This is a genomic window from Pseudoduganella sp. GCM10020061, from assembly GCF_042683405.1.
Lineage (GTDB): Bacteria > Pseudomonadota > Gammaproteobacteria > Burkholderiales > Burkholderiaceae_D > Telluria.
Genome location: NZ_JBHUJS010000002.1, coordinates 622,784 through 677,100 on the forward strand (window position 1 = coordinate 622,784; position 54,317 = coordinate 677,100).

Sequence of the window (54,317 nt, forward strand, 5' to 3'; positions counted from 1 at the left end):
GTGTTCGCCACGCGCATGGTGCGCCGCACGCCGGGCCACGCCTGGGTCAGCGCCAGCATCGCGCTGCCGGTGATCGTGCTGCTGGGACTGCAGATCTTCTTCAACATGTATTACCTGCTGCCGTTCCAGTCGGTGATGGAAGCGCTGTTCTACTTCTATGCCGCGGGCAGCCTGATCGCGTACATGATGGAAGACCGCGAGGCGACCACCGACGAGCTGTTCGCGGCGGGCGCCACGTTCACGCTGCTGGCCTGGGGCTTCACGCACCTGTTCGTGATGATCGAGGCGATCAGTCCGGGTTCGTTTGCAGCGGCCGTGAATGTGTCGAGCCCGCGCACATGGACGGAGCTGAACTACCTGAGCTTTGCGCTGCTTTCCTCGACGGGGATTGGGGATGTGATTCCGCTGACCTCGTATGCGCGCGCCGTGGCGAGCGTGGAGATGCTGGTGGGAATTATGTACCTGACTGCGGTGGTGACGCGACTGATCGGATTTACGGTGCAGCACTCGAGCACCAAGTAGCGTCGCCGGGATGACGGCGAAAAAAAGGGGCAGCCCGTTCGGACTGCCCCCGTTGCTTACTTAGCGGTTCTTGCCGCGGTTACGCAGCGCATCCTGGGCCTCGCCCAGTTTTTCCTGCGTCTTGCCTTCTACCTGCTTGGAAAGGCCCTTGGCCTGCTGCTCGCTGGAACCAACTGCTTTGCCGACTTCTTCCTGAATCTTGCCGCCGATATCTTTCGCGGCGCCCTTTACCTTGTTCTCATTCATGATGATTACCTCTCTGTGAACGATCAGGGACGTGCCCAATTGCACGCCTTCAGGGCAACTTTAGGCCATGCACTCCCCCCGCTCTGTACGCGAGCTAACGTTAAGAGTACATGGCCTGCCGCGTTACCAGACCCGGACGCGCTGTTCCGGCGCCAGGTACAGCTTCTGGCCCGGCTTCACGTCGAAGGCCTTGTACCACGCGTCGAGGTTGCGCACGGTATAGGTGCGCCATGGACCCGGCGCATGACCATCGGTGACGATCTGGGCGCGCAGCGCCTGTTCGCGCGTCTTGGTACGCCAGGTCTGCGCAAAGCCGCGGAAGAACTCGCGGTCGGCATCCTCGACCGACGCGCCGGACGGCAGCGTGGCGCGGAACGCGTCGTGCGATGCGGCAAGACCTGCCAGGTCGGCCAGGTTTTCGGACAAGGTCAGCTGGCCGTTGAGCGCCAGGTCATCGAAGGCCTTGTAGGCGTCGTACTGCTTGACCAGCGCCTGCGATGCGCTCTTGAAGTGCTCCGCGTCATCCTTGGTCCACCAGTCGCGCAGGCGGCCCCTGGAGTCGAACTGGGCGCCCATGTCGTCGAAGCTATGGCTGATCTCGTGGCCGATGACCGCGCCAATCGCGCCGTAATTGTGCGCATCCGACGCTTTCGGATCGAAGAACGGCGGCTGCAGGATGGCGGCCGGGAAGTTCAGCGCGTTCTGCATCGGCATGTTGATCGCGTTGACCAGGTGCGGCGGCATTGCCCATTCCTTCGGATCGACCTTCCTGCCGAGCTTGGACAGCTCCTGCGCGTAATGGAATTCCTCGGCGCGCATCGCATTGCCCAGCGCGTCGCCCGGCTTGACCGTCAGGCCCGCGTACGACTTCCACTTGTCCGGGTAGCCCACGCCCACGTACAGGGTCTTGAGCTTGGCCTTGGCTTCGGCGCGGGTGGCAGGCGCCATCCAGTCCAGCTTGTCGACGCGCTTGTCGAAGGCGGCGACAATGTTTTTCACCATCTGCTGGATGCGCGCCTTATTCTCGGCGGGGAAGTAGCGGTCCACGTACAGGTGGCCCACCGCTTCGTCGAGGGCCGCGTTGGTGGCGGACAGGCCGCGCTTCCAGCGCACCGACTGCTGCGGCGTGCCGCGCAGGGCACGGCCGGTGAATTCGAACTTCTGGTCCGACATCGCTTTCGGCAGCGTGGAGGCAAAATGGTTCAGCTGGTGGAAGGCCAGCCAGTCCTTCCAGGTGGAGAGGTCTTCGGAGCCGACCAGTCTGGCCGCGCCGGTCATCGCACCCGGATGCCATACGATGAACTTCTTCTGGCCCGACAGGCGCGCCGCCTTGAACAGCGCGTTCCAGTCCATGCCGGGCGCCTTGGCGGCGAAGTCCTTCAGCGTCCACGGGTTGTTGGACTTCTGGATGTTGGCGGAATCCTCGCGCGTGGCGTGCGATTCGGCCAGCTTGCGCTCCAGCTCCATCACCCTGGCGGCGCGCGCAGCCGCATTGTCGTAGCCGGCCAGCGTGAGCATGGCGGCGATGTGTTCCTGGTACTTGGCGCGCAGGCCCGCCATGCGCTCGCTGGTGTCCACATAGTAGGCGCGGTCAGGCATGCCGAGGCCGCCCTGCAGGATGTACGGGGTATACCGGGTCGGCTCGGTCAGGCCCTGGGCGATCCAGATGCCGAACAGGTTCTCGGTGTAGAAGTTGGTGGCGTTCAGCGGGTCCACGTCGGCGCGCAGCGACTGGCCCAGCGCCTGCGTCAGGCCCTTGCGGTCGCGGATCGCGTCGATCTTCGCCAGGACCGGCTTGATCGGCTCGAGCCCCTTGGCTTCGATCGCCGCTTCGTCCATGAAGGTGGCGTAGAAGTCCGCGACCTTGCGCGCTTCGCCCTTGGCGTTCTTGTCGGCCACCAGGCCTTCGATCATCTGGCGGATGCGGTTATTGGTTTCTTCGGCCAGCTGGCCGCCCGCGCCCCAGGCACTCTTGTCGGCCGGGATCTCGGTGTGCTGCAGCCACTCGTGGTTGGCGAACGCGTAGAAGTCGTCGCCGGGCGCAGGCATCGGATAGCGGGTGGCCTGCTCGGGCGCCGGGGCCGGCGCCTGCACGGCTGCCTGGCCGGCCGCCTGGAGTGGCAGCGAAAGGAACGCGCCGCACAGGGCAGCGCAGAGGGCGGTCTTGATGGGTGCTTGCATTCGATGGGTCCCCTTTTACTTGGTTTGGTTATCCCGGCAGCCCGACACCAGCGGGTCGCGCAGTACCGGCATGGTGCACTCTACCCCTGCCGCCTGCCGTGCGCCGCCAAATTGCGACGAACTGCAAAATGCCAGAATGCAATGCCGAAATCGCATGACAGGATGCGTATTGACGGGGCCCGCTAAAAATATCAAAAAAAATGTTCTCGGAACCCTAAAGTTCCCTAAATGGGCGCCGTAAATGAAGGACACGCGGTAATCCGCACACTTTTTCAGCAGGTGACAGCATGACCTCCCAGGACATCCTCTCGATGTACGAAAAAATCGCAGGCATCACCGCCCAGATGGCGGTCGCGGCGCAAGCCGGGGACTGGGACCGCCTGGCCCTGCTGGAAGGCCAGTGCAAGACCCAGGCCGGTGCTGCCGAGGCAGGTGCCCTTGCGCTGACCGGCGAACTGCGCGCCCGCAAGGTTGCCCTGCTCAAGCAGATCATGGCGAACGACCGCGCCGTCCGCGAAGTGACGGAACCCTGGCATGCACGCCTGGCGGCCACCATGGCTGCCCACTGAGCGGCTAGTTCCCGACAAAAAGAGCGCCCAGGTGGCGCTCTTTGACGTTTACCACCCCCTGTTCAGATCACTTTTCCTGCAGCAGGATGGGCAACTCGCGGGTGTAACCCGGCGCGGCCAGCGCCAGCGTGGTCGCGATGCCGCCCACGGTCGTGTAGCTGCCCTGTGCCGTCCCCTTGACCTGGCGCGATTCGACCACCATGCCGTCGAACGCCAGGCTCAGGACCGGACGCTGAAAGGTCCCCGTAACCGTGACCGGAACAGCGGCAGCGGCGCCCTCCTCCTTCATGGTCCCCGTGCCGGTCAGTTGGCCGTTGCTGCCTTCCTGCAGCTTGAAATCGATGCGGATGACGTTCGGGGCGCTGGTCGTTCCGACCCAGTCGCCGGCCACCGAGCGCAAGGTGTCCTCCAGCGAACGATGGATATCCTGTTCGGTGGGGCCGCCACCGCCGCACGACGCGCTCATCAGCGCGGCCAGCACACCTGCCAACATCGGTTTGCGCATTGCCGTCCCCTCTGTATTGATGACCTGACTTTACCGGAGACTGTTGCCAAGCGCTATCGCTATTCGTATGAATACGCAGGAATGAAAAAAGCGCCCGAAGGCGCTTTTTCTGAATTCGGAAGGCGATCGCCAGGTATCTCCGGGCGTCGCCTCTTGCCGGTTGCTTCTCCGGCGTCCTTCGCACACTGCAGGCTACGGACTGCTTCCGGAAACAGGCGTTTCTTCAACGTCGACCTGGTGTCGCGCCACGCCATCTTTGGTGACTGCGGCAGGTCCTCTGTACCGTTAGCGGTCTGGTTAAGACCGATGAATCAAGTATAGCGCAATTTCCGGATGGCGCGTGGAAGCCGGCAAAAGTTCGTGCGCGGAACTAAACCCAGATCAAGTCTCACGCGAATCCACAGCCTCTGACCCGGCACGGCGTCGCCGGGAGCGCCGCCACCACCATCCGCCACCGCCCAGCGCCAGCATGCCGCCGCCGGCCAGCGCGGCCCACACGGGGGTGCCGCCGGCCTCTTCCCGAGCCGGTCTTGCTGCGGCTGGCTTGCGCGGCTGAACCGGCCGGGCCACAGGCCGGGTTCCCTGCATGTCGATGGCATACTGCAGCGCCTTCACCTTTTCCTCCAGGTCGACGATCTGGGCCGACAACTGGGCGTTCGTATAGTCGAGCGCCTGGCAAGCCAGGTCGGGCGGACGCGGGCGCGGCGGCGGCGCCTTCGCCGGCACGGGTTCCGGCTTGCGCTGCGCTTGCGGCGCTGGCACCGGTGCCGGCGCTGGCGCGGCCACCCGCACGGGAGCCGGCGGTACCGGTTGCAGCCACAGCGTCGCCGGACGGATCGACAGCTTGCCGTTTTCGGCCAGGTCGAGGAACAGGTGCAGGTATGCAGCCTCGACCGGCTTGATCGAGGTGATGTGCAGGAATTGCCGGCCGTCGCGCCGCATCACCGACATGTGCAGCGTGTCGATCACGGGCGAGCGGGCAATGTTGGCCCCGCGGTAGACGTCATCGTGGGCGATATAGGCGCGCACCGCCCCGCCCTCGTCCGGCAGCAGCTCGATGTCCGCCACCAGCTGCTGGCCGACGTGCGACTTGACCACGGGTTCGCCCAGCTCGGCGGCGTTCAGCGTGCAAGGCGCGGACAGCGCCAGCGCTGTCAGGATGGGTAGCAGGCGTGAATGGTGCATATGGGAAACATTTTAGCAAGCATTGCAGGCGCACCGCGAGATTTTTGGGCTGTGCATCGTTAACGCGCTTTCGGCTAAACTCTTTAGCAACACACCGACGAGCAGGAGCCGCATGATGGAGTTCAGGAGCGAGAAGGACAGTTTCGGGCCGATCGACGTGCCGGCGCAGCGCCTGTGGGGCGCGCAGACGCAGCGCTCGCTGGGCCATTTCGCGATTTCCTCCGAGCGCATGCCCGAGTCGCTCATCGCGGCCCTGGCCCATGTCAAGCGCGCCGCGGCGGTGGTCAACCGCGACCTCGGCCTGCTCGATCCACAGAAGGCCGACGCCATCGTGCGCGCAGCCGACGAGGTATTGACCGGCCGGCACGGTGACGAGTTTCCGCTGTCGGTATGGCAGACCGGGTCCGGGACCCAGTCGAACATGAACATGAACGAGGTGCTGGCCAACCGCGCCTCCGAACTGCTGGGCGGCGAGCGCGGCGAAGCCCGCCTGCTGCATCCGAACGACGACGTGAACATGGGCCAGTCGTCCAACGACATGTTCCCCACCGCGATGCACGTGGCGGCCGCCCAGGCGGTTGCGAACGATGTACTGCCGGCGCTGGCGCAACTGCGCGGGACGCTGGAGCGCAAGGCGCGCGACTTCACGTCCATCGTCAAGATCGGGCGCACCCATCTGCAGGATGCGACGCCGCTGACGCTCGGACAGGAGTTTTCCGGCTACGTGGCGCAGCTTGAGTTCGCGGAACAGGCCGTGCGCGCGGCGCTGCCGGGCTTGCTGAACCTGGCGGCGGGCGGCACGGCAGTGGGCACGGGATTGAACGCGCATCCCGACTTCGCGCAGCGCATCGCGGCCGAACTGGCGGCGGCCACCGGCCAGAGCTTCCGCACCGCGCCCAACAAATTCATGGCGCTTGCCGGGCACGACGCCATGGTGGCAGCGCACGGCGCGCTAAAGACGCTGGCCACCGCCCTGACCAAGATCGCCAACGACATCCGCTGGATGGCATCCGGCCCGCGCTCCGGCCTGGGCGAGATCACCATCCCGGAAAACGAACCGGGCAGCTCGATCATGCCGGGCAAGGTCAACCCGACCCAGGCCGAAGCGCTGACCATGCTGTGCTGCCAGGTGTTCGGCAACGACGTGGCCATCACGATGGCGGGCGCATCGGGCAACTTCGAGCTGAATGTGTACAAGCCGGTGATCATCCATAACTTCATGCAGAGCGCACGGCTGCTGGCCGACGGGATGCGCTCGTTCGACAAGCACTGCGCCCGCGGCATCGAGCCGAACCGTGCGCGCATCGGCGAACTGATGCAGAAGTCGCTGATGCTGGTGACGGCGCTCGCGCCGCATATCGGCTACGACCGCGCGGCGCAGATCGCCAAGAAGGCACAGCAGGAGGGGACGACGCTGAAAGAGGCCGCGCTGGCGCTCGGCTATGTGACGGCGGACGAGTTCGACGCCTGGGTAGTGCCGTCGGACATGACCCATCCCGCAGTGCGGAGCTGACGGCCGCCCTGAGCCACGGGCGCTACCTGTACACTGTTAGGTATCGTACATTCATCACCCAAGCTCAGGAATAAAATAAATGCAACAAGTCACATTTGAACTGCGCGGCGAATTCGTCGAGCTGAACCAGCTGCTGAAACTGTCGGGACTATGCGACAGCGGCGGCGCCGGCAAGAACATCGTCGCGAGCGGCGAGGTCAAGGTCGACGGCAAGCGCGAGCTGCGCAAGACCGCCAAGATCCGCGCCGGGCAGGTTGTCCAGCTGGGCGACGTGCGCATCAGGGTGGAGGCTCCATAGCCGAGGCTGCTCTGCAGTAATAGCAGGGCTCGCTTGAGTATGGACAAACCGGCAAAAGTGACATGTCGTAACGTGAATACATGATCAATCCGGTTTGAGGTGCCACCATGGAACGCCAGGACCCACAGCAAGTCACGCAGCAGCGCCTGATCGGCGACCTGCGCCTCGTGATCGAGAATGCCGAAGAGCTGCTCAAGAATACGGACAAGTACACGGGACCCGTGTACCAGACGGCCCGCGCCAAGCTGGCACTGGCGCTGAGCGCGGCGACCGAGGAGCTGGCCAGGTTCGAGGACGCGCAGCTCGCCCAGATGATCGCCCGAACGCGCGAAGCGAACGACCTGCACGCCGACAAGACGGGCGAGGAACGCATCCTGCGGGCCTTCCTCAACTGACCCTGGTTGCTTCGGCAATAAAAAAACCGGCCTGGTGGCCGGTTTTTTATTTGCTGCGGTCCGCTCAGGCGGTGGTATTGACCTTGTTCCCCAGGTGCGAAGGCAGGTTGACCGACGGGGTCGACTTGATCGCCTCGATCATCTGGGTTGCCGCTTCCGACTGGATCTGCTGCGCGCGTTTCTGCACCGCGATCGCTACTTCCTGCTTGTTGCCAGTTTCGGCGATGCTCGTTGCGAGCTTTGCAATTCCTCCGACATCCATGATGTCCTCCCAGTTAGCCTTATCACCTCAGGTAACGGCCGGTTTTAGCCCGACTTTAGGGTTCGCGCGAAAAAAATCTGCGCAGCCGTCCCGTGACGACAGCTAGTACGGCATGCGGAAGCGCGTTCCCCGGTAGTTCATCACGGCGGCGGCCGGCAGCAGCTTTTCCAGTACCAGCCCCGGCGCCACTTCCTCCCCTTCCCGGCGCAGGTCCTTATCCACCAGCAGCAGGCGTTCGGACGGCACCGCCGAGTAGATATATCCGCCCAGCGTCACGCGCGGAATGCCCGCGGATATCGAGGACGGCAGCATGGCGAGCGTGGGCAGCGCGTCGTCGGCGCTGGCTTCCGGCTGCGGCGCCTGGACCTGTGGGGCCTGGGGCTGGGGCGCCGGCTGAACCGGGGATGCTTGCGCCAGCACCGGTGCCCGCTCGGGCGGCGGCGCGACCGGCTTCGGAGCCGGGGCGGTTCCCGGCGCGAGCGGCACCGCGGCCGGCGCAGGCGGCATTGGAGGAACCACAGGCGCTGCGGCCAGCGCCACTGGCTGGGCCGGCTCCTGCCCGCCGAGCGAACGCAGGAACGCTGCAGCCCCGCCGGCAAGCAGCAAGGCGGCGCCCAGCGCGATCCACAGCCTTGGGTTGCGCACCGGTGCGGCGGCGGCGGGCGCCGGGCCGGCGGCATCATGGATGCCGGGCGTGCTGCCCAGCTGGCGTTCGGCTTGCGCTTTCTTCAGCGCTTCGAGGATATAGGACATTACTTTCCGTTCCCGGCGGAGGCGAGGCGCGGTTCGCCCACTCCACCCAATTGATTGAGCCGCATGAAAGTACGCGGGCCCGCCAGCCCGTCGGCGGCCAGCTGCTGCCGCTGCTGGAAGGCGCGCACGGCCTCCTGCAGCGGCGCATCGAACGGCTGGCCGGCATGGCGTCCTGCCGCCACGCCCAACTGGGTGGCAAGCTGGTCGACATCCTCGCCGCGGTCGCCGGGCCTGAGGTGCTCGCGGTAAGGGGCGGCGTAGCGCCACAGCGTCGTGAACCGGCCATCCATGCGCGTCGCCAGCTCGCCGGTGGGGACGGTGTGGCGCCGTCCGCCCATCAGCAGCGTGGCCCGCGCCGCATTGAGCGAGACCAGCACCGCATGCCGCGTACCCTGTCCTTCGCGCAGCGTGACGACGGCGGGCCGGTCGAGCGTCCCGAGTTCGAACAGGCCGCCCTTGCCCTGGTAGCAGCGCAGGCCGTGCCCTGCCGCCGCGCCGCAGCCCTCCTCGCCGGCGGGCAGCGGCGTTCCCCACACCTGCACGAGTTCGCGCAAGGCGGCGTCCATGCCGTCGTGGCTGGCCTGCGCAAGACTGGCGGGCGGCGGTGCAGCCGTGCGCACGGCTGCGGGCGCCGCAACCGCCTCCCGGGGAGCGGCCGGGATGACGTTCCATGCCGCCGCCGCGCCCAGGGCCGCCACCGACAGCGCCGCAGCGGCAGCAAGCGGCCAGCGCAACCTGCGCGGCAAGCCTGCATCGCCCGGATGCGCGAACACCTCACGCGCGGCGCGGCGCAGGATGCCCGGCGTTACCTGGGCACTGTTCTCGACGTACGCGCCGAGCAGCGCGCGGTCGCACAGCAGGTTGATCCGGCGCGGCACGCCGCCCGTCAGCCGGTGCGCCAGCGCCAGCACGCCGGGCGGGAACGGGACCGGCCCCGCGAACCCTGCCACGGCCATCCTGTGCTGCACGTACTGCGCCGTCTCCGCCTGCGTGAGCGGTCCGAGGTGATAGCGCGCGATCACGCGCTGCGCCAGCTGCTCGAGCTCCGGGCGCGCCAGCATGTCGCGCAGCTCCGGCTGCCCGATCAGGATGATCTGCAGGAGCTTGCGTTCGTTGGTCTCCAGGTTGGTCAGGAGGCGCAGTTGTTCCAGCACGCCGGCCGACAGGTTCTGCGCCTCATCGATCACCAGCACGTTGTTCAGGCCCGCCGCGTGGCACTCCAGCAGATAGGCGTTGATCGCATCGACGTACGTCTTGATGCTGCCGCCGGCCGGCGCCGCGATGCGGAACTCGTCGCACACTGCCTCCAGCAGTTCCTCGACCGTCAGCTTCGGATTGAACACGTAGGCCAGCCTGCAATGCGCAGGCACCTGCTCGACGAAGCAGCGGCACACGGTGGTCTTGCCCGCGCCGATCTCGCCCGTCAGCAGGACAAATCCGCCACCGCTGCCCACGCCATACAGCAGGTGGGCCAGCGCCTCGCGGTGGCGTTCGCTCATGAACAGGTAGCGCGGATCGGGCGCGATCGAGAACGGCGCGTGCGCCAGCTTGAAGTATTGCTTGTACATGCCTCAGTGTCCGGGGAGTGGCGGCCGCGATTTGGCGCAGTAGATCTTGGATCGGGCCTGGAAGTAGACGATGCGGCTGCCGGGCGCGGACTCCAGCACGGCATGGCGCGACGCGTCCATCTTGCGGTGCCTGACGCCGGCGCTCTTGCGGATGGCCGTGTCCAGTTCGTCCGGCGTGGCGTCCGCGACGGCGGCGATGAAAGCCAGGTCGCCGCTGCCGTCGCTGACCAGCACCTCGCGCACCGGCGAACCCCACAGGGTGGCGTCGGCGCGGAACCAGTACGCCCCGCCCTCGCGCTTGTACGACGGCCCGAAGGCCAGCGTGAAGTAGCGATGGAAGTAGGCGTTGTCGATGTCGTCGCGGCACAGCAGCGCGCTGCCGACCACGGGGCCGAAGGTCGATGGCGCGGCCATTGCCTGCGGGAGGACCCCGGCACAGGCGATGCAGGCGGCGAGCAGGCGGATGGTGCGCATCACCAGCCGGGCTTCCCGGCGCGGCGGCGCGCCTCGACCTGCGCCTGCAGCGGCGCGGGCAGCGATTCGAAATAGCCCGGCACCCGCGTCAAGGCGTCCTCGGTGAGTTCGCGCGCTACGCCATTCACGAGAAAGGCGTACACGGTCGCGCCGTCGGCGTTCGTGTGCGTTCCCATGTACCTGATCATGCGTGCGTCCTCCTGTTTGGCTGCGGGGCCTCGTCCATTATGACACCGCGCGGCGTCCTTTAGCCACCGCCGGGCCGCTCCCGCGCCGCAAATGCGTCGGACAGCCACGGGTCGGCGTCCGGGTGCGGGAACAGGGCGGACATGAAATCGACGAAGCTGCGCACCTTGGCCGGCAGCAGGCGGCGGCTCGGGTACACCAGCGTCACTTCCAGCTTGCCCAGGTGGTGCTCGCGCAGCAGCTGCACCAGCCGGCCGCTGGTCAGGTCATCCTCCAGCGTGAACGAGGGGCGGATCATGATGCCCATTCCGGCCAGCGCCGCCTGGCGCAGCACCGCGCCGTTATTCGATGTCATCCTGCTCCTGATCGGCACGTTCAGCAGCTTGTTCTTCCAGTGCACCGGCCAGGAGTGGCGCAACAGCTCGTAGGAAAAGTTCAGGCAGTCGTGGTCGCTGATCTGCGACGGCTCCGATGGCATGCCGCGCCGCGCGACGTATTCCGGGGACGCCACCAGCACCACCGTGGACAGGGCCAGCTGGCGCGCGATCATGCTGGCGTCAAACTTCTGCAGCCCGATGAAGATGCCGACGTCGTAGCGTCCCTCCACCAGGTCGCTGGCTTCGTCGGAGAGAGTCACGTCCAGCACCACCTCCGGATGCGCCTGCGCGTACTTCGGCAGCAACATGGCCAGTTGCGACTGGCCGAAGCCGGGGTGGCTGTAGATGCGCAGGGTGCCGCTCGGGCGCGCCGCGCTGGACTGGGCCAGTGCATCGGCGTCGTCGATGTCGGCCAGGATCTGCTGCACGCGCTCCAGGTACTTCTGCCCGGTCTCGGTGAGGGACAGCTTGCGCGTGGTGCGGTTCAGCAGGCGCGTGCCGAGGTGCGCCTCCAGGTCGGCCACGCTGCGCGTGACCACGGCGTTCGAGACGTCCAGGGCGTCCGCCGCCCGGGCAAAACTGCCCTGCTCCACCACTTTCGCGAACACGCGCATTGACTGCAGGCGATCCATAAGGCCTCGATTATTCCAAAATCAGCAATTACCCATTGCGATTATTCGTCTTTTTTGCGGACGGCGCAACGCCTACACTGTGTTCATTGCAGTCCAGTACACATCCAACCAAAGAAGGGGAACCATCATGACCGCACGTTACCTGATCGCAGCAGCTACCCTCATCGTCGCCGGCAGCGCGTTTGCAGCCGATGCTCCTGCCACCGCGGGCGCCAACGCCGCAGTGACCGCAGCCGCGGCCTCCAGCGCCACCGCCAATGCGGCCAAGCTCAACCTGCCGGTACTGCAGGCGGCCACCGTGCGCACCCGCGAAGCCGTGCGCGCCGAAGCCATCGAAGCCGTCCGCAACCACAAGACCACGCTGTCCCAGCAGCTGGAAATGACCAAGTAAGCGGCGTCGTACCAGAGCAGCATGCGAAGGGGGCAACAGCCCCCTTTTTGTCGTTCGTCGCCCCTAAACGCAGCTTGGGGTGCTTTTTTGCCAATCCGTCGTTTTGGCAAGGCGGCGCGAACCCGGCAGTTATACGCTATGGCGCATCCTCAACCTCACTATAAAACGACATGAACACGACTCTCAAACTCGCCGCGCTCGCCGCCCTTGTCGCATGCGGTACGATTTCCGCCCTCCCCAGCCAGGCCGACGAACTGCCGAAGAACGCGGTCACCGAGAAGCGCCAGGTCCAGCCGTTCAAATCGATCGAGTCCGCAGGTCCGTTCCGCGTCATCATCCGCGCGCAGGGTCCGCATGGCGTCGAGGTGACGGGCGAGAAGGACAGGCTGCATGAACTCGAGACGGTGGTGGTCGGCGACACGCTGATCGTGCGCGAGAAGCGCCGCGCCGGCTTTCACTTCGGCTTTTCCGTGCGCAGCACGAATGCCGTCGTGACGGTGTCGGCGCCGGTGGTGCGCAGCCTGAAAGTCTCCGGCAGCGGCGACGTGGAACTGGACCAGGTCGCGGGTGAGGCGTTCAGCGTCCACGCCGACGGCCCCGGCGACGTGCGCGTGACGGGCGCCGTGCGCGACCTGGACGTGCGCAGCACCGGATCGGGCGACCTGGACCTGAGCCGCATGCAGGCAGTGAACGCCAATATGCGCATGAGCGGGCCGGGCGACGTCGAAGTCGCCGGCCTGACCGGTGAAGTCTCGCTCGACATGAGCGGCTCGGGCGACCTGTCGGCGACTCGCCTGCGCCTGTCGCGCATCGGCACCCAGGTCCGCGGTCCAGGCAGCGCGCGCCTGGAAGGCAGCAGCCGCGAGATCCGTACCCAGGTCAGCGGCTCGGGCGACCTCGAAGCCTGCGGCCTGGCGGTCGAATCGGCCGAAGTGGCGCTGCGCGGACCGGGCGACGGCTGCCTGGGCGGACGCATCACCAAATTCGATGCGCGCGTGACCGGCTCGGGCGACCTGACCGTGTCCGGGCTGGCCGCGCCGTCGGCTCTGGTGCAGGTGGGCGGCCCCGGCGGCGTCGAACTGGAAGGCAGCATCGCTGCGCTCAAGGTCGACGTGGATGGTTCGGGCGATTTCGAAGGCCGCCAGCTTGCGATCGAATCGGGCACCGTGTACGTGAGCGGTCCGGGCTCGGTGGAACTGGGCACGGTCAGCAAGACGCTGGACGCGACCCTGCGCGGCTCGGGCGGCATGTCCGCCACGCTGGCCTCGGCCAAGCGCGTGGTGCTGAACATGAACGGGCCAGGCGGCGCCACGCTGGACGGCCGCGTCGACAGCATCACGGCCCGCATCAACGGCTCCGGCAGCCTGCAGGCGCGCGGCCTCGAAGCGACCAACTCCGATATCGCCGTGAACGGGCCGGGCACGGCCAACGTCAACAGCCGCGCCAGGGCGGTCGCCGGGAAGTAACAAGAAGGGGACGGTCGCGCATGTCGGGCCGTCCCCGGCTTATTGGTCGCGCAATACCACCCTCATACCTGTTGACAATCTGGTCCGGTCCACCTATAGTCGGGAGCACTTCCTGTAGCGGACCACTTCATCCATGATTGAGTACCTCATTGGCGCCGATGGCGGCGGCACCGGCACGCGCGTGCGGCTGGCGCGCCCCGACGGCGCCGAACTCGCGCTGGGCACGGCGGGACCTTCCGGCCTGTCGCTCGGTATCGCCAGCGCCTGGGCCGCTGTCAATTCGGCCATCGACGCGGCGTTCGCCGCAGCCAATGTGCAACGCCCGGACAACGCGGCCATCGCAGTCGGCGCAGGCCTGGCCGGCGTGCACAACAAACAGCAGGCCGAAGCCTTCACCGCAGCCAATCCTGGCTTTGCCCGCCTCCTGCTCGAAACCGATGCCTTCACCACCCTGCTCGGCGCCCATGGCGGCAAGCCGGGCGCGATCGTGGCGGTCGGCACCGGCAGCGTGGGCGAAGTCCTGCTGCCGACCGGCGAGCGGCGCGAGGTCGGCGGCTGGGGATTCCCCGCCGGCGACGAAGCGGGCGGCTGCTGGCTCGGCCTCAAGGCGGTCGGACACATCGAGCAGGTATTGGACTGCCGCCAGCCGGCGTCCGCATTTGCCAGCGAACTGATTGAAGCATGCGGCGGCGGCCGCGACGGCCTGTTCGCCTGGCTCGCCGCAGCCAACCAGACCGCCTACGCACGCCTGGCGCCGATCGTGATCGCGCACGGCGCCAGCGACGACGTGGCGCACGCCATGCTGCGCGACGCCGGCCGCGAGGTGGAACGCATGGCGCACGCGCTGGATCCGTCGGCCGCGCTGCCGCTGGCCCTGTGCGGCGGCCTTGGCGAGGCGCTGCGGCCATACCTGTCGCCCGCTTTCGCCGCGCGCGCCCGCGCGCCGCAGGGCGATTCCGCCTTTGGCGCGCTGTGCCTGGTGCGCCAGGCCATGGAGGAATGCTGATGGAAGCCCTGACCAGTTTCAAGCCCGACACCGGCAGCGTCACGCCGCTGTATGTGCAGCTTGCCAACCGTATCGCGGAAGGCATCGCGGCCGGCGAGTGGCGCCCGAACGAAGCGCTGCCGTCCGAGCGGACGCTGTGCGAGATGCTGTCGATCTCGCGCGTCACCGCGCGCAAGGCCATCGATGTACTGTGCGACCGCGGCATGCTGACGCGCCGCCACGGTTCCGGCACCTACATCACGCCCAAGCTGGAACAGCCGCTCTCGCGCCTGTCGGGCTTTTCCGAAGAACTCAGCCTGCGCGGCTTTTCGGCCGGCTCGCGCTGGCTGGAGCGCTCCAGCGGCGTGGCCCAGCCGTCCGAGCTGCTGGCGCTGGGCCTGTCGCCCAACACGCCGGTGGCACGCCTGAAGCGCCTGCGCACCGCCGACAATGTGGTGATGGCGATCGAATACAGCGTGATCCCGTCGGCGCACATGCCCGACCCGCGCGCGGTGGACGATTCGCTGTACGGCTACCTGGAAGCGCGCGGCTCGGTGCCGGTGCGCGCGCTGCAGCACATCAAGGCGGTCAACGCGACCGAGGAACAGGCGCGCCTCGCGGGCCTGGAACCCGGCGCCGCCATGCTGCACATTACGCGCGTGAGCTACCTGGAAAGCGGCGCGCCAGTGGAACTGACCCACTCGTACTGCCGCAGCGATTATTACGAATTCGTGGCGGAGTCGCGTCGATGAAGCAAACCATCCAAGGCAATATCCTCACCCCCGACGGCTGGATCGCCGGCGCCCTGCACTGCGACGGCGTGATCGAGCGCATCGAAGGCCAGTCCGCCGATCCGCAGTCGAACGGCCTCGATTACGTGATTCCCGGCTTCGTCGACCTGCACGTGCACGGCGCAGGCGGACGCGACATCATGCAGGGCGCCGACGCCCCGGACGTGGTCGCGGCGATGCACGCGAAGCACGGCACGACCAGCCTGCTGGCCACCACCATGACCGCGCCGCCGCAGGACATCGTCTCCGCGCTGGACGCCGTGGGCGCAGCCATGAAGGCGCCGCGCCCGGGCGCCGCGCGCATCCTCGGCGTGCACCTCGAAGGGCCGTACATCAATCCCGGCAAGCTCGGAGCGCAACCGGCATTCGCGCGCGAAGCGACGATGGCCGAAGTGATGGAGCTGGACCGCCACGCACCGCTGCGGCTGATCACGGTGGCGCCCGAAATGCCCGGGCACCTGGAACTGGTAAAGGCCATCGCCGCCGCCGGCATCCGCGTGCAGATCGGCCATACCACCGGCAGCTACGAGGACGGCGTGGCCGCACTGGAGCACGGCGCGGCCGGCTTCACGCACCTGTTCAATGCCATGAGCGCCCTGCACCACCGCGAGCCCGGCATGGTCGGCGCCGCACTGGCCCACGCGCAGTTCGCCGAGGTGATCCCCGACCTGCTGCACGTGCATCCGGGCGCGATCAAGGCGGCGCTGCGCGCGATCCCGCACCTGTACTGCGTCACCGATTCCACCGCCGCGACCGGCATGCCGGACGGCGACTACATGCTGGGCCGCCAGGTGGTCCACAAGTGCATGGGCGGGGTGCGCCTGCCCGACGGCACCCTGGCCGGCAGCACGCTGACCATGGACCAGGCGCTGCGCAACCTGGTCGGCATCGGCCTGGACCTGGCCGACGCGTCGCGCCGGGTCTCCACCTATGCGGCCGACTATCTCGGCGAGGCCGGCATCGGCCGCCTCGCTTCCGGCGCCCGTGCCGACGTGGTCGTGCTGGGTCGCGACCTGCAAATCAAATCTGTCTTTATCGAAGGAGTGCCGTGTGACCTCAATGATGCTTAAGGAGGCGCTTTCTGCCGCCGATTGTGTGGCTGGCCAGCTGGCCCAGGACGGCGACCGCTACGCGGAACTTGGACGCGTGCTGCGTTCCACCAGTATCGACACCGCGCTGACGATCGCGCGCGGCAGCTCGGACCACGCGTCGAGCTATTGCGCCTACCTGACCATGGCGCGCATGGGCCGCATCGTCGCCTCGCTGCCGATGTCGCTCGTCACGCTGCACAAGGCGCCGCTGGTCACGCGCAACACGCTCACCATCGCGATCTCGCAATCGGGCCAGAGCCCGGACGTGGTCGAGCCGACCCGCTACTTCCGCGAGGGCGGCGCCACCACGGTGGCGCTGGTCAACGACACCACCTCGCCGCTGGCGCAGGCCGCCGAGTGGACCATGCCGCTCCACGCCGGCAAGGAACAGAGCGTGGCCGCGACCAAGAGCTTCATCGCCAGCCTGGTGGCGGGCGCGCGCCTGGTCGCCAACTGGCAGGACGACGCGGAACTCAAGGACGGCCTGGCCGCCCTGCCGGACGCGCTGCGCGTTGCGGCCGGCGCGGACTGGTCGGCGGCGCTGGACGTGCTCACGCCGGCCCGCAACATCATGGTGGTCGGCCGCGGCATCAGCTTCCCGGTCGCGCTGGAAGCGGGCCTGAAGTTCAAGGAGACTTCCGCCCTGCAGGCCGAGGCCTTCAGCGGCGCGGAAATCAAGCACGGCCCGATGGCCCTGATCGAGGAAGGCTACCCGCTGCTGATCTTCGCCACCCGCGGCCCGGCCCAGGCCGGCCTGGTCGAACTGGCCGGCTTCATGCGCGAACGCGGCGCCCGCGTGCTGCTGGCGGCGCCCGCCGACATCGCCGGGCGCGACCTGACGCTGCCGGTGGCCTCCACGCCCGACCTCGACCCGATCGTCGCGATCCAGGCCTTCTATGTGATGGCCGCCAAGCTGGCCGAAGCGCGCGGCATGGACCCGGACCGCCCGCGCCACCTGTCCAAAGTCACCAAGACCAATTAATTCCCCAGTACCGATGACTCCATCCCGCATCCTGGCCGGGCAGCTGATCATGATCCGCTTCCCCGGCACCGAGCTTGACGAGGCCACGGCCGCCTTCCTGCGCGATAACGCCGTGCGCGCCGTATGCCTGTTCCGGCAGAACATGAAGGACCCGGAGCAGCTGTCGCGCCTGACCGCGCAGCTGCGCGAAGTGATGGGCCCGAACGCCCTGATCGCGCTGGACCAGGAAGGCGGCGCCGTGGTGCGCGCCACCTGGGTTCCCCCGCCGCCGGCTGCGATGGCGCTGGGCGCGGTGGGCGACGAATCGCTGGCCCGCCGCACCGGCGCGGCGGTTGCACGGGCGGTGCGTTCGCTCGGCTTCAACTGGAACTTCGCTCCGGTGCTGGACCTGAACAACAACCCGCACAACCCGGTCATCGCCGAGCGCTCCTTCGGCGCCGATCCGGAGCAGGCATCGAAGCTCGCGCTGGCGTGGATGGAAGGCAGCGAGGCCGAAGGCGTGGCCTGCTGCGTCAAGCACTTCCCCGGCCACGGCGACACCAGCGTCGACTCGCACCGCGCGCTGCCCACCGTGGACAAGCCGCTCGACGAGCTGCGCAAGTTCGAGCTGGCGCCGTTCCGCGCCGCGGCGCCCACGGCGGCCGCCATGATGACCGCCCACATCATCTACCCGCAGGTGGACCCCGACCATCCGGCCACCATGTCGCGCCGCATCCTGCATGGGCTGCTGCGCGAGGAATTCGGCTTCCGCGGCGCGATCATCACCGACGGCATGGACATGCTGGCGATCGCCTCCCACTACGGCGTGGGCAATGCCGCGGTGCGCGCCCTGCAGGCCGGCGCCGACATGGTGATGGCGCTCGGCACCCCTGAAACCCAGAACGAGACGCTGGATGCGATCGCCGCTGCGATCGACAACGGCACCCTCGACAGCGAAGAGGTCAACGCCAGCATCGCGCGCATGTCCCAGCTGGCGCAGCGCTACCCGTGCGGCGCGCCGCCCTACATGACCGACAGCGCCGACCGCGAAACGATGAAGGAAGGCTGGCGCCGTGCCCTCACGCTGCGCGGCCGCGCGGCCCGTCCGCCGGCCGGCGCCAGGGTGCGCCTGGTGGCGCGCCAGGATGCGGCCAGCGATGGCGTCTCGGAAGCGGCAGTGCCGGCCGCGCGCATCGCCGAATCGCTGGGCCGCCTGTACCCGGTGGAACTGGTCACCTATGCGGACGCCGAGTCGTTCGACTGGTCCTCGCTGCCGCGCGACGGCAGCTTCACCATGCTGGCCTCCACCTCGCGCCTGCGCTATGGCGAGCGCGCCCGCGCCACCTGGAAGCCGGACCTGCACCTGTGCCTGTGGAACCCGTACCAGGCGCTCGACTTCGACGCCCCGGCCCTGATGACCTACGGCTATGCCGCGCCCGCACTGGACGCGGTGAATGCCTGGCTGTCCGGCGAACTGGAGGCCAAAGGCAAGGTTCCGGTGCCCGGTTTCTGAGCCGTGCATACTCACAAATGGACACAAAATCGGCAACTTACTGCCGGGTTTGTGTGACAATATCGCGTTTCCCGAATATCAGGGGTGTCCGCGCCCACTGCCAGGCAGCAGGAGCGGACGGTCGTCTTCGTATAACTTAAGGATCTTCACAATGTCCAATTTCCGTCTCGCCCGTATCAGCCTGCTGCTGGCCGCTATCGGCCTTTCCGCCGTCCCAGCCGTGCATGCGCAGGACAAGCCAGCCGACGCAAAAGCTGAAGCGCCGAAAGACGCGGTCCGTCCGGAACTGCACAAGCTGCTGGACCCGAAAGTGGTGCAGCCCCTGATGACGGCCAAGAACTACGCCGAAATCAAGAAGCTGATCGACCAGGCCGACGCTTTCCCGAACAAGAACCCGTACGAGACGTACGTGATCGACCGCATGAAGCTGGCGCACGCCTCCTCGACCGGCAACGACGCCGAAGCGATCGCCGCCCTCGAGCGCGTGACCGCGTCCGGCCGCCTGGACAAGAAAGAGCAGGAAACCTTCCTGCAGGCGCTGGGCAACTACTACTTCAACGGCAAGGACTATCCGAAAGCCATCGCGACCTACCAGCGCTTCGGCACCGAGACCGGCAAGCCGGAAGTCGTGCGCACCGCACTGATCCGCGCGCACTACCTGAGCGGCGACTACGCCACCACGGTCAAGATGATGGGCGAAGACCTGGACGCAATGGCCAAGGCGGGCAAGGTTCCGTCGGAAGAAGACCTGCGCCTGTACGCCAGCTCGGCGAACAAGGTCAAGGACAACGCGTCCTACGTAAAGGGCCTGGAGTTGCTGGTCACGCACTACCCGTCCGACGAGCTGTGGGCCGACCTGCTGGGCCGCCTGCAATCGCGCCAGTCGTACGACCTGCGCCTGCAGGCCGACCTGTACCGCCTGCTGAACAGCGTATCGGCAACCATGGGCTCGGACGAGTACGTGGAACTGGCCGAGCTTGACCTGGCCGCCGGCATCCCGACCGAAGCGAAGACCGTGGTGGACGCAGGCTTCAAAGCCGGCATCCTGGGCACCGGCCCGCAGGCAGCCAACCACAAGAAGCTGCGCGACCGCGCCAACAAGGGCGCCGCCGACGACGCCAAGAACATCGCTTCGGGCGAAGCCGGCGCGCACAAGAACAAGGACGGTATCGGCCTGGTCAACCTGGGCTACGCCTATGTCACCATGGGCCAGTTCGACAAGGGTATCGACCTGATCCAGAAGGGTATCGCCAAGGGCACCCGCCGCCAGGAAGACGCCAAGCTGCGCCTGGGCATCGCCTACCTGAAGGCAGGCCGCAAGGATGAAGCGATCAAGGCATTCGAGTCGGTCAAGGGCGACCAGAACCTGAACGACCTGGCACGCTACTGGATCCTCCATGCCAAGCGTCCAGCCGGTGCTGCCGCACCTGCCGCCGGCGCTGAATAAGCCGCCGCGCTGACGCGCGAAAAGGCCGGGAACCGCAAGGTCCCCGGCCTTTTTACTTTGTGTTAGGTAACGAACATCCCGGCGGGAAATTACCAAACATAATCGTTTCACCCAACAGGAGGAAACGATGCCAGCCGCAAGTGAACGTCCAGTACAGCCGCAAGCCTGCCCAGATTATTTCCCATTTGTCGAACCACGCTATGGCGCCCAGGCGCTCCGCCAGCGCGAACGCGGCACCGGTCCGCGCGTACTGGTGATCGACTGTGCCTGCGGCGACGAAGGGCGCGGGATGGCGGCGCTGGCACGCGACCTGTTGCGCCGCGAGGGCGTGCAGGCGACGGTCCTGCGGCTCGGCAGCACGCCAGAGTCCACGGCGGCGCTGGTGCGCAGCTGGGTGTCGGCGCATGGAGTGCTGATCTGCACCCCGGCCTCCGGACTGGAACCGGGCGGCACGCTGGCGCAGGCGATCGACCGGCTCGACTGCAGCGCCGGCCTGTCACGCTTCCCCGACTACCTGGCCGACCGCGTGTACGGCATCGCCGTGTGCGGCAATACCCTGCTGGCGGAAGGCACGCGCCGTGCGCTGGCCGGGCGGCTCGACAGGATGGGATTGGTGGACAGCAGCAGCTTTGCGCAACTGGACCGGCATGCCGGCTACTACGAGCCGGCGCTGGCGGCGGAAACGGTGTGCGCCGACACCGTAGGCTTCGCCGAACAGGTGGAAAACGTGGCGCTGGCGGTATGCCGCGGCGTGCGCGACCTGCGCGCCGGACGCCTGCCGCGGCTGTGCCGCCCGCATCGCGCCCACCACTTCAGCGCCTGAACCGCCGTCCCCGCGAACGCGGGGACGACTTGATCAGATGGCGGTCAGCCCGCCATCGATCGCCAGCTGGTGCCCCGTCACGAACGAGGCATGCTCCGAACACAGCCACAGCACCGCATTCGCCACATCCCGCGTCTCCGCGAAGCGTCCCGCCGGGTGCCGCTTCAGCAGTTCCTGCGCGCGCTGCGGATCGCGTTCGAGCGCGCGCGCCATCGATGGCGTGCGCACCGTGCCCGGGCACACGCTGTTGATGCGGATGCCCGCCCCGGCGTACTCGAGCGCGGCGCTGCGCGTCATGCCAACCACCGCATGCTTGCTGGCCGCGACCAGGGCCTGCCCCGGTGCGCCCACCAGCGCCATGGCCGACGCGGAATTGACGATCGCCCCGCCGCCCTCCTGGCGCAGCATCTGGCGCAACTGGTACTTCATGCACAGCCAGGTCCCTTTTACGTTGAGCGTCATGATGCGGTCGAACGCTTCTTCGTCCGACTCGGACAGCGCGCCGGGCTCGTCCTCGATCCCGGCATTGTTGAACGCAAAATCCAGCCGCCCGTAGGTGGACACCGCCTTGTCGACCAGCGCTTCGACGTCCTGTGCACGGGTCACGTCCGAGCGGACGAACAGCGCCTTGCCGCCCTGCTCGACGATCATTGCCGCGCTGGCGTGGCCGCCATCGACATTGGTATCGGCGATCACCACCACCGCCCCGGCGGCGCCGAAGGCGAGCGCAGTGGCGCGGCCGATCCCGGCCGACCCGCCTGTGACGAGGGCGACCTTGCCCTCAAAGGAAAAGCTGTGTTGCCTGGTTTTGATCATGCGACATCCTGTTTCTTGTTATTCGTGAGGCCATGCATATTGCCAGCATAACCGTCATGATGCCGTGAATCAACAAATTGAAGCGGGATGTGTCAGGGATTTGCCTCACCCGGCAGGGGCAGCAGGCAGGCGTCCACCACTTGCAGGTCGTTGTCCTTGGCGAAGTTGACGACAAAGTGGTAGGCGAGCGGCTCGACGTCGCGCAGCGCCGCGTTGACGACGACGGCCTTGGTGCCGTTCAGCACGGTTGGGCGCACGTAGGCGGAATACTTGAGGTGGGAATTGCGGCCGCCCTTCGCCCCTTCCGGCTGGAAGCAGGACATCACGCCGCACAGGCGCTCGGCCCAGTCGCTCGGGCGGAACTGCCTGCCATTGCTGGTAAGGCCAAGAATGAAGAACTCGTTGGCGGGTTCTTTCTTGATGTCGGCTTGCTCGGCCATAAAAGGACAATGCAGAGGAACGGGAAAGGGGTGCGGGTATTATATCTTATAGAAGAGTTGAGCACCGATAAAAAGCTGCACTGCCGTCATCCCGGCACTGGGATGACGGTAGTGGAAGGCAGGATTATGCGCCGAACCAGGCAGCGCCGGACAGCAGCAGCAGGAGCATCATCCACAGCAGCAAGGCGCGCCACACCAGGCCCACCGTGCTTTGCAGCGAACGCACGTTCGGCTCCTCGCCCGGCAGCACGTCGGTGTCGGCTTCGGAGATGTCCACGGTGGCGGCGTCGGCCGGCAGCGGACGCGCCGCGTTCTCGTTGGGCGTGCCCAGGCGCACGCCCATGGCGCCGCCGCCGGACGCCATCAGGATGCCGACCGATTCGCTCGACCAGCGGCGTGCGAAGTTACGCCAAGCGTAGATCGCGTCCTCGAAGTTGCCCACGACGGCAAACGCCACCGCGGTCAGGCGCACCGGGATCCAGTCCAGCCAGTAGAAGGCCTTGGCCGCGAACTGGCCGAACGCCTCGTTGCGCATGTGTTCCGGTTCGTTCCAGGCGCGCGCCAGGTATTCCGACACACGGTACAGCACGGCCGCGGCAGGCCCGAGCGGCATCAGGAACCAGAAGAACACGCCGAACACGTTGCGGTGCGTGGTAATCAGGGCCTTCTCCACGGCGATGCGCGCGATCTCGCTGGTTTCCATGCCGACCGTGTCGGTTTTGGTCCATTCCGCGAGCAGCGAGCGCGCGGTGTTCTCATCGCCGGCGTTGAGCGCAATCTGGATCGAGGTGAAATAGTGGCTGTAGTGGCGGAAGCCCAGCGTCAGGTAGACCACCAGCACGTTCCACGCGAAGGCCGCGAAGATCAGGTCGTAGTGGATCATGACGGCGTAGATGATCCCGATCGGCAGCACCAGCACCGCCATCATGGCGAACCACGCCATGCGGCCATACAGCGGGTCTCCGGCGTTGAACCACGCTTCCATGCGCGTCGCCAGGCGCTTGATCTCGGCATAGATGGCGTTGTCGGCCCGCAGGGGCTTCAACTGCTCGATCAGGAGCGCGCACAGAATCGAGAGAAAAGTCATTCAATATCCTTGTTGAAACGTAGACGCTACGATAGCAAACTTACGCCCTTTTTAGAATGCTTAGTGCCGCCATCTCCATCCGGGGCCCCGGGCAGCATCAGGCGCGCAGGAGGTGGAACAGGTTGCGCAGCATGCCGGCAGTCGCGCCCCACGTGAAATATGGCCCGAACGGGATCGCGTAGAAGCTGCGCGAACCGCCTTCGGGCAAGGGGAACGACATGCGCTGGTGGTTGGCGCCATCCATCAGGAAGGACAGCGGCACTTCGAAGATCTCCGCCACTTCGTCCTCATCGGGCGTCACCTCGAACGGCGGCGTCACCAGCGCGACGACGGGCGTGACGCAGTAGCCCGTGGCGGTCAGGTAGTCGGGCAGGACGCCGATCACTTCGATGTGCCGGCGGTGCAGCCCGATCTCCTCTTCCGTCTCGCGCAGGGCGGTCTCCACCGGCGAGTCGTCGAACGCTTCGGCGCGTCCGCCCGGGAAGCTGATCTGTCCGGGATGGTCGGTCAGGTGCGCGGTGCGCCTGGTGAGCAGCACGGTGATGCCGTCCGCGCGCTCGACCAGCGGCACCAGCACCGATGCGGGCGTCGGCACGGGCCGGGCGGAAAACTCCAGCTGCGGCTCCGGCTGCCAGCGCGGCGGATCGGCCAGGCGTGCGCGCAGCCATGCAGCGGTCAGCCGTCCGGCCGGCACGGCCGGCTCGCCGGCGATGCCGTCCACCGGTAGCTGCTGCGGATCGAACAGGGGTTTGGCCACGGATACGCCTTGACTGGTAATGAAAAAAAGGGGCACCACAATGGGCGCCCCTTCTCCACGCAACTACTGCCGGAATTACTCGGCGGTAGCAGCAGCGCGGCGGTTTGGCAGCTTCTCTTTGATGCGTGCCGATTTGCCCGAACGCTCGCGCAGGTAGTACAGCTTTGCACGACGTACGTCACCGCGACGCTTCACTTCGATCGAAGCGATCAGCGGGGAGTACAGCTGGAACGTACGCTCGACGCCTTCGCCGGACGAGATCTTACGAACGATGAAGTTCGAGTTCAGGCCACGGTTACGGCGGGCGATGACGACGCCTTCGTACGCCTGTGCACGCTTACGGGTGCCTTCGACGACGTTGACGTTGACGATCACGGTGTCGCCAGGTGCGAAGTCAGGAATCGACTTGCCCAGGCGAGCAATTTCTTCTTGCTCAAGTTGTTGGATCAGATCCATTTTTTAGCTCCATTTGCCATCATGCCGGCGCTCTCCGCCGAAAAAGGCTTTACAAATCTTCCGATATACCTTTTTCGGCTGCCCGGTAGAGGATGGGGTGATACATTTACTGCTTGGTTTCCTGGCTCGCCGCGAGGCTCGCCAAAAACTGTTCGTCCTTCTTGCCGAGCAAGCCCGCTTCGCGCGCCTTCACCAGCAAATCAGGTCGTTTCTTCGCGGTCGCCTCCAGCATTTTCTGGCGGCGCCATTTTTCAATCTCTGCGTGGTTCCCGCCCATCAGGACCGGCGGCACTTCCACGCCTTCGTACACTTCCGGCCGCGTGTAATGCGGCGCATCGAGCAGGCCGTTGACAAAGCTGTCTTCGACCGCGGAGGCCTCGTCGCCCAGCACGCCAGGCAGCTGGCGCACCACCGCGTCCATCAGCGCCATCGCGGGCAGTTCGCCGCCCGACAGCACGAAGTCGCCGAGGCTGATCTCTTCGTCCACCACCCGGTCCAGCAGGCGCTGGTCCACCGCTTCGTAGCGGCCGCACAGCACCACCAGGCCCGGCTCTTCCTTCAGCTGCATCACGCGTTCGTGCGTCAGCGGCTTGCCTTGCGGGGACATGAACACCACGCGCGGCGATGGCAATCCCATGTCGACCTGGCGTTGCTTGGCTGCGGCGATGGTCGCTTCCAGCGGTTTCGCCAGCATCACCATGCCCGGTCCGCCGCCATACGGGCGGTCGTCCACGGTGCGGTGGCGGTCGGTGGTGAAATCGCGCGGATTCCAGATCGACAGCCCCCAGCGCTGCTGCTCGAACGCACGGCGGGTCACGCCCGACTGCGTCAACGCGGCGAACATCTCCGGGAACAAGCTCACGACGTCAAATTGCATCGGGCTTACGCGTTCGCGTTAATAATCGAGTCCCCAGTCCACCGTGATCGTCTTGCCCGCGATATCGACGGTCTTGACGAACTGGTCCACAAACGGGATCAGGCGCTCTTCAGCGCCTTGTTCGACCGGTTGGACCCGCAGGATGGACTGCGCACCGTTATGCATCATGTCGTGCACCCGGCCGAGCTGTTCGCCCTGCAGGTTGACGGCATTCAGTCCGATCAGGTCGGACCAGTAATACTCATCCTCCGGCAATGCCGGGAATTTGCTGCGCGAGACAAACACGCCCGCGCCCTTGAGCGACTCGGCCACGTTGCGGTCGGACAGGCCGACCAGCGTCGTGACGATATCGCCGCCATGCGGCTTGGCGGATCGTGCGGTCACGCTGTGAAGCGACGGCTTGTCCAGCCACCAGTCCTTCACGCTCAACAAGGCATCCGCGTCGTCCGAAAACGGCCTGACCCGGATTCCCCCGGTCACGCCGAATGCGCCAGACACGAAACCAACCTGTACCAGGTCGCCAGGGATCTCCCCGGTTGATGCCTTATCGGTCAAGCTTACGCCTTGCTGAAATTAAGCAGCAGGCTTTTGCTGGGCTACCAGGCGAGCGACGGTCGGCGACAGTTGTGCGCCAACGCCTTGCCAGTGAGCCAGACGGTCTGCAGCGATACGCAGCGGAGCTTCAGCACCGGAAGCCATCGGGTTGTAGAAGCCGATGCGCTCGATGAAGCGACCATCGCGACGGTTGCGCGAGTCGGTTGCGACGATGTTGAAGAATGGGCGCTTCTTTGCGCCTCCACGTGCCAGACGAATAACGACCATAATAATTCCAAAAAGTTAGCGAAGCGGAAAAAGCCGACTATTATAACGCGATTGGCCGCACAGCAGCAAGCAATGCGTACAACAGTCGCGCCTTCGGGTCAATTGAGCATTATCGCGCACCCTGTCCGCTGCCGCAAGCCGGGGCTGTCCCCGCAGGGGACTGTCCCGTGATCTTTTGCCAGCACATCGGAATCCTCTGATCAGCTCTAAGATCAGGGACGGTCCCCGATGGGGGAATCCTCTGTTCAGCTTAAAGATCAGGGACGGTCCCCGATGGGGGAATCCTCTGATCAGCTTAAAGATCAGGGGACGGTCCCCGATGGGGACAGTCCCCCTGTAAATGCTGCGGAAACGCGCGTTTTAGCGGATACTCCATCGTTTCCCGATCTCAACAGCACGACGATGCCCGCTCACAAAAACAAAACCCTCGCCACCGCCCTCGCCCTGCTGCTCGGCGGCTTCGGCGCCCACCGCTTCTACCTGCGTCCCGGCCCGGACAAGCTGGGCCTGCTCCACCTGATGAGCGTGCCCCTGTGCGGCATCATCTACGGCATGGCGCCGGAGACGGACTGGTTCTTCAAGATCCTGCCGCTGCTGGTGTCCTATATCGCCGGTTTCATCGAAGGCTTCGTGATCGGCCTCAAGCCGGACGAGCAGTTCGATGCCCAGTACAACGCCGGCTCGGGCAAGCAGACGGAATCGCGCTGGTTCCTGGCCGTGGTTCTGGTGACCATGATGCTGACCGCCGGCACGCTTGCCATCGCCACGCTGGCCCGCCTGTTTGACCTGCTCTACACTGGCGGCGCATACGGCTGAACTCGCTTCTTCACGAAGGAACCACATGGACATCTACGGCACCGCAGGCGACGACCTGCTGGAACGGCTCGCTCCTCCCGGCATCCACATCGATGTCAGGCTGTGGGGCGGCGCGGGCAACGACACCATCCGGGTCAATCGCTCGACTGCCATTGGCGAAGCGGGCAACGACACGATCGTGAGCCTGGACGACCCCGCCGTCACCGGCGGCGGCATCGCGAGCGCGGCCTACTGGAATTCTCCGGCGGGCATCGTCGCGGACCTGGCCGCGGGCACGGTGCAGGATGGCTTCGGCACGGTCGATACGCTGCAAGGCATCCGCTCGGTGATGGATTCGGGGCACGGCGACCTCATCACCGGCAGCACGCGCGACGAGCAGTTCTGGCTCAGCGCCGGCAATGACACGGTCATCGGCGGCGGCGGCAACGACACGGTATTCCTGAATATGCGCTCCTCGGAGGCGACGACCTCCTTCCATCTCGCGACCGGCACGGTGACCATCACCAAGCACACCGTGGCAGGCGACAACGGCACCGTCACCCTGAGCGGGATCTCCAGCATCCAGTTCTACAACGACTTCAGTACCGCGTCCCTCAGCGGCACCAGCGTCGCGGGCGACATAGTGTTCGCTGGCGGCAAGGGCAGCGACGTCGTCTTCAGCGGCGCCGGCAACGACATGATCAATGGCGGCGACAGCATCGACACCGTGGCCTACGCCGGCAACCGGGCCGGCTACACGGTGACCCGCGGCGAAACCGGCCTGCTGGTTGCGGGCGCCGAGGGCAGCGACACGCTGACCAACGTCGAGCGCCTGATGTTTGCCGACCGCAGCATCGCCTTCGACCTGGACGGCGCGGCCGGCCGGGCTTACCGCATGTACCAGGCCGTGTTCGACCGCGATCCCGATCTCGGGGGCATGGGCTTCTGGCTCAAGATGCTGGACAACGGCGTCTCGCTGACGGCGGTGGCGCAGGGCTTCGTCGATTCGGCGGAATTCGACGCGCTGTATGGCGCTTCGGCGACCAGTACGCAGATCGTCACGCGCCTGTACACGCATGTGTTCAACAGCGCGGCCGATACGGCCGGCATCGCGTTCTGGGCCGGGGAGCTGGATGCGGGGCGCATGACGCTGGGCAGCCTCGTGCAGGGCCTGGCCGAATCGCAGGGGAATACGGTCGACCTGGTGGGCGTGACGCAGAACGGCGTGGATTTCGTTCCGTACGGGTAAAGCTGCACGCCCGGCCTGGGCGGAAGGATGGCGGAATCGGTCAAGATATGGCCGATTCCGCCATTTTTTTATGGGAGGACGCCGGGCGCCGGTTGCCGGGTGGCGGAATCGGTCATTTCATGGCCGATTCCGCCATGTTTTGCACGAAAAAAACCGGGGACGGTCCCTGGAGAACAGTCCCCGGCGTTCCTGCGCGGCGTGGCGGATCAGTGGCGCGGCTTGTTCAGGTCGTCGCGCATGCGGGAAGTGCGCTGCTCGCGCGTCTCCATCATGCGGGCCGACTGGCCGGAATTGGGCGGAACGCCAAGCTGCAGGTTGCTGGCCCAGCTCTCCCCTGCGCGCATCATGATCGGGGCCGGCAACGCATCGACGGCGGCCGGATCGATCCACGGGGCGATGTGCTGCAGCACCAGCTTGACGCGCGGACGGATGGCCGCTTCGCCGATCCTGCCGCGCTGGCCCCAGCGCACGATCACCTGGTCGGCGGTGGCGCCGTCCGGAACCGGGTCGGAGTACGCGATATCGTATTGCACGCCGTGGCGGTAGCTCATCATGAACTCCTCGAACAGCATCGCCAGGTCTTCGCGCGAGTTGTTGTTCCCGGCGCGCGAGTACGAATACTCGTCGTTCGCGCGGTCCGCTGAGAGGAACGCGCCGACCTGCGCCGCGGTATAGCCGCGCTGGGTGTCGGTCGGCGTGGCGCCCCAGAACATCACCTGGGCCAGCCCGAACATCTGGCTCGAGGTCAGCGGGAACTGCTGCGCGAGGCGGTCGGACGGCAGCGTCGAGTTGACGCGCGGCGCCACGTTGCCCCACACGGACTGGCCGCTGTTCAGGTTGCGGTTGGCGGGCGGAACGAAGTCGGAGGCATGTCCCAGCTCGTGGTACAGCAGGCGGCCCAGCCAGTGCACCAGTTCGCCGACCGGACGCGTCTGGCGTTCGGCGATCGGGAAACTGCCGCGCCCCGCCGCATTGTTCTTCACCGGACGGCCGAGGGAGCTGAAACTGAGCAGGTCGTCGTAGGCGAGGCGGTAGTCCGGCACTTCGGTCACGATGTCGCGCTGGGCAGGCGTCAGCCACAGGTTGTTGGCATCCAGGTAGATCGCGCCGGTGGCAGCCGTGTACATGCTCGGACGCACGTGCGAGCCGATCACGATGGCGGTGGTGCCCGCGAACAGCCGCTTGAAGTCGTCGTGCGGGTCCTGGGTCAGCAGGAACTGCTCGAAGTTGGCGCCCAGGTAGTCGTGCGAGACCAGCACGCGGCTCATGATCTGCGCCACGGTGGGCACGCCGCCCGCCCCTGCTTCGGACTGCAGCAGCGGCAGCTTGGAGATGGGGCACAGGTTGTTCTGCGAATCGCTGGTGTAGTACAGCGCGGCGCTGTAGGCGCAGCCTTGCAGCACGCTGGCGTAGGCGCCCGTGGACCGGTACGGATACACGCGCGCGGCGTTCTCGAAGATCGGGTTGTTCGGCTTTGTGGGCGCGGCTTCGACGTTGATCGTCACGTCGTCGGCATCCTGGGCCCCGCTGCTGGTGGCCAGGGTGGCGCGGAACTTGAGCGCTGTGTCGGCGCCGACGACGGGCGCGCGGAACATCAGGACGTTGGCCGTGCTGGTATCGAGCACGACATTGGGTCCGGACACCTGCGTCCAGGTCACGCTGGCGGCGGTCTCGCCGTTGCGCAGGACCGGCCAGGCACGCACCGAGGTGTCGGTCCCGCCGCGCACCGCGTGGTCCGCGCGGACCGTCACATAGCTGGCGGCGGGAGCGTCGGTGACCGTGATGTCGGCCGTGGCCGAATCGGTGCGTCCGTCGATGTAGCGCGCGTCGGCGCGCATGCGGATCACGCCCGGCGCGCTCGCTTCCAGCGCGATGGTCGGGTTGCGGGTGGCGACCATCTCGGCGGACGGGCCACTGACCTGGGTCCAGACGACTTCCGCGAACATGCCGCCGCAGCCGAGCACGCTGACGCTGGCCGTCTTGCCGGCCGGGACCGTGGCATCGGCAACCACCTGCATCGGGCACGAGGCGACCGGCGGCGGCGCAGGCGCCGGTGCGGGGGCCGGCGCAGCGCTTCCGCCACCGCCGCCGCCGCAGGCGGAGAGCAGCATCGCCAGCGCGATCGCGGCTGGCTTGAGATCCGGACGGGGTGAGGACACGGCAAATCCTTTCACACTGCAACGATGGGAAAACGGCTCAGTTCGGCTGATTATAGTACGGTGCCCCAGGCAAACGATGCACCTCAAGACAGTCGGGACACATTCTTGCGCCCCGCGCGGTTGTTGCAGAACGGTGATGCCCGATTGATAATTGATAGTTTCCCTTTGACATGGGAATCCCCGATCAACACAATGGACGGGTTAACCACTCAGAATGACCCACACCTATGGACTACCACGGCACCGAGGGCAACGACGACCTTGACCAGACGGCCCTTGGCCTGTCGCCAGGGTCGAACATCTTTGGCGGCGGCGGCGCGGACACGATCCGGATCGCCATCGGCAACGCGGTCGGCGGCGCCGGCAACGACAACATCATCGGCCAGGGCGACTACGCCACCGCCGCATATTGGGGCTCGCCGTCGGGCGTCGTGATCGACCTCGTGACCGGCATCGCGCAGGACGGCTATGGCAGCGTCGACACGCTGCAGAACATCCGCGTGCTGCAGGACTCCGGCCACAGCGACCGCATCACCGGCAGCGCGGCCAACGAAGACTTCTGGCTCAGCTGGGGCAGCGATACGCTCATCGGCGGCGGCGGCGCCGACACGGTCAACCTGTACAACGTCAAGTCGAGCGAAGTGACGATCACGTACGACATGGCGAGCGACACCTTCACCCTGGTCAAGAACACGGCGGCCGGCGACAAGGGCACCACCACGCTGACCGGCATTTCGCGCATCGTCTTCAATGGCCCGCAGTCGGACAACACGGTTGTCAGCCGCGACATGTACGACTACAGCGACGGCTTCCTGCGCGCGCGCACTGCCCTGCCCTCCTTCGATATGAACAAGGTGCAGCAGATGCGCAGCGGCGACTTCAACCGCGACGGCAAGACCGACATCCTGGTCGTGCGCGCCAACCCGGACTTGGGCCTGACCGCCGAGCCGCTGCAGGTGCTGCTCGGCGACGGTGCAGGCGGCTTCACCGACCAGACTGCGTCGGTATTCGCAGGTGGCGTGATCCCGAAGGTGAATTACGTACCGCGTATCTTCACGGCCGACTTCAACAAGGATGGCGTGGCCGACATCTTCAACCCTGACTTCGGCTATGACGCGCCGCCATTCCCAGGCGGCCAGAACTCGCTGTACCTGTCGAACCCGGCCACGGGCCTGCTGGAAAACGCCACCGCATCGCTGCCGCAGGCGCTGCTGCAAAGCCACGGCACCTCGATCGGCGACGTCAACCGCGACGGCTTCCCTGACCTGCTGGTCAATGCGCTGAACACCGGAAGCGGTGGCGGCAACCTGTTGATGATCAACGACGGCACCGGACACTTCGTCAACAGCCCGTCGCTGCTGCCGGCATCGCTGCGCCCTGCCGGCTATGCCGCCGGCTACACGTGGTCGATGCTGCGCGACCTGAACAACGACGGCTATGACGACATCGTGCTGGGCACCTGGGACGCGAACGGCGGCCCGAGCCTGGTCGTGCTCAACGACGGCAAGGGCAGCTTTGCCAGCGCCACCCCGATCGCGCTGCCGGCAACGGGCCTGGACCGCCAGGTGGTGATCGGCATCGAGACCATCGACCTGAACGGCGACAACCTGCCGGACCTGGTCGTCTCGGCCACCAACGGCGGCTCGCACGCCGAGTTCTACAAGGTGCCTTACCTGCAGCTGCTGGTCAACGAGGGGAACGGCGTGTTCCGCGATGAGACGGCGACGCGCCTGCCGCAGAGCATGGAAATCAACTCCAGTTCAGCCAACTGGTACCTGTCGGCCACGGCCGTCGACCTGAATGGCGACGGCTTCCAGGACATCGTTGCCGACGGCACCGCCTCGGCGACATCCAAAGTCTTCATGAACGACGGCCACGGCAATTTCACGCCAGGCTGGGAAAGCGGCGGCTACAGCCACATCCTGGCAGTGGACGTGAACGGCGATGGCAAGATGGACCTGGTGGAGTCCTCGATTAACGGCGGCTACAGCGTGCTGATGAACGCCTTCCCGAACCGCGTCCCCGGCTCCGGCGTGTACCACGCCGGTGACGCTGGCGAACGTATCGCGGGCGGCAGTGCGGCGGAGACGATCCACAGCGGCAAGGGCAACGACGCCATCGATGGGGGCGCCGGCACCGACAAGGTGGTCTACACGGGCAACCGGGCGGACTACAGCGTCACGAAAAGCGCTGGCGGCTTCACCGTCAACGGCGCGCTCGGCACCGACACGCTAACCGGTGTGGAGCGCCTGGTGTTCGGCGACCGCGCGGTGGCGCTGGACATCGACGGCATCGGTGGCCAGGCCTACCGCATCTACCAGGCTGCGTTCGACCGCACGCCGGACACGCCGGGCCTGGGCTTCTGGATGGCCATGATGGATCGCGGCACCTCGCTGATCGCGGTGGCGCAGGGCTTCGTGCAGTCGAATGAATTCAAGGACGTGTACGGCGCGGCGCCGAGCAACCTGGAAATCGTCTCGCGGCTGTACCAGAACATCCTGAACCGTCCGGGCGAAGCTGCGGGCATCGAATTCTGGACCGGTGTGCTGGACCGCGGCCAGACCACGATCGCCGATGTGCTGGCAGGGTTCAGCGAATCGAACGAGAACAAGGTCAACCTGGTGGGCGTCACCCAGAACGGCGTGGACTACGATCCGTTCGGCTGAACATCGTCCGGACGAAAAAAAAGCAGCCGGAAGGCTGCCTTTTTTGTTGGGGTCGCGCGGATCAGAACTGGTCTTCGGACAGGGCCAGCACGCCCGCGCTGCCGTCGACGATGGCGCTGCGCAGGCCGGACGCCTGCGACAGGAAGTGGTCCGCGAAGAAGCGCGCGGTGGCGATCTTGGCCTTGTAGAACGATGCATCGCCTTCGCCCGCATCCAGCTTCTGCTGCGCGATCAGCGCGGCGCGCGCCATCTGCCAGCCGCCCAGCACGATGCCGGCCAGCTTCAGGTACAGCACGCTGCCCGAGAACACCGCCTTGATGTCCGACTTGACGTTGGCGACCACGAAGTCCACCACCGCCTCCAGCGCGGCGCTGCCTTGCGACAGCTGCGCGTGGATCGCCTTCAGGTCGGCGCCCTGCGCGTCCGACAGCTGCGCTTCGGTCGCGCGCACCTGCGCCAGGATGGCCTTGGCGGTGGCGCCGCCGTCGCGCACGGTCTTGCGGCCGACCAGGTCGTTGGCCTGGATCGCGGTGGTGCCTTCGTAGATTGAGAGGATCTTCGAATCGCGGTAGTGCTGCGCCGCGCCCGTCTCTTCGATGAAGCCCATGCCGCCGTGCACCTGCACGCCATCGCGGGTGACGTTCTCGCTCATCTCAGTGGACCAGCCCTTGATCACCGGGACCAGGTACTCGTACACGGCCAGGTTGGCCTTGCGGGTCGCTTCGTCCGGATGGCTGTGGGCGATGTCGCTGATGCCCGCGCCGACGTAGGCCAGCGCGCGCGCCGCCTCGACCTGCGAGCGCATCGACATGAGCATGCGGCGCACGTCAGGGTGGTGGATGATCGACACCGGACCTGCGGAACCGGCCAGGTCGCGCGACTGGATGCGGTCCTTGGCGAAGGCCACCGCCTGCTGGTACGAACGCTCGGCCAGGCCGATGCCCTGCATGCCGACGCCGAAGCGGGCCGCGTTCATCATGATGAACATGTACTCCAGGCCTCGGTTCTCTTCGCCCACCAGGGTGCCGATCGCGCCGCCGTGGTCGCCGAACTGCAGCACGGCGGTCGGGCTGGCCTTGATGCCCAGCTTATGCTCGATCGAGACGCAGTGCGCGTCGTTGCGCGCGCCCAGCGAGCCGTCCGCGTTTACCAGGAACTTCGGCACGATGAACAGCGAGATGCCCTTCACGCCCGGAGGCGCATCCGGCGTGCGCGCCAGCACCAGGTGGATGATGTTCTCGGCCATGTCGTGCTCACCGTAGGTGATGAAGATCTTGGTGCCGAAAATCTTGTAGGTGCCATCGCCCTGCGGCTCGGCGCGGGTGCGCACGGCGGCCAGGTCGGAGCCGGCCTGCGGCTCGGTCAGGTTCATGGTGCCGGTCCACTTGCCGGTGATGAGCGGCTCGAGGTAGGTGGCCTTCTGCTCGTCCGAGCCGGCGGTCAGCAGCGCTTCGATGGCGCCGTCGGTCAGCAGCGCGACCAGCGCGAACGACAGGTTGGCGGCGTTGACCATTTCGGTGCAAGGGGTGTGCACCAGCTTCGGCAGGCCCTGGCCGCCGAATTCGACCGGGTGCTGCACGCCCTGCCAGCCGGCTTCGACGAAGCCCTTGAACGCTTCCTTGAAGCCTTTCGAGGTATAGACGTTCCCGTCCTTCCAGAAGCTCGGCTCCTTGTCGGCGGCGTGGTTCAGCGGGGCGACCACGTTGGCGCAGAACTTCGCGTTCTCTTCCAGAACCGCTTCGACGGTGTCGACGGTGGCGTCTTCGCAGCCGGGCAGCTGGTTGATGGTGGACAGGCCAGCCAGTTCGTTCAGCACGAACATCATGTCCTTCAGGGGGGCTTGGTACGTCATTTTTTCGGGTCTCCTCAATGCGGCATTCCCGCAAAGTCCGGGGACGGTCCAGTAGGGACAGTCCCCAACCGTGCGGGAATGGCGGGGGTGCTTTGACTTTTACTATTACAGGGCTTTGACCAGCTCCGGGACGATCTCAAACAGGTCGCCCACGATGCCGTAGTCGGCCACCGAGAAGATCGGCGCCTCAGGATCCTTGTTGATCGCGACGATGGTCTTGGAGTCCTTCATGCCGGCCAGGTGCTGGATCGCGCCGGAGATGCCGACGGCGATGTACAGGTTCGGCGCGACGATCTTGCCGGTCTGGCCGACCTGCCAGTCGTTCGGCACGAAGCCCGCGTCGACCGCGGCGCGCGATGCGCCCATGGCCGCGCCCAGCTTGTCCGCCAGCGGTTCCAGGACCTTGAAGTTTTCCGCCGAGCCGATGCCACGGCCGCCGGAAACGATGACCTTGGCTGCGGTCAGCTCCGGACGGTCCGACTTGGCCACTTCGCGGCCGACAAACGAGGACTTGCCCGAATCGGCGACGGCAGCCACGGTCTCGGTTGCAGCCGAACCGCCGGTCGAAGGCGCCGAATCGAAGCCGGTGGTACGCACGGTGATGACTTTGACGCTGTCCGACGACTGCACGGTCGCGATCGCGTTACCGGCGTAGATCGGGCGCTCGAACGTGTCCGGCGAATCGACCTTGGTGATTTCGGAGATCTGCGCGACGTCCAGCTTGGCGGCTACGCGCGGCAGGATGTTCTTGCCGTAGGCGGTGGCCGGAGCCAGGATGTGCGAGTAGCCGCCGGCCAGCGCCAGCACCTGCTCGGCGACGTTCTCGGCCAGGCCTTCGGCGAAGTGCGGCGCGTCGGCCACGATCACCTTCGACACGCCGGCGATCTGCGCGGCTTCGGCAGCGGCAGCCGCTGCGTTCGAGCCGGCGACCAGCACGTGCACGTCGCCGCCGCATTGTGCGGCCGCGGTGACGGTGTGGTGGGTGCTTCCCTTGAGCGAAGCGTTGTCGTGTTCTGCAATAACTAATGCGGTCATGATGGTTTATCCTGGATTAGATGACTTTGGCTTCGGTCTTGAGCTTGGCGACCAGCGTGGCGACGTCCGGCACCTTGATGCCTGCCGAGCGCTTGGCCGGCTCCGCGACCTTCAGGGTCTTCAGGCGCGGGGTCACATCGACGCCCAGGTCTTCCGGCTTGACGGTTTCCAGTGGCTTCTTCTTGGCCTTCATGATGTTCGGCAGCGTGACGTAGCGCGGCTCGTTCAGGCGCAGGTCGGTGGTGACGATTGCCGGCAGGGTCAGCGCCAGGGTTTCCAGGCCGCCGTCCACTTCACGCGTGACGGTGACTTTTCCGTCTTCCAGCACGACCTTCGAGGCGAAGGTCGCCTGCGGCCAGCCCAGCAGGGCCGCCAGCATCTGGCCGGTCTGGTTGGAGTCGTCGTCGATGGCCTGCTTGCCGAGGATGATCAGCTGCGGCTGCTCCTTGTCGGCCAGCGCCTTGAGCACCTTGGCCACTGCCAGCGGCTCGGTCTCGACGCTGGTCTCGACCAGGATGCCGCGGTCCGCGCCGATCGCCATGCCGGTGCGCAGGGTTTCCTGGCACTGGGCCACGCCGACCGATACCGCCACCACTTCCGTGACCTTGCCCGCTTCCTTCAGGCGCATCGCCTCTTCCAGCGCGATTTCGTCGAACGGGTTCATCGACATTTTGACGTTGGCGACATCGACGCCGCTGCCGTCGGATTTCACGCGCACCTTGACGTTATAGTCGACCACGCGTTTGACGGGTACCAGGACTTTCATGGTTTAACCTTTGGGAAATTGGATGATGGACGGAATTGAAAAGTGGCGTAGATTATAAGAGAAAAAGCATCTTGCCGCTAAATTTTAGCACGATCGTACGATTTTTCGTCAGGGGGACTTGGCCTAAATCCCCTTTTGCTTACAGCGCGGCGCGTGCGTCCTTGTCTGCCAGCGGCCAGCTGCTTGCGATCGCGCCCAGCACGGCTTTCGCCTCGGCCGTCCTGCCCTGCCCCGCCAGCGCCTTTTCCAGCCCGGTCAGCGCCCAGCCGCTTGCCGGGTGCAGCGCCAGGGCCTCGCGGAAAGTCTGTTCCGCCGCGGCGAAACGCTGCGCCTTCAATTGCATCCCGCCCAGCCGCTGGCGCGGCCCGCTGGCGAGCATCGGCGGTTCGGCGCCATCCACCTCGACAGCAGCGTCCACCGCCTTCTCCTGCAGCGCCAGGGCCTCATCCGTGCGCCGCCCGGCAAATGCGATCTCCGCGCCCAGCTGCGCCTCGGCAGTGGCGGCAAGGCTGCGCACGATCTTTGCGCCGCGGCCCTTTCCCGTATGTTTCTTCGACAGCTCGCCCGCTTTTTGCGTCACCACCCCCAGCGCGGCCCGTGCCGCGTCCAGCTGGCCGGTGCGCGCCATGGCGATCCCGCGCGACATGTTCCCAAGCAGTGCAGCAACGCCCAGGTCGCCGGCCGGCATCGGTTCCTTCAGCAGGTCATCCCAGCGCTGCAATTGCAGCAGGGTGAGCATGGGAAGGCTATGGGTATATTCGCTGGGTTCACTTTTCCATGTCGAGCGCGCCGCAGCGGCCCGGGCGGAAGCCAGCGCCAGCTCGCCGCGCCCTTCCATCAACGACGCATACCACTGGAAATGCGTGTTGTGGCCGCGCCAGTCCATGGTGTCCTTGAAACCCTGCTTCTTCAGCTCCAGCACCATCGCTTCGTCAGCCGCGACCGCCAGCTGGTTTACACGGGTAGCGTCGGCGTAGCGGCCCAAATGGGCGTAGGTATGCGAGGGCATATGCAGCAGGTGTGGCGATTTGGGCGCCAGCATGCCAAGACGGTCGGCCGCAGCCTCCGCGCGCACAGCGACCTTGGCGGAGTCCACCGCATGGATCATGTAGTGGTTCAGTCCCACGTGCCCTGGGTTAGCGGCTAGCGCGGTTTCGATCCGGCTGGCCAGGTCGCCGATGCGTCCGTAGGGCTTGCCGGACTTATCGTCCCACCAGCCGCCCCGGGTGGCGACCATTTCCGCCTCGGCGTAGTGCACGAGCACGTCGGGGTCGGCCGGAAAACGCTCGACCAGCTGCAGCATGTAGCCGGCATAGGCCAGGTCGCGCGGATCCGCCGGTTCCGAGGTGCTTCCCGGCGAGCGGCAGATTCCCTCGTACGGCAACGCCAGCCTTTTTCCGGCTTCGCTGCGACCGTAGCGCACCGCCAGCGACTCGATCAGCGCCAGGTCGCGCGCAGAGGCACCCCGGCTGTGCTTGAGCGCGTAATCGGCATACCTGGATGCCTCAGCCAGGTCGCCGCGGCTCGGGTTGTTGATATTCGGCCCCAGCTGCACCGCCACACCCCATGCGCACATTGCGCAGTCCGGATCCCGGGCCAGCGCGGCCTTAAATGCGCGCACGGCCTCGGGGCGGTTGAAGCCGTACGCTTGCGCCATCCCCTGGGCGAACAGGCGTCGCGCCGCTTCGTTCCCTTGGGAAGGGACCAGCGTGGTGTCGCCGAATCCGTGGAGCTGCGGCGCGATGGCGCTGGTGTCGACGGCCAGTGGCAGAATGGAGCATGCCCCAATCAGCGACAGCGATGCTGCAAGCAAGGTTAGCCGCTGCGGAAGATGAAAGCGAAGGGGCGTGCGCATGAAAAGACCCGATTTTGAACGAGTGATAAGCGGCTGGAATTGTCTATTTTGCCAGAGCAGGCAAATTTGACATAGGAAAACTTCCGCACCGCGTTGCGCGCGACAGGTTCAGGAACTGCAGGGAGAGGGACAGGATGAGCGCCGCGATTTGCCCAGGCCGTGGGCTTCAGTGCGGCGCCATCAGCGCACAGCGTGAGATTACTTGCGGCGCATGAGGAAGGTAAATTCGAGGCCGTTTTGCGAGTGGTGCAGCAGCGCGTTGCCGGTCTGCTTGGCGAAGGCCTGGAAGTCGCGCACGGAACCGGAGTCGGTTGCCACGATCTTGAGCACTTCGCCGGTCTGCATCTCCGCGAGTGCCTTCTTCGCTTTCAGGATCGGCAGCGGGCAGTTCAGGCCGCGCGCGTCCAGTTCTCGTTGAAAGTCCATGATGTCGATATCGATAGCGGTGCTCATCGCATTGCCTGCAGGGTCGGAGGGAAGTGCCGTTGGGAGTGAATATACTCCAAAACGCGGAGTTTGACGCACTGCACCATGAAAATGCAAGCGGTGTTGCGATGCCACAACGTGAAACGTGGGTGGGGACTGTCCCTGCGCCGCCGAGCGGGCAGGGACAGTCCCCTACCGTATTACACGCGGTCGGTGACCCAGGCGGTGACGGCTTCCAGCGCTGCCGGCAGGCCGGACGGGTCGGTGCCGCCGGCTTGCGCCATGTCGGGACGGCCGCCGCCCTTGCCGCCAACCTGCTGCGCGACAAAGTTCACCAGCTCGCCCGCCTTGACCTTGGACGTGGTGTCCGCGGTGACGCCGGCGATCAGGCTCACTTTGCCGTCGGCCACGCTGGCCAGCACGATGGCGGCGGTCTTCAGCTTGTCCTTCAGCTTGTCCATGGTCTCGCGCAGGCGCGCCACGTCGGCGCCTTCCAGCGTTGCCGCCAGCACCTTGACGCCCTTGACGTCGACGGCCTTGTTGACCAGCTCATCGCCCTGCCCTGCTGCCAGCTTGGACTTGAGCGCCGCGACTTCCTTCTCCAGCGCCTTGACGTAGTCCTGCACCTGCTGGATGCGCGAGGTCAGTTCGTCCGGATTGGTCTTGAGCGCGCCCGCCGCTTCCACCAGGCGGCGGTTCAGCGACTGTACCAGTGCCAGCGCGTTCTCGCCCGTGACGGCTTCGACGCGGCGGATGCCCGCTGCGACGCCGCCTTCGGCCACGATCTTGAACAGGCCGATGTCGCCGGTGCGGCCGACGTGGGTGCCGCCGCACAGCTCTTTCGACGAGCCGATGTCCAGCACGCGCACTTCATCGCCGTACTTCTCGCCGAACAGCGCCATCGCGCCGTGCTTGACCGCGTCGTCGAACGACATCAGCTGCGCCTGGGTGGCGTGGTTCTCGAGGATTTCCTTGTTCACGATCGCTTCGATCTGCGCGATCTGTTCCGAGGTCAGCGGCGCGTTGTGGCTGAAGTCGAAGCGCGTCTTGTCCGCGTCGACCAGCGAGCCTTTCTGCGCCACGTGGCCGCCCAGTACTTCGCGCAGCGCCTTGTGCATCAGGTGCGTGGCCGAGTGGTTGCGGATGGTGCGCGCGCGGCGCGACTCGTCGACCTTGGCGCCGACCATGTCGCCCACTTTCAGGGTGCCGGTCTTGAGCGAGCCGTGGTGGCCGAACACGTCGGCCTGGATCTTGAGCGTGTCCTCGACTTCGAACAGGCTGGCGTCGCCGCCGATGATGCCCTGGTCGCCGACCTGGCCGCCCGACTCCGCGTAGAACGGAGTGGTGTCCAGCACGACGATGCCGGACTGGCCGGCTTCCAGCTGCTCGACCGGTGCGCCGTCCGCGTACAGCGCGATGACTTTCGAGTCATGCGCCAGCGCTTCGTAGCCGATGAAGCGGGTTTTCTCGCCCGAGTACTCGACGTTGGCGGCCATCTTGAACTTGCCGGCGGCGCGCGCGGTCTTCTTCTGCTGTTCCATCGCGGCGGCAAAGCCGGCTTCGTCCAGCACCACATCGCGTTCGCGGCAGATGTCGGCGGTCAGGTCGAGAGGGAAGCCGTAGGTGTCGTACAGCGTGAAGGCGGTCGCGCCGTCCAGGTGCTTCGGATCCTTGGCCAGCTGCGCTTCCAGGATCTTCATGCCGTTTTCCAGCGTCTCGCCGAAGCGTTCTTCCTCGGCCTTGAGGGTCTGCGCCACGCGCTCCTTCGCCTCGGTCAGCTCCGGGTAGGCCGAACCCATTTCCTTGTCCAGGTCTTCCACCAGCTTGTAGAAGAACGGCTTGGTCTGGCCCAGCTTGTGGCCGTAGCGCAGCGCGCGGCGGATGATGCGGCGCAGGACGTAGCCGTGGCCTTCCGGCGCCGGGATGATGCCGTCGACGATCATGAAGCTGGCGGCGCGGATGTGGTCCGCGATCACGCGCAGCGCTTTCGCTTCCAGGTCGGTCGCGCCGGTTTCGCGCGCGGCGGCCTTGATCAGGTTCTGGAACAGGTCGATCTCGTAGTTCGAGTGCACGTGCTGCAGCACGGCGGCCAGGCGCTCCATGCCCATGCCGGTGTCCACCGACTGCTTCGGCAGGCGCGTCATGTTGCCCTGTTCATCGCGGTTGAACTGCATGAACACCAGGTTCCAGATCTCGATGAAGCGGTCGCCGTCTTCCTGGTCCGAGCCCGGAGGGCCGCCCCAGATTTCCGGGCCGTGGTCGTAGAAGATCTCCGAGCACGGGCCGCACGGGCCGGTGTCCGCCATCTGCCAGAAGTTGTCCGATGCGTAGCGCGCGCCCTTGTTGTCGCCGATGCGGATGATGCGCTCTTTCGGCACGCCGATCTCGTTGGCCCAGATGTCGTAGGCTTCGTCGTCTTCCATGTACACGGTCACGGTCAGCTTCTCGGCCGGCAGCATGTACACGGTGGTCAAGAGCTCCCACGCGAACTGGATCGCGTCGCGCTTGAAGTAGTCGCCGAAGCTGAAGTTACCCAGCATCTCGAAGAAAGTGTGGTGGCGCGCGGTGTAGCCGACGTTTTCCAGGTCGTTGTGCTTGCCGCCGGCGCGCACGCAGCGCTGCACGGTGGTGGCGCGCTTGTACGGACGCGAATCCAGGCCCAGGAACACATCCTTGAACTGCACCATGCCGCTGTTCGTCAGCAGCATGGTCGGATCGTTGCCCGGCACGAGCGGGCTGGAACGGACGACCGTGTGGCCCTTCGATTCGAAGAACTTGAGGAACTTTTCGCGGATTTCAGATGATTTCATGTCGGATGGGCGGAGTCAGGGCAGGATGCTTTAAAAAAACGATTATAGCTGATAGAAGGCGTGTAATGACCGGGGCTTACGCGGTCAGGAAGGCGGGCGGAATCAGGTCGAGGCGGTCGGTGCACAGGGCGTCCACGCCCCATCCGGCGAGCAGGCGGGCGCGGGCCGGATTGTTGACGGTATAGCAAAGCAGGCCATAGCCCGCCGCCTTGATCGCCTGCGCCGCCTCCGGGGTGAGGTAGTTGTGGTTGCAGTGGATGGCGACCGCGCCGATGCGGTCGGCCACCAGCTCCCAGTCCGGGGGCACTGCCTTGAACAGGATCGCGCGCGGGATGTCCGGGGCCGCAACCATCGCCGCATCGAGCGCGGTCTCGCTGAAGGAGGAAAACAGCGGGATCGCGCCGGCGCCGCGCTGCGCGATCTCCTCCGCAAACACGCTGCGCGTCGTTTCGGCCACCACCCTGCCGGTTTCCTCTTCGTGGCCGGGCGCGGGCTTGATCTCGATGTTCATCCAGATCGCATGGCGCCTGCAGAACGAGACCACCTCGTCGAACAGCGGCACCCTCTCGCCCGCGTAGGCGCGGCTGAACCAGCTGCCGGCGTCCATGCGCGCCAGTTCGTGGGCATCGTAGTCGTAGACGTGGCCGGCCCCGTTCACCGTGCGGCCGAGATAGGGATCGTGCATCACTACCGGGACCTTGTCGCGCGCCAGCATCACGTCGAACTCCACGCCCGCAAAGCCGAGCGCGAAGCCGGACGCAAAGCCGGCCATCGTGTTCTCGGGGGCGAGCTTGCCGCCGCCCCGGTGTGCAAGGACGCGAGGATAGGGCCACATGGGCGAATATCCGATGGTTAAGGAGCTTCCATCATAACCAATCCGCGCCGCGGACCAGCAGCAGAAGCAGGCCGGCGTTGAGCAGCACGGTCAGCCAGAACCACGCCAGGAACGAGGCCTTCGACGACTTGTGGCGCAGCCATTGCTGGGCCAGCGCGGCGCCCGGCCAGCCGCACGCCAGGCCCGCGGCCAGCAGCGTGCGCTCCGGCGTGCGGCGGGTGCGCTGGATTGCCGCGCGCTTGTCGAGCGCGTACATCGCAAACGTGAGCAGGCTGGCGGCGGCATACACGCCGGCCAGCGCCAGCGGCGCCTGCAAATAGGCGGCCAATGCGGCAAACGCGAGGATCGACAAATATCTCAACGAAAACCTTTCGAAAACTCAAGCATAGCCGATGGTGGCCGGAGGTGGTTTGGCGTACAGATGGCGTCGAGTTCGCAGCCTACCCTGCAGGTTCGACTGAAGTATGAATCACGGAGGTAACATGGCTTTCGATCTAAGCAATTTATTGCAGCAGTACATGGGCGCGGCCAACAAGGTGCCGCCCGAACAGGCCGAGTACGACTTCGACCGCATCGCGGACACCGCGCCGCAAAGCGAACTCGGCAACGGCGTCGCCCAGGCCTTCCGCTCCGACCAGACCCCGCCCTTCCCGCAGATGGTGTCCCAGCTGTTCGGCAACAGCGATCCGAACCAGCGCGCCGGCATGCTCAACCAGATGCTGTCGACCCTGGGACCGGGCGTGCTCGCCTCCCTCGGCGGCGGCCTGGGCAACCTGCTGAAAAACCGCGGCGCCGGAACCCAGCAGGCGCCGCAGATCACCCCTGAAGAAGCGGAACGGCTGTCGCCCGACGATGTCAAGCAGGTCGCCGAGCGTGCCGAGCAGGAAGATCCCAGCATCATGGACCGGATGGGCCAGTTCTACGCAAAAAACCCCACCCTCGTCAAAGCGCTGGGCGGAGCCGCCCTCGCGATTGCGCTGGGCCACATGGCGCAAGGCATGCGCCGTCAATAAAAGGAGAGCACTATGGGCATTCTGAGCAATATTTTCGGCAAAATCTTCCCGGGCCTGAAGAAGGACGAACCCCAGGCGCAGGCGCGCACCCAGGTCGGCTCGAGCCAGACCGCATCGGGCGGCTCGCAGCAGGCAGGCGCCGGAGCCGGCACCCAGCCGGCGGCACGTCCGGCAGCGCCGCCTCCTGCCGCACCGATGCAGCAGGTGGACGTGGAAGCGATCCTCAACCAGAAGGCGCAAAGCGCCGGTGAACCGCTGAACTGGCGGACCTCGATCGTCGACCTGCTCAAGCTGCTCGACATCGACCACAGCCTGGCAGCGCGCAAGGAACTGGCGCAGGAGCTCGACTACAAGGGCGACATGAACGACTCGGCGAGCATGAACATCTGGCTGCACCGCCAGGTCATGAACCGCCTGGCTGCCAACGGCGGCAAGGTGCCCGCCGACCTGCGCGACTAACGTTTTTCAGGGGACGGTCCCCGCACGGGGACAGTCCCCCGATCTCGAGCACGCACCAAGGGGACTGTCGCCAGTCCCCTTCCGCACTCAGCTCATCCCGCCCGCGCCACCGCCTTCCCCGGCGTCCCGCAAGCAAAACAGAACCTCGCAAACGCCCCCTTGCGCGTATTGCACTTCCCGCAGTGGTCGAACAGATTGATCCCGCAGTGCGGACAAAAATCCAGCGCCGGATCCTTGAGGTCGAGCTGCCGCTCGCAGCCCGGGCACACCGACTTGGCCAGCCGCGCCATCACCACATCGTATTGCATCGTCCCGCGCCGCTGCTCGTCCGGCAGCTCCTCCACCGCCTTCTGGCGCGCCAGGTAGCGCTGCAGCGCAAGGATCGCGTAGCGTCCCACCACAAAGGTCAGGATGATCCCCACCGTATAGCGCACGTAGCCGCCATAGCTGGGCAGGTACGGCACCAGCTCCACGAAGAACGCGAACAGCGCAAAGAAGATGAATCCCCACACGAACGGCCAGTACGTGCCTTTGCGCTTGTGCGCGAACAGCCATCCGGCCGCCACCAGCAGCGGAAGGGTCAACGCCAGTCGATACATAAAGATGCGGAACTCGGCCGCGGTGCGCGCCGCCTCCTCCTTCTTGACCGCCTCGAACTCCAGCGTATTCCAGCGCTCCACCGCCTTGGCGTGGGCCTGCTGCGCGTCGAGGCGGGCCTGCTCCTGCGTCTCGAGGGCGCGCTGCGCGATGCGTTCGGCCGCCTTGAGTGCATCGAGTTCGCGCGTGCGCGCGATCAGCTCCGCGTCCTGGTCGGGGCGTGCCGTCGCCTGGCGCGTCTTCAGCCAGTTGCCGAACGTCTCGCGCGCCACCCGGTAGTTGTTGGAAGCGACGTTCAGCTTGAGCGCCGCCTGGTCCGCCTGCTCGACGGCCAGTTCCAGCCGCCGCTCCTGTTCGGCCAGCATCTTGCGCACCGCGGGACCCTGCATCGGATCGATGAACTGCTCGGTGAGGATGACCGGCTCCACGAAGCGCAGGTTCTCCACGATCTTGCCGCCGAGGCCGATGAGGAAGAACGCGAACACCACGGCAACCAGCCACAGCCCGCGCTGGAACCATTTTTCCGACAAGCGCAAACCTTTGCTCATGACCACCTCCATTCAGAATGGCGCCAGTCTGCCACCGCCGGCCCTGGTTGGCGACAGCTGCCGTCACAGTATGGCGTCCCGCGTCCGCAGGTATCGTCCCGCGCTACTTGCCCCAGCCGCGGTTTGCGCCACCTCCCCGCCGCATGCATACGCAACTTGCAAATTGAGCAACACTTCTCGTACACTGGCTCCGGCCTGAATTCCCCATCTCATCAAGCAAAGGAACCTCATGAAATCAGTCGTGCAAGCTGTCCTGGCGCTCTCCATCGCCTTCGCGCACCCGGCAATTGCCACCACGAAGCCGCGGCCGGCCCAATCCACGGCGCCCACTGCCGCGCACGTAAAAGCCGTGCAGGACCTGCTCAGCGTCATGCAGGTTGAAAACGTCATGCGGCGCGTGGCCTACCGCAGCCGCTTCCCGACCGAAGCGCAGCGCAAGGCAGCGTTTGCCAAGCTCGACAAAACCCCGCCTGCCGAAATCCACCGCCGCCTGGCGCTGCCGATGGCCTTGGTCATCTCCGCCGACACCGCGCTCGAAATGACGCGCTTCTACACCACGCCCTACGGCAAGCAGGTCATCTACAGGAAGTACAACAGCGGACCGCAAATTGTCATGCCCGGCGCGCAGGCAGCGGTGCCAAAGGAAGAAAAGAAGGAACGCAAGCGGGCCGCCTACGTCCTGGCGAGCAAAGAGCTGGCGGATGCGGAGGCGACGCTGGAGCACGAAGCGTTCAAGCTCCTGCAAAAGCTCCACAGCGAAAAACGTTGATCTGGCTCAAACCGGGGGTCAGGCACGCCCTCCCCCTGGTGCCTGACCCCCAGGGGAATGCAGGCCTGACCCCGGGCTTGATGTAGCGCAGATGGGGAGCAGAAAATCGGAGGTATCGGTAGCTGGACGCGCTACCGGTTCAATCGTGCGCAGGCAAGGTCGCAGGTTGTGCGACCGGGGTCTGGCACCGCGTTGTGTGCGCCCAACGCCGCAGCGTCAGAAGTACGAGAGGCCGAGCGCGGCGCGCACTTCGTCCAGCGTCTTCGCAGCCGTCTCGCGCGCGACCATGGTGCCCTCTTTGAGCATCTGCATGACCTGGCCGCGGTCCTTGGCGAACTCTTCGCGGCGCGCGCGGATCGGGGCCAGCAGCTCCTGCAGGACGAGGTCCAGGCGCTTCTTCACGACGCTGTCGCCCAGGCCGCCACGCACGTAGTGGGCTTTCATCTCGGCCAGCGCGGCCTTGTCCGGGTCGAATGCGTCCAGGTACAGGAAGGCGACGTTGCCTTCGAGGTGCCCCGGGTCTTCCACGCGCAGGTGCAGCGGGTCGGTGTAGACCATCTTCACGGCAGCGCGGATTTCCGCTTCGCTGGCGCCCAGGTTGATGGTGTTGCCGAGCGATTTGCTCATCTTGGCTTTGCCGTCGGTGCCCGGCAGGCGGCCGATCTCCGGCACCAGCGCCTTGCATTCGACGAGGATGTCGCGGCCGGCCAGGCGGTTGAAGCGGCGCACGATTTCGTTGGCCTGTTCGATCATCGGGATCTGGTCTTCGCCCACCGGCACCACGTGCGCCTTGAAGGCGGTGATGTCGGCCGCCTGGCTCGCCGGGTAGGTCAGGAAGCCGGCCGGGATGTCGCGCTCGAAGCCGCGCAGGCGGATCTCTTCCTTCACGGTCGGGTTGCGCTCGAGGCGCGCGACGGTGACGAGATTGAGGTAGTAGAAGGTCAGCTCGGCCAGTTCCGGCACCTGCGACTGGATGAAGATGGTGCTCTTGGCCGGGTCGATGCCCACAGCCAGGTAGTCGAGCGCGACTTCGACGACGTTGCGGTGCACCTTGCCGGTGTCTTCCATGTTGTCGGTCAGCGCCTGGGCGTCGGCCAACATGATGTACTGGCGATAGTCGTGCTGGTAGGCGACGCGGTTGCGCAGACTGCCGACGAAGTGGCCAAGGTGCAGCGGGCCGGTCGGGCGGTCGCCGGTGAGGATGATTTGCTGGGTGGTGCTGGCAGTCATGTGGGCTCCTGTTTGCCCCTCACCCGCCGCGCATAAAATGAAAACGCCACCTGGTGAGGCGGCGTTATTCTGGACATCTGTTGCTAGTCGAACGTAGGCCGCGCGCTGTCAGCGGCGCCACCAGTTTTGTCGTTCGGTATGCAATGGATGTGTGGTCATTCCCGTATGGTTGCAGTTTACGTGCTTGGTGTCAATGCATGTGTTGCTTGACATAGGCTTCGACGGCAGCATCGGAGAACCAGGAGATGTCCTTGACCAGTTCTTCTTTGATGCACTTTTTCGCGTTCTCGCCCATCTTCTCGCGCAGGCGGCCCATGAATTCCGGCGGGGCAATCACGCACAGGTCGTCGAAGCGGTGCTCCATCGAGGCGCGGTCGAGGTATTCGCCGATTTCCTTGGCGAATTTTTCTTCCTCGTGCTTGAGCGGATCCACGTCCGGTTCGTAGTTGTGGCCGGACAGGTTGTGGGCCGCGGTGCCGCCGCCATGCCAGCGCCCGTCGCGGTCGGTGTTGATGTCGCGCTTGGCGTCGCGGCCGTGCGGGTTGGTCAGGTCTTCCAGTTCCTGCACCTTGTCGCCTTCCATGGCGAAGATGCGGGCGCGCGCGCCGTCGGCTGCCAGGATCCAGGTGGTATTCATGTGCGTCCTCCTTTGTCTGTACTCATCTCAGGTAGAGACAGTTGTACAGGTTTCAAGCATTTTTTGTCGCCAGCTATAATCTTGCGTCCACATCATTTCTAGGCATCATGACCGACCAGACTCCCGGCCTGCGCAAGGCGCTTGGCCATATCCGTGTCCTCGACCTGTCGCGCGTGCTGGCCGGCCCGTGGTGCTCGCAGAACCTGGCCGACCTGGGCGCGGACGTGATCAAGATCGAGCGCCCCGGCACCGGCGACGATACGCGCGCCTGGGGGCCGCCCTATGCGAAGGACGAGCACGGCAACGATACGCGGGAAGCCGCCTACTACCTGTGCGCGAACCGCGGCAAGCGCTCGGTGACGGTCGATATCGCCAGCAGCGAGGGCCAGGCGCTGCTGCGCGAGCTGGTGCTGCACTGCGACGTGGTGCTGGAGAACTTCAAGGTCGGGCATCTGAAGCGCTACGGGCTGGACTACGATGCGCTGCGCGCGATCAAGCCGGACCTGGTGTACTGCTCGGTGACCGGATTCGGCCAGGACGGGCCTTACGCGCACCGCGCGGGCTACGATTTCCTGATCCAGGGCATGGGCGGGCTGATGTCGATCACCGGCGAGCGCGACGACCTGCCCGGCGGCGGCCCGCAAAAGGCCGGCGTGGCGATCACGGACCTGATGACGGGCATGTACGCGACGGTGGCGATCCTGGCCGCGCTGACGCACCGCGACCGCACCGGCGAGGGCCAGCACATCGACATGGCGCTGCTCGATACCCAGGTGGCGATGCTGGCCAATATGGGCAGCAATTACCTCAACAGCGGCAAGCCGCCCAAGCGCTGGGGCAACGCGCACGCGAACATCGTGCCGTACCAGACCTTCGCCTGCAAGGACGGCCACATCATCGTCGCGACCGGCAACGATGGGCAGTACCAGAAGTTCGTGGAAGCGGGCGGCCGGCCGGAACTGGGCTTGGACGAGCGCTTCGCCACCAATCCGCTGCGCGTGAAGAACCGCGACGTGCTGGTGCCGATCCTCGCCGACATGGTGCTGACCAGGACGCGCGACGAGTGGATCGACCTGCTGGAAGCCGTGGGCGTGCCGTGCGGGCCGATCAACGACCTGCACGACGTGTTCGAGAACCCGCAGGTCAAGGCGCGCGCCGTGGCGATCGAGATGCCGCATCCGGCCGCCGGCAAGGTCAAGCTGGTGCGCAGCCCGATGAAGCTGTCCGCGACGCCAGCCGAGAGCGACCGTCCTCCCCCGCTGCTGGGCGAGCACACCGACGAGGTGCTGCGCGAGATCCTGGGACGCTCCGCCGACGATATCGCCAGCCTGCGCGAACGCGGTGTACTCTAGCCCAACATCGTTTTACTCCATGCCAGCGCGGGTTTGTCGCACCGCGCTGGCGTTCCCGGTTCCCGGCACTGCACACTAGCGCCATGAAACCATTCCCCTTCCGCCGTTTTTTCATCGACGCCCTGTACGTCACCGTGGTCAATGTCGCGTGTGCGGTCGTCATCACTTCCATCGCCGGCAACCTGCAGCGCTTCCCTGTCGTGCTGCTGTACTCGATCTGCATCGGCAGCTCCATCTTCGTCCTGATCGATGGCATGCGCCTTGCGGTCTGGGGCCACCGGGAGAGGATCAACTGGAAGATCTTCCTGCCGTCGCTGATGGTCCTGATCCCGATCGGACAGGTCGCAGGTTCCTACCTGGGCACGCTGGTACTCGGGCTTGAATTCGAGGGCAACACGCCCGTGATGTGGTCCAGCGGCTGGTTCAGGGACCTGATGTTTACGTTCATCGCCTCCGGCGCTGCGCTGGTCATCTTCATCGGCCGCGAGCGCATGGTGCGTGCCGAAACCCAGGCGGCGCACGAACGCGCCCGCGCCGAGGGCGTGGAGCGCCAGGCTGTCGAGGCGCAGTTGCGGGCGCTGCAGGCACAGCTCGAGCCGCACATGCTGTTCAATACGCTGGCGAATGTGCAGGGCCTGATCGCCATCGACCCGCCGCGCGCCCAGCAGATGCTCGACCAGCTGATCCAGTACCTGCGCGCCACGCTCGGCTCGTCGCGCTCGCAGCAGACCACGCTGGCGCAGGAATTCGCGCTGCTCGACGCCTACCTCGGCCTGATGGCCGTGCGCATGGGCGAGCGCCTGAAGTACTCGCTGGAGCTGCCGCCCGATCTGCGCGCGACGCCCCTGCCGCCGATGCTGCTGCAGCCGCTGGTGGAGAACGCGATCGCCCACGGGCTGGAGCCGAAGGTGGAAGGCGGCCATGTCACCGTGAGCGCGGAGCAGCGCGACGGGGCGATCGCGCTGACCGTCACCGACGACGGGCGCGGCCCGGACGCACCATCCGGCAAACCGGGTACCAATGTGGGCATTGCCAATACGCGTGCACGGCTGCAGGCCGTGTACGGGCCGGAAGCCTCCCTGTCGCTGCTGCCGGCGCAACCTGCCGGGGCCATCGCAACCATCCTGATCCCTGTGACGCCATGACGATCCGAGCACTCATCGCAGAAGACGAACCAATCCTCGCCGCCACCTTGCAGCAAAGCCTGAAACGGCTGTGGCCCGAACTGGAAATCGCTGCCGTGTGCCCCAATGGGCTCGAAGCGCTCGCCAAAGGGCTGGAGCTGCGGCCGCAGGTGCTGTTCCTCGACATCAAAATGCCGGGCAAGACGGGGCTCGAAGCTGCGGAAGACCTGGCGGAACAGTGGCCGGAGGGCGAGCCATTCCCGCTGGTGGTGTTCGTGACCGCCTACGACGAATACGCCATCGCCGCGATCGAAGGCGACGCGGCCGATTACATCCTCAAGCCCGTAAGCGACGAGCGGCTGTCGAAGACGGTGGCGCGGCTGCAGCAGCGGATCTCGTCACGCGGCCCGGACATGGACGGCCTGCTGGCGCAGCTGCGGGCAATGATGCCGGCGCAGCCGGCGCAGCGCCTGGCGATCATCCGCGCTGCGGTGGGCAACCAGGTGCGCATGATCCCGGTGGCGGACGTGGTGTATTTTGAAGCCGTCGACAAGTACGTCAACGTGGTGACGGCCGACGCGGAGGCGCTGATACGCGTGAGCCTCAAGGAGCTGATGCCGCAGCTGGACCCGGACGTGTTCTGGCAGGTCCATCGCGGCACCATCGTCAACTCGCACTGCGTCGCCAGCTCGACGCGCGACGAAGCGGGCAAGCTCACGCTCACCCTGCGCACGCGGCCGGAAAAGCTGCGGGTCGGCCCCCTCTACACCTCCCTCTTCCGCCAAATGTAGAACCGATGATCTCTTGTACGCAGGCGTGGATTGTTATCGGGGCATGCGTCGCGGCCGCACTCGCGGTCAACGCTTACTTTTTCGTGCTGTGGCAGGAGTTCGTCGCGACCGTGGCGAAGCTGCAGAAGCGCGAGGATGAACTTGCGGATTACCGCTCAGGCGATGACGGTGGCTTTAATACGTTCCAGCAGGAGCAGTTCTCGAAGCTGCGCGTTGGCGCGTATCGCGCGCTTGGCGATCCGGGACTCACGGCCTTGGGAGACCGGCTGCAGCCGCTGCAGATGCTCTCGATTGTGTCGCTTGTGGCTTGCGCCGTGGTAGGGGCCGGGGCGCACGCGTATGCCTGCCCGTGAGGCGCGCTCGCGGGGACTGTCCCGGTAGGGAACCGTCCCCATTCCTCGCTAGTAGTCGGCTTCGAGTTCGGAGCCGGCGTAGCTCTCCAACTCGGTAAACAGCGTCTTGAGGGCGGTGCGGCCGCGCATCTTCTGGATGACGGTGCAGGTCTCGCGGTAGTTGGCGATGCGGTCGGCAATGATGCCCTGGTGCTGCGCCGGCAGTTGCGCGAGCAGCTTGGCCCAGCCTTCTTCGTAGTCGGGCTTGTTCTTGCGGACCGAGGCCACCAGGCGCTCGAATTCCTTCTGACCGGTGCGCGCGGTGATGCGGCCCGTGTTCTCGATGGCGAAGATGATCGCCAGCGCGATCACGCCTTCCGCGTTCAGGTCAGGGTCGCTGATCGGGCCTTCGTAATGGTGCCGACGCAGCCACGCGGCCGCGCGCACGATCGCCTGCACTTCCTTGCGGTGCGTGAGCTGGGTCTGGTATTTGTCCGGCCCGTTCCAGTTCTGCGACGGGTCCGCGTAGCAGATGTCGAAGAACACTTCCTTCAGCCGCCGCTGCGCGTACACGGTGTCCTGGTCGTACTCGCCGACCAGCGTGTCCTCCGGCAGCGCGGCCAGTTCCTTGATCATGCCGTAGCCGCGCTTGAACGCCTGCTCGGCGCCATGCTCGATCAGGAAGTCCAGCGCGGCGTCGTCGCTGTCGGTGCTGAGGATGTCCTCCAGTCCGAGCGAGACGCAGCCCGTGGTCAGGTACATCGCGCGCTGGATGCCTTCGGCGGTACGGTCGTTGGTGAATTTTTCGGCCACCATCGCCGTCACGCCCGCAAGTTCGTCGGCGAGGATGATGTCTTCGTCCTCCTCCAGCGGGCGGGTCGCGAGGCGGCGGATCGCGCCCACCAGGCGCGGCAGGCGCTCTACTACGAGTGCTGGCAGCATCAGTGTCCGTGCGCCTTTCAGGAGAAGATGTCGGTGCCGAGGCTGCGGCGGCTGCCGCGCTTGGGCGTGGCGCGCGTGGACGGCACTTGCTTGCGCAGGCGGTACAGCAGCTCCTTGGTGGAACGCTGCAGGAACTTCGGTTCCTCGTCCGGATCGTCGGAGAATTCGGCGTCGGCCAGGTCGGCGCTGTGGCGGAAGTCCGGGAACAGCTCGAACAGGGCGCGGTCCCAGCCATCCTCGCTCGCCTTCACCAGGTCGATCGCGAGCGGCACCACGTCGTTGTCGGACGAGGTCTGGCCGGTGATGTAGGGGCCCTTCTGGATCACTTCGGCCGCCACTTCGAGGATCTCGCGCGGCGCCATCGAGAACAGGATCGCGAAGATGGTCGCGCCGTAGTCGGTGGCGGAAGCTTCGGCCAGCAGCTCGCGGCGGCGCTCTTCGTCGTCGGTGGCGTAGACCACGCCGTGCACGTGCGCGAACAGCGATTCGGCGATGCGCTCGGGGTCGTCCTCGATCAGGTCGTCCGGCCAGGTGGCGGCGATGAAGGCCAAGCTCTCGGCCCACGCCTTGGGTGGCACCAGCAGCGTCGCGAGCGAGGTCTTGCCGCCGTCAAAGCCTGCCAGGTGCAGCGCGGTGACCTGCGGCGGAATCGAGGACAGCACTTCGGCAACCGCATAGTCGCCATGCTCCTCGGCGGCCTGCGTGAACGCTTCCTCGGCGTGGCTCAGGGAGCCGGCCAGCACCAGTTCCGTGACCTGCTTGGAGATCGCAGGCAGGTTGGATTTCTCGCTCATTGATCGTCGCCCTCCTGGTCGAACATCTGCGCGAAGTCGTCGCTGACCATCTGGTCTTCGGCCTCGTCGTCCTCGCCCTCGTCGTTGCGCGCGAGCTGGTCGAGCGACTGGTCGTCCTCGTCCCACTGGCGCGGGTTCTTGTACAGGAATGCGGTGATGATCGCCTGGCGCGCCATCTCGGGATAGTTGGCGGTCATTTCGGCGTACATCTTGCACGCTTCCTCGCCGTCGCATTCGGCCATCGCGAACACGGCTTCGGGCTTGCCGCTGTCGTAGTTGCGCGTCTCGGCCATCAGCCCTTTCGGGTTGGTGAAGCGGATATGGTCGACCAGTGCGAACGCCATCATGTTGACGTCCTCGATGCCGCCGCCGCCCGCGTATTCGGAGACCAGCGCCTGCACCATCATGTCGTAGTTCTTCTTGTTGGGCGGGTCGCCCAGGATGCCTTCGATCTGGCCGTCCAGTTCACGCGACTGGTAGGCGAATTCGGGGTGTACTCTTCTCATCACTCTGTTCCTCGGTGATTTATTCGGCCGGGATGGCCACGCCATTCACGCTGAACACGGAACGCCACAGGCCATAAGCCTCGGCCTGCGGATCGATCACGATCCGGTGTGTCAGGGTCTGGTTGTATTCCTCGCGCCTGGCGGGATCGGACAGCACTTCGTATGCCTTGGCGATCGCCTGGAAGCGGGCGGCAGCGCCCGGCTCCTGGTTGCGGTCGGGGTGGTAGCGCATGGCAAGCGAGCGGTAGACCTTGCGGATCTCGTCGTCGCTGGCATTGGGGGCCACGCCGAGCACATGGTACAAATTTTCCACGAGGATAGCTCCCGGCAAAACCGTTAAAAGAGAGATTATCCTACAGATGGCCCCAACGCTGCCACTCTGCCAT

At 66.0% G+C, this 54,317-nt stretch carries 58 protein-coding genes (1 of these 58 cut by a window edge); 24 read left to right on the forward strand and 34 right to left on the reverse strand.

Annotation, left to right across the window (positions count from 1 at the left end; genetic code table 11):
- Positions 1-522: the 3' portion of an ion channel gene (locus tag ACFSQR_RS06610; RefSeq protein ID WP_377728846.1), read on the forward strand. 141 nt of this gene lie to the left of the window's left edge; the window shows 522 of its 663 coding nt (coding positions 142-663); its start codon lies off the left edge, out of view; it ends in the stop codon at positions 520-522.
- A 60-nt stretch (positions 523-582) separates the two neighbouring features.
- Here the strand turns inward: ACFSQR_RS06610 and ACFSQR_RS06615 are convergent, their stop codons facing one another.
- Positions 583-768, reverse strand: coding sequence for a CsbD family protein (locus ACFSQR_RS06615; protein WP_377729031.1), 186 nt, complete (start codon positions 766-768; stop codon positions 583-585).
- A 123-nt stretch (positions 769-891) separates the two neighbouring features.
- Positions 892-2,949: a M13 family metallopeptidase gene (locus ACFSQR_RS06620; protein WP_377728848.1), complete on the reverse strand. Its 2,058-nt coding sequence runs from the start codon at positions 2,947-2,949 to the stop codon at positions 892-894.
- Positions 2,950-3,236: 287 nt separating this feature from the next.
- Between ACFSQR_RS06620 and ACFSQR_RS06625 the strand changes: the two genes are divergently transcribed.
- Complete coding sequence (locus ACFSQR_RS06625; RefSeq protein WP_377728849.1) at positions 3,237-3,518, forward strand: flagellar protein FliT; 282 nt, start codon at positions 3,237-3,239, stop codon at positions 3,516-3,518.
- 67 nt (positions 3,519-3,585) lie between these two features.
- Here the strand turns inward: ACFSQR_RS06625 and ACFSQR_RS06630 are convergent, their stop codons facing one another.
- Together ACFSQR_RS06630 and ACFSQR_RS06635 are read right to left on the reverse strand one after the other, a co-directional pair.
- On the reverse strand, positions 3,586-4,023 hold the full coding sequence (locus tag ACFSQR_RS06630; protein WP_377728850.1) for a hypothetical protein: 438 nt from the start codon (positions 4,021-4,023) through the stop codon (positions 3,586-3,588).
- A 381-nt stretch (positions 4,024-4,404) separates the two neighbouring features.
- The gene (locus ACFSQR_RS06635) at positions 4,405-5,208 is read right to left on the reverse strand and encodes a FimV family protein (protein WP_377728851.1); all 804 of its coding nucleotides are present in this window, start codon (positions 5,206-5,208) and stop codon (positions 4,405-4,407) included.
- A 115-nt stretch (positions 5,209-5,323) separates the two neighbouring features.
- Between ACFSQR_RS06635 and fumC the strand changes: the two genes are divergently transcribed.
- The 3 genes from fumC (at position 5,324) to ACFSQR_RS06650 (ending at position 7,414) form a co-directional block, all read left to right on the forward strand.
- Entirely contained in the window at positions 5,324-6,721 is a 1,398-nt protein-coding gene (fumC, locus tag ACFSQR_RS06640) for a class II fumarate hydratase (protein WP_377729032.1), read from the forward strand.
- A 79-nt stretch (positions 6,722-6,800) separates the two neighbouring features.
- Positions 6,801-7,019 (forward strand): RNA-binding S4 domain-containing protein, encoded by a 219-nt coding sequence (locus tag ACFSQR_RS06645; protein ID WP_377728852.1) that lies wholly within the window; start codon positions 6,801-6,803, stop codon positions 7,017-7,019.
- A 107-nt stretch (positions 7,020-7,126) separates the two neighbouring features.
- Complete coding sequence (locus tag ACFSQR_RS06650) at positions 7,127-7,414, forward strand: DUF883 family protein (protein ID WP_377728853.1); 288 nt, start codon at positions 7,127-7,129, stop codon at positions 7,412-7,414.
- A 64-nt stretch (positions 7,415-7,478) separates the two neighbouring features.
- Here ACFSQR_RS06650 and ACFSQR_RS06655 read toward each other — a convergent pair whose 3' ends face one another.
- The 6 genes from ACFSQR_RS06655 to ACFSQR_RS06680 all read right to left on the reverse strand — a co-directional run bounded on the left by ACFSQR_RS06655 (position 7,479) and on the right by ACFSQR_RS06680 (position 11,666).
- A complete protein-coding gene (locus ACFSQR_RS06655; protein WP_377728854.1) occupies positions 7,479-7,676 on the reverse strand; it encodes a YjfB family protein in 198 nt (65 codons plus the stop codon).
- Between the two features lie 102 nt (positions 7,677-7,778).
- Positions 7,779-8,429 (reverse strand): general secretion pathway protein GspB, encoded by a 651-nt coding sequence (locus tag ACFSQR_RS06660; RefSeq protein WP_377728855.1) that lies wholly within the window; start codon positions 8,427-8,429, stop codon positions 7,779-7,781.
- On the reverse strand, positions 8,429-9,997 hold the full coding sequence (locus ACFSQR_RS06665; protein ID WP_377728856.1) for an AAA family ATPase: 1,569 nt from the start codon (positions 9,995-9,997) through the stop codon (positions 8,429-8,431). Before ACFSQR_RS06665 ends, ACFSQR_RS06660 begins: the two co-directional genes overlap by 1 nt.
- 3 nt (positions 9,998-10,000) lie before the next feature.
- Positions 10,001-10,471: a hypothetical protein gene (locus ACFSQR_RS06670; protein WP_377729033.1), complete on the reverse strand. Its 471-nt coding sequence runs from the start codon at positions 10,469-10,471 to the stop codon at positions 10,001-10,003.
- Positions 10,471-10,659 (reverse strand): hypothetical protein, encoded by a 189-nt coding sequence (locus ACFSQR_RS06675; protein WP_377728857.1) that lies wholly within the window; start codon positions 10,657-10,659, stop codon positions 10,471-10,473. The genes ACFSQR_RS06670 and ACFSQR_RS06675 overlap by 1 nt, the downstream gene beginning before the upstream one ends.
- Positions 10,660-10,718: 59 nt before the next feature.
- The gene (locus tag ACFSQR_RS06680; protein WP_377728858.1) at positions 10,719-11,666 is read right to left on the reverse strand and encodes a LysR family transcriptional regulator; all 948 of its coding nucleotides are present in this window, start codon (positions 11,664-11,666) and stop codon (positions 10,719-10,721) included.
- A gap of 127 nt (positions 11,667-11,793) precedes the next feature.
- Here ACFSQR_RS06680 and ACFSQR_RS06685 point away from each other — a divergent pair, with 127 nt between their 5' ends.
- The 9 genes from ACFSQR_RS06685 (at position 11,794) to ACFSQR_RS06725 (ending at position 21,134) form a co-directional block, all read left to right on the forward strand.
- Positions 11,794-12,057, forward strand: a complete 264-nt coding sequence (locus ACFSQR_RS06685) for a hypothetical protein (protein ID WP_377728859.1) — start codon at positions 11,794-11,796, stop codon at positions 12,055-12,057.
- A 170-nt stretch (positions 12,058-12,227) separates the two neighbouring features.
- Complete coding sequence (locus tag ACFSQR_RS06690; RefSeq protein WP_377728860.1) at positions 12,228-13,523, forward strand: GIN domain-containing protein; 1,296 nt, start codon at positions 12,228-12,230, stop codon at positions 13,521-13,523.
- 133 nt (positions 13,524-13,656) lie between these two features.
- On the forward strand, positions 13,657-14,529 hold the full coding sequence (locus tag ACFSQR_RS06695; protein ID WP_377728862.1) for a BadF/BadG/BcrA/BcrD ATPase family protein: 873 nt from the start codon (positions 13,657-13,659) through the stop codon (positions 14,527-14,529).
- On the forward strand, positions 14,529-15,260 hold the full coding sequence (locus ACFSQR_RS06700) for a GntR family transcriptional regulator (RefSeq protein WP_377728863.1): 732 nt from the start codon (positions 14,529-14,531) through the stop codon (positions 15,258-15,260). The genes ACFSQR_RS06695 and ACFSQR_RS06700 overlap by 1 nt, the downstream gene beginning before the upstream one ends.
- Positions 15,257-16,369, forward strand: a complete 1,113-nt coding sequence (gene nagA / locus ACFSQR_RS06705; protein WP_377728864.1) for an N-acetylglucosamine-6-phosphate deacetylase — start codon at positions 15,257-15,259, stop codon at positions 16,367-16,369. The genes ACFSQR_RS06700 and nagA overlap by 4 nt, the downstream gene beginning before the upstream one ends.
- Complete coding sequence (locus ACFSQR_RS06710; protein ID WP_377729034.1) at positions 16,359-17,372, forward strand: SIS domain-containing protein; 1,014 nt, start codon at positions 16,359-16,361, stop codon at positions 17,370-17,372. Before nagA ends, ACFSQR_RS06710 begins: the two co-directional genes overlap by 11 nt.
- A 13-nt stretch (positions 17,373-17,385) precedes the next feature.
- Complete coding sequence (gene nagZ, locus ACFSQR_RS06715) at positions 17,386-18,864, forward strand: beta-N-acetylhexosaminidase (RefSeq protein WP_377728865.1); 1,479 nt, start codon at positions 17,386-17,388, stop codon at positions 18,862-18,864.
- Positions 18,865-19,015: 151 nt separating this feature from the next.
- Complete coding sequence (locus ACFSQR_RS06720; protein WP_377728866.1) at positions 19,016-20,311, forward strand: tetratricopeptide repeat protein; 1,296 nt, start codon at positions 19,016-19,018, stop codon at positions 20,309-20,311.
- Between the two features lie 127 nt (positions 20,312-20,438).
- The gene (locus ACFSQR_RS06725; protein WP_377728867.1) at positions 20,439-21,134 is read left to right on the forward strand and encodes a hypothetical protein; all 696 of its coding nucleotides are present in this window, start codon (positions 20,439-20,441) and stop codon (positions 21,132-21,134) included.
- A 33-nt stretch (positions 21,135-21,167) separates the two neighbouring features.
- On the opposite strand, the gene ACFSQR_RS06730 is transcribed toward ACFSQR_RS06725, so the two are convergent.
- From ACFSQR_RS06730 to rpsP, 8 genes are all read right to left on the reverse strand, one after another.
- Entirely contained in the window at positions 21,168-21,950 is a 783-nt protein-coding gene (locus ACFSQR_RS06730; RefSeq protein WP_377728868.1) for an SDR family oxidoreductase, read from the reverse strand.
- A gap of 92 nt (positions 21,951-22,042) precedes the next feature.
- Positions 22,043-22,390, reverse strand: coding sequence for a DUF3579 domain-containing protein (locus ACFSQR_RS06735; RefSeq protein WP_377728869.1), 348 nt, complete (start codon positions 22,388-22,390; stop codon positions 22,043-22,045).
- A 124-nt stretch (positions 22,391-22,514) separates the two neighbouring features.
- Positions 22,515-23,477, reverse strand: a complete 963-nt coding sequence (locus ACFSQR_RS06740; RefSeq protein WP_377728870.1) for a CobD/CbiB family protein — start codon at positions 23,475-23,477, stop codon at positions 22,515-22,517.
- Between the two features lie 97 nt (positions 23,478-23,574).
- Positions 23,575-24,234, reverse strand: coding sequence for a CoA pyrophosphatase (locus ACFSQR_RS06745; RefSeq protein WP_377728871.1), 660 nt, complete (start codon positions 24,232-24,234; stop codon positions 23,575-23,577).
- A 75-nt stretch (positions 24,235-24,309) separates the two neighbouring features.
- A complete protein-coding gene (gene rplS / locus ACFSQR_RS06750) occupies positions 24,310-24,690 on the reverse strand; it encodes a 50S ribosomal protein L19 (RefSeq protein WP_377728872.1) in 381 nt (126 codons plus the stop codon).
- Between the two features lie 106 nt (positions 24,691-24,796).
- A complete protein-coding gene (gene trmD, locus ACFSQR_RS06755; RefSeq protein ID WP_377728873.1) occupies positions 24,797-25,567 on the reverse strand; it encodes a tRNA (guanosine(37)-N1)-methyltransferase TrmD in 771 nt (256 codons plus the stop codon).
- An 18-nt stretch (positions 25,568-25,585) separates the two neighbouring features.
- Entirely contained in the window at positions 25,586-26,122 is a 537-nt protein-coding gene (gene rimM, locus ACFSQR_RS06760; RefSeq protein WP_377728874.1) for a ribosome maturation factor RimM, read from the reverse strand.
- A gap of 18 nt (positions 26,123-26,140) precedes the next feature.
- Positions 26,141-26,389: a 30S ribosomal protein S16 gene (gene rpsP, locus ACFSQR_RS06765; protein WP_377728875.1), complete on the reverse strand. Its 249-nt coding sequence runs from the start codon at positions 26,387-26,389 to the stop codon at positions 26,141-26,143.
- 402 nt (positions 26,390-26,791) lie between these two features.
- Between rpsP and ACFSQR_RS06770 the strand changes: the two genes are divergently transcribed.
- The gene (locus tag ACFSQR_RS06770; RefSeq protein WP_377728877.1) at positions 26,792-27,205 is read left to right on the forward strand and encodes an NINE protein; all 414 of its coding nucleotides are present in this window, start codon (positions 26,792-26,794) and stop codon (positions 27,203-27,205) included.
- Positions 27,206-27,230: 25 nt separating this feature from the next.
- Positions 27,231-28,433, forward strand: a complete 1,203-nt coding sequence (locus tag ACFSQR_RS06775; protein ID WP_377728878.1) for a DUF4214 domain-containing protein — start codon at positions 27,231-27,233, stop codon at positions 28,431-28,433.
- 206 nt (positions 28,434-28,639) lie between these two features.
- Here ACFSQR_RS06775 and ACFSQR_RS06780 read toward each other — a convergent pair whose 3' ends face one another.
- Positions 28,640-30,592: a hypothetical protein gene (locus ACFSQR_RS06780; protein ID WP_377728880.1), complete on the reverse strand. Its 1,953-nt coding sequence runs from the start codon at positions 30,590-30,592 to the stop codon at positions 28,640-28,642.
- Positions 30,593-30,819: 227 nt separating this feature from the next.
- On the opposite strand from ACFSQR_RS06780, the gene ACFSQR_RS06785 reads away from it, so the two are divergent.
- Positions 30,820-33,258, forward strand: a complete 2,439-nt coding sequence (locus ACFSQR_RS06785) for an FG-GAP-like repeat-containing protein (RefSeq protein WP_377728881.1) — start codon at positions 30,820-30,822, stop codon at positions 33,256-33,258.
- Between the two features lie 61 nt (positions 33,259-33,319).
- On the opposite strand, the gene ACFSQR_RS06790 is transcribed toward ACFSQR_RS06785, so the two are convergent.
- The 8 genes from ACFSQR_RS06790 to ACFSQR_RS06825 all read right to left on the reverse strand — a co-directional run bounded on the left by ACFSQR_RS06790 (position 33,320) and on the right by ACFSQR_RS06825 (position 43,198).
- A complete protein-coding gene (locus ACFSQR_RS06790; protein WP_377728882.1) occupies positions 33,320-35,110 on the reverse strand; it encodes an acyl-CoA dehydrogenase in 1,791 nt (596 codons plus the stop codon).
- A gap of 105 nt (positions 35,111-35,215) precedes the next feature.
- Positions 35,216-36,145, reverse strand: coding sequence for an electron transfer flavoprotein subunit alpha/FixB family protein (locus ACFSQR_RS06795; RefSeq protein ID WP_377728883.1), 930 nt, complete (start codon positions 36,143-36,145; stop codon positions 35,216-35,218).
- Positions 36,146-36,161: 16 nt separating this feature from the next.
- On the reverse strand, positions 36,162-36,911 hold the full coding sequence (locus tag ACFSQR_RS06800) for an electron transfer flavoprotein subunit beta/FixA family protein (RefSeq protein ID WP_377728885.1): 750 nt from the start codon (positions 36,909-36,911) through the stop codon (positions 36,162-36,164).
- A 139-nt stretch (positions 36,912-37,050) separates the two neighbouring features.
- Positions 37,051-38,766 (reverse strand): tetratricopeptide repeat protein, encoded by a 1,716-nt coding sequence (locus tag ACFSQR_RS06805; RefSeq protein WP_377728886.1) that lies wholly within the window; start codon positions 38,764-38,766, stop codon positions 37,051-37,053.
- Between the two features lie 198 nt (positions 38,767-38,964).
- Positions 38,965-39,192 carry a sulfurtransferase TusA family protein gene (locus tag ACFSQR_RS06810; protein WP_377729035.1) on the reverse strand — a complete coding sequence of 76 codons (228 nt, stop codon included), beginning with the start codon at positions 39,190-39,192 and terminating at the stop codon, positions 38,965-38,967.
- 200 nt (positions 39,193-39,392) lie between these two features.
- Positions 39,393-42,002 (reverse strand): alanine--tRNA ligase, encoded by a 2,610-nt coding sequence (gene alaS / locus ACFSQR_RS06815; protein ID WP_377728887.1) that lies wholly within the window; start codon positions 42,000-42,002, stop codon positions 39,393-39,395.
- 76 nt (positions 42,003-42,078) lie between these two features.
- Positions 42,079-42,837, reverse strand: coding sequence for a glycerophosphodiester phosphodiesterase (gene ugpQ, locus ACFSQR_RS06820; RefSeq protein WP_377728888.1), 759 nt, complete (start codon positions 42,835-42,837; stop codon positions 42,079-42,081).
- A 31-nt stretch (positions 42,838-42,868) separates the two neighbouring features.
- Positions 42,869-43,198, reverse strand: coding sequence for a DUF1294 domain-containing protein (locus ACFSQR_RS06825; protein ID WP_377728889.1), 330 nt, complete (start codon positions 43,196-43,198; stop codon positions 42,869-42,871).
- A gap of 121 nt (positions 43,199-43,319) precedes the next feature.
- Here ACFSQR_RS06825 and ACFSQR_RS06830 point away from each other — a divergent pair, with 121 nt between their 5' ends.
- A complete protein-coding gene (locus tag ACFSQR_RS06830; RefSeq protein WP_377728891.1) occupies positions 43,320-43,850 on the forward strand; it encodes a hypothetical protein in 531 nt (176 codons plus the stop codon).
- A gap of 12 nt (positions 43,851-43,862) precedes the next feature.
- Entirely contained in the window at positions 43,863-44,309 is a 447-nt protein-coding gene (locus ACFSQR_RS06835) for a DUF3597 domain-containing protein (protein WP_377728893.1), read from the forward strand.
- Between the two features lie 92 nt (positions 44,310-44,401).
- Here ACFSQR_RS06835 and ACFSQR_RS06840 read toward each other — a convergent pair whose 3' ends face one another.
- Positions 44,402-45,454: a serine endopeptidase gene (locus ACFSQR_RS06840; protein WP_377728895.1), complete on the reverse strand. Its 1,053-nt coding sequence runs from the start codon at positions 45,452-45,454 to the stop codon at positions 44,402-44,404.
- Between the two features lie 229 nt (positions 45,455-45,683).
- Here ACFSQR_RS06840 and ACFSQR_RS06845 point away from each other — a divergent pair, with 229 nt between their 5' ends.
- Complete coding sequence (locus ACFSQR_RS06845) at positions 45,684-46,223, forward strand: hypothetical protein (protein WP_377728896.1); 540 nt, start codon at positions 45,684-45,686, stop codon at positions 46,221-46,223.
- 216 nt (positions 46,224-46,439) lie between these two features.
- On the opposite strand, the gene trpS is transcribed toward ACFSQR_RS06845, so the two are convergent.
- Together trpS and ACFSQR_RS06855 are read right to left on the reverse strand one after the other, a co-directional pair.
- On the reverse strand, positions 46,440-47,453 hold the full coding sequence (gene trpS / locus ACFSQR_RS06850; RefSeq protein ID WP_377728897.1) for a tryptophan--tRNA ligase: 1,014 nt from the start codon (positions 47,451-47,453) through the stop codon (positions 46,440-46,442).
- Positions 47,454-47,643: 190 nt separating this feature from the next.
- Positions 47,644-48,090, reverse strand: a complete 447-nt coding sequence (locus tag ACFSQR_RS06855; RefSeq protein ID WP_377728898.1) for a host attachment protein — start codon at positions 48,088-48,090, stop codon at positions 47,644-47,646.
- 107 nt (positions 48,091-48,197) lie between these two features.
- Between ACFSQR_RS06855 and ACFSQR_RS06860 the strand changes: the two genes are divergently transcribed.
- The 4 genes from ACFSQR_RS06860 to ACFSQR_RS06875 all read left to right on the forward strand — a co-directional run bounded on the left by ACFSQR_RS06860 (position 48,198) and on the right by ACFSQR_RS06875 (position 51,710).
- Entirely contained in the window at positions 48,198-49,442 is a 1,245-nt protein-coding gene (locus ACFSQR_RS06860; protein ID WP_377728899.1) for a CaiB/BaiF CoA transferase family protein, read from the forward strand.
- An 83-nt stretch (positions 49,443-49,525) separates the two neighbouring features.
- A complete protein-coding gene (locus tag ACFSQR_RS06865; protein ID WP_377728901.1) occupies positions 49,526-50,587 on the forward strand; it encodes a sensor histidine kinase in 1,062 nt (353 codons plus the stop codon).
- A complete protein-coding gene (locus ACFSQR_RS06870) occupies positions 50,584-51,357 on the forward strand; it encodes a LytR/AlgR family response regulator transcription factor (protein WP_377728902.1) in 774 nt (257 codons plus the stop codon). The genes ACFSQR_RS06865 and ACFSQR_RS06870 overlap by 4 nt, the downstream gene beginning before the upstream one ends.
- A 5-nt stretch (positions 51,358-51,362) precedes the next feature.
- Positions 51,363-51,710, forward strand: coding sequence for a hypothetical protein (locus ACFSQR_RS06875; RefSeq protein WP_377728903.1), 348 nt, complete (start codon positions 51,363-51,365; stop codon positions 51,708-51,710).
- 48 nt (positions 51,711-51,758) lie between these two features.
- Here ACFSQR_RS06875 and ACFSQR_RS06880 read toward each other — a convergent pair whose 3' ends face one another.
- Genes ACFSQR_RS06880 through ACFSQR_RS06895 form a run of 4 tightly spaced genes read right to left on the reverse strand, consistent with a single transcriptional unit; the run spans position 51,759 to position 54,244 of the window.
- The gene (locus tag ACFSQR_RS06880) at positions 51,759-52,631 is read right to left on the reverse strand and encodes a hypothetical protein (RefSeq protein ID WP_377728905.1); all 873 of its coding nucleotides are present in this window, start codon (positions 52,629-52,631) and stop codon (positions 51,759-51,761) included.
- 17 nt (positions 52,632-52,648) lie between these two features.
- A complete protein-coding gene (locus ACFSQR_RS06885; RefSeq protein WP_377728906.1) occupies positions 52,649-53,425 on the reverse strand; it encodes a hypothetical protein in 777 nt (258 codons plus the stop codon).
- Positions 53,422-53,931 carry a hypothetical protein gene (locus ACFSQR_RS06890; protein ID WP_377728908.1) on the reverse strand — a complete coding sequence of 170 codons (510 nt, stop codon included), beginning with the start codon at positions 53,929-53,931 and terminating at the stop codon, positions 53,422-53,424. Before ACFSQR_RS06890 ends, ACFSQR_RS06885 begins: the two co-directional genes overlap by 4 nt.
- Positions 53,932-53,950: 19 nt before the next feature.
- The gene (locus tag ACFSQR_RS06895; RefSeq protein ID WP_377728909.1) at positions 53,951-54,244 is read right to left on the reverse strand and encodes a J domain-containing protein; all 294 of its coding nucleotides are present in this window, start codon (positions 54,242-54,244) and stop codon (positions 53,951-53,953) included.
- Positions 54,245-54,317 lie beyond the last annotated feature (73 nt).

Coding starts and splice junctions, on each gene's coding strand:
- ACFSQR_RS06805 (WP_377728886.1), bottom strand. CDS start 38,766: ATGCGCACGCCCCTTCGCTTTCATCTTCCGCAGCGGCTAACCTTGCTT.
- ACFSQR_RS06620 (WP_377728848.1), bottom strand. CDS start 2,949: ATGCAAGCACCCATCAAGACCGCCCTCTGCGCTGCCCTGTGCGGCGCG.
- nagZ (WP_377728865.1), top strand. CDS start 17,386: ATGACTCCATCCCGCATCCTGGCCGGGCAGCTGATCATGATCCGCTTC.
- ACFSQR_RS06720 (WP_377728866.1), top strand. CDS start 19,016: ATGTCCAATTTCCGTCTCGCCCGTATCAGCCTGCTGCTGGCCGCTATC.
- ACFSQR_RS06790 (WP_377728882.1), bottom strand. CDS start 35,110: ATGACGTACCAAGCCCCCCTGAAGGACATGATGTTCGTGCTGAACGAA.
- ACFSQR_RS06830 (WP_377728891.1), top strand. CDS start 43,320: ATGGCTTTCGATCTAAGCAATTTATTGCAGCAGTACATGGGCGCGGCC.
- ACFSQR_RS06795 (WP_377728883.1), bottom strand. CDS start 36,145: ATGACCGCATTAGTTATTGCAGAACACGACAACGCTTCGCTCAAGGGA.
- ACFSQR_RS06870 (WP_377728902.1), top strand. CDS start 50,584: ATGACGATCCGAGCACTCATCGCAGAAGACGAACCAATCCTCGCCGCC.
- ACFSQR_RS06740 (WP_377728870.1), bottom strand. CDS start 23,477: ATGACTTTTCTCTCGATTCTGTGCGCGCTCCTGATCGAGCAGTTGAAG.
- ACFSQR_RS06775 (WP_377728878.1), top strand. CDS start 27,231: ATGGACATCTACGGCACCGCAGGCGACGACCTGCTGGAACGGCTCGCT.
- ACFSQR_RS06735 (WP_377728869.1), bottom strand. CDS start 22,390: ATGGCCGAGCAAGCCGACATCAAGAAAGAACCCGCCAACGAGTTCTTC.
- ACFSQR_RS06835 (WP_377728893.1), top strand. CDS start 43,863: ATGGGCATTCTGAGCAATATTTTCGGCAAAATCTTCCCGGGCCTGAAG.
- ACFSQR_RS06845 (WP_377728896.1), top strand. CDS start 45,684: ATGAAATCAGTCGTGCAAGCTGTCCTGGCGCTCTCCATCGCCTTCGCG.
- ACFSQR_RS06810 (WP_377729035.1), bottom strand. CDS start 39,192: ATGGACTTTCAACGAGAACTGGACGCGCGCGGCCTGAACTGCCCGCTG.
- ACFSQR_RS06655 (WP_377728854.1), bottom strand. CDS start 7,676: ATGGATGTCGGAGGAATTGCAAAGCTCGCAACGAGCATCGCCGAAACT.
- ACFSQR_RS06855 (WP_377728898.1), bottom strand. CDS start 48,090: ATGAATACCACCTGGATCCTGGCAGCCGACGGCGCGCGCGCCCGCATC.
- ACFSQR_RS06665 (WP_377728856.1), bottom strand. CDS start 9,997: ATGTACAAGCAATACTTCAAGCTGGCGCACGCGCCGTTCTCGATCGCG.
- ACFSQR_RS06625 (WP_377728849.1), top strand. CDS start 3,237: ATGACCTCCCAGGACATCCTCTCGATGTACGAAAAAATCGCAGGCATC.
- rplS (WP_377728872.1), bottom strand. CDS start 24,690: ATGGATCTGATCCAACAACTTGAGCAAGAAGAAATTGCTCGCCTGGGC.
- ACFSQR_RS06645 (WP_377728852.1), top strand. CDS start 6,801: ATGCAACAAGTCACATTTGAACTGCGCGGCGAATTCGTCGAGCTGAAC.
- trmD (WP_377728873.1), bottom strand. CDS start 25,567: ATGCAATTTGACGTCGTGAGCTTGTTCCCGGAGATGTTCGCCGCGTTG.
- ACFSQR_RS06635 (WP_377728851.1), bottom strand. CDS start 5,208: ATGCACCATTCACGCCTGCTACCCATCCTGACAGCGCTGGCGCTGTCC.
- ACFSQR_RS06690 (WP_377728860.1), top strand. CDS start 12,228: ATGAACACGACTCTCAAACTCGCCGCGCTCGCCGCCCTTGTCGCATGC.
- ACFSQR_RS06675 (WP_377728857.1), bottom strand. CDS start 10,659: ATGATCAGGTACATGGGAACGCACACGAACGCCGACGGCGCGACCGTG.
- ACFSQR_RS06880 (WP_377728905.1), bottom strand. CDS start 52,631: ATGCTGCCAGCACTCGTAGTAGAGCGCCTGCCGCGCCTGGTGGGCGCG.
- ACFSQR_RS06660 (WP_377728855.1), bottom strand. CDS start 8,429: ATGTCCTATATCCTCGAAGCGCTGAAGAAAGCGCAAGCCGAACGCCAG.
- ugpQ (WP_377728888.1), bottom strand. CDS start 42,837: ATGTGGCCCTATCCTCGCGTCCTTGCACACCGGGGCGGCGGCAAGCTC.
- trpS (WP_377728897.1), bottom strand. CDS start 47,453: ATGACTGCCAGCACCACCCAGCAAATCATCCTCACCGGCGACCGCCCG.
- ACFSQR_RS06630 (WP_377728850.1), bottom strand. CDS start 4,023: ATGCGCAAACCGATGTTGGCAGGTGTGCTGGCCGCGCTGATGAGCGCG.
- rpsP (WP_377728875.1), bottom strand. CDS start 26,389: ATGGTCGTTATTCGTCTGGCACGTGGAGGCGCAAAGAAGCGCCCATTC.
- ACFSQR_RS06710 (WP_377729034.1), top strand. CDS start 16,359: ATGATGCTTAAGGAGGCGCTTTCTGCCGCCGATTGTGTGGCTGGCCAG.
- ACFSQR_RS06680 (WP_377728858.1), bottom strand. CDS start 11,666: ATGGATCGCCTGCAGTCAATGCGCGTGTTCGCGAAAGTGGTGGAGCAG.
- ACFSQR_RS06685 (WP_377728859.1), top strand. CDS start 11,794: ATGACCGCACGTTACCTGATCGCAGCAGCTACCCTCATCGTCGCCGGC.
- ACFSQR_RS06670 (WP_377729033.1), bottom strand. CDS start 10,471: ATGCGCACCATCCGCCTGCTCGCCGCCTGCATCGCCTGTGCCGGGGTC.
- alaS (WP_377728887.1), bottom strand. CDS start 42,002: ATGAAATCATCTGAAATCCGCGAAAAGTTCCTCAAGTTCTTCGAATCG.
- ACFSQR_RS06860 (WP_377728899.1), top strand. CDS start 48,198: ATGACCGACCAGACTCCCGGCCTGCGCAAGGCGCTTGGCCATATCCGT.
- ACFSQR_RS06865 (WP_377728901.1), top strand. CDS start 49,526: ATGAAACCATTCCCCTTCCGCCGTTTTTTCATCGACGCCCTGTACGTC.
- ACFSQR_RS06885 (WP_377728906.1), bottom strand. CDS start 53,425: ATGAGCGAGAAATCCAACCTGCCTGCGATCTCCAAGCAGGTCACGGAA.
- ACFSQR_RS06725 (WP_377728867.1), top strand. CDS start 20,439: ATGCCAGCCGCAAGTGAACGTCCAGTACAGCCGCAAGCCTGCCCAGAT.
- ACFSQR_RS06890 (WP_377728908.1), bottom strand. CDS start 53,931: ATGAGAAGAGTACACCCCGAATTCGCCTACCAGTCGCGTGAACTGGAC.
- ACFSQR_RS06785 (WP_377728881.1), top strand. CDS start 30,820: ATGGACTACCACGGCACCGAGGGCAACGACGACCTTGACCAGACGGCC.
- ACFSQR_RS06840 (WP_377728895.1), bottom strand. CDS start 45,454: ATGAGCAAAGGTTTGCGCTTGTCGGAAAAATGGTTCCAGCGCGGGCTG.
- ACFSQR_RS06650 (WP_377728853.1), top strand. CDS start 7,127: ATGGAACGCCAGGACCCACAGCAAGTCACGCAGCAGCGCCTGATCGGC.
- nagA (WP_377728864.1), top strand. CDS start 15,257: ATGAAGCAAACCATCCAAGGCAATATCCTCACCCCCGACGGCTGGATC.
- ACFSQR_RS06700 (WP_377728863.1), top strand. CDS start 14,529: ATGGAAGCCCTGACCAGTTTCAAGCCCGACACCGGCAGCGTCACGCCG.
- ACFSQR_RS06695 (WP_377728862.1), top strand. CDS start 13,657: ATGATTGAGTACCTCATTGGCGCCGATGGCGGCGGCACCGGCACGCGC.
- ACFSQR_RS06615 (WP_377729031.1), bottom strand. CDS start 768: ATGAATGAGAACAAGGTAAAGGGCGCCGCGAAAGATATCGGCGGCAAG.
- ACFSQR_RS06875 (WP_377728903.1), top strand. CDS start 51,363: ATGATCTCTTGTACGCAGGCGTGGATTGTTATCGGGGCATGCGTCGCG.
- ACFSQR_RS06730 (WP_377728868.1), bottom strand. CDS start 21,950: ATGATCAAAACCAGGCAACACAGCTTTTCCTTTGAGGGCAAGGTCGCC.
- fumC (WP_377729032.1), top strand. CDS start 5,324: ATGGAGTTCAGGAGCGAGAAGGACAGTTTCGGGCCGATCGACGTGCCG.
- ACFSQR_RS06770 (WP_377728877.1), top strand. CDS start 26,792: ATGCCCGCTCACAAAAACAAAACCCTCGCCACCGCCCTCGCCCTGCTG.
- ACFSQR_RS06800 (WP_377728885.1), bottom strand. CDS start 36,911: ATGAAAGTCCTGGTACCCGTCAAACGCGTGGTCGACTATAACGTCAAG.